We start from the raw sequence: 57,671 nt of genomic DNA on the forward strand, positions 1-57,671 counted from the left end.
TTTCTGATTGGTTTTCTGTGTTCATAGTTATAAGCTCACTCTGCCTTGCTATACGGGCTCGAGGCCCCGATGACTGTCCGAGTTATCGCTAAAGAGTTATGCAGTGCTCACACTTGTTATCGGTCTCTCAATGAGGAGCCAAACTTGAATCGAGCTACTGCATAAAGACCCTCAACGGCCATTGAGGGTGGGCCTCTAATTTACCCGTTTTATTGAACACATTAACCATACAAGTGACTGTGGTACTACGTTCCGCCGTTTAACTAAAAGTTAGCTATCTTGAATAAGCACAAGGGATACTTGATGAATTTCAATTGCTGACCTGTTAAGCAAACGATTGCACTAATCCATCTGAGAAAATCAGCTTAGTCGCAGTTGATGTCGTATGAGGTTGCTCATGACTGAAGAAGATATTTTTTCAAATCTGGCCATCATTCCTTTTTCTTTGGCTGGGTTTACATGGCATTCCGCCGAACAATTCTTTCAGGCGGCTAAGTTCACTGATGATGAAATCATTGAGAAAATTAAAGCCTGTGAAAGTCCGTTCCGTTGTGCCGCAATCGGACAAACCAGACGGTTTAAAATTCGCGATGATTGGGAAAACATTAAAGTATCGGTGATGGAGCAAGCTATTCGAGCTCGTTTTGAGCAACACACCGAACTGGCTAAAGTGCTCAAACTCACCAAGCGTAAACTCTATGACCACTCAGCAGCAGACAATTTCTGGGGCATTGGTGTTGATGGTCATGGCACAAATATGACGGGTGAAATCCTGATGAAGATCCGGCGAGAACTGCAAAATGCTGACGAAGAGTTTTCCCTCAAAAGCGATAGCTAACAAAAAATTAATGTGGGACCACTTCGTGGCCCCATAATTCGAAGTTAGCTGCTTATGAAAGTCAGTCGCTAATACTGGCTCGAATATCAGCAATTGTTAAAAACAGTTTGTTTGTCGAATCAATGAATGGTGTAAATCCAAACTTTTCATAAAAGCCAAGTGCACCATCTTTTGCGTCAACAATCACTACTGGGAATGCAACTGTTTCACTCGCTTGAAGTAGTCGGTTTAACGCATCAATGAGTAACCATTCGCCATAACCTTGTTTTGCATATCGTTTATCAACTGCAAGTCGAGCAATCAAACCACCAGAACTAGCATTTTGATGCTTTTTTTGCAGTTTATCTGGTAAAGCACCTAAGTCGATGGGTGTCATAGTTAACGTGTAATAACCAATGACGCGTTCAGGCTGAGAACTATCTTCGAGTACAAAGGTTCTGGTGTTGTCCTTCTGTGACTGTTGGCTCGCCATGACTCTAAGATAGTTATTGAGTGGCTTTACCCCACAATCAAAATAATGACGGTCATGTTTATTCTTATCTAAACGCACCGTCATCATTGAGTTTTGTCCTTGTAGCGTTGTGCCGCTTGTTGTAAACGCGCATTTGGTTTCACTGGCGCATCTAAAGCTTCCGCTAATAACATGGCATCACGTTGTGAAAGTTTTAACGCTCTTTCGCGTTCCATGATTTGCTTTGCACGATCAATCGCGGCATTTAAAACAAATGAGTTAATGCTAGTCATACCCGCAATCGCAGCTGCTTGAGCCAGTAACTCTTGTGTTTCTGCATCAACACGAGCTGTGATACGAGGTAATGCGGTTGCCATAACTGTCTCCTTATGTGTCAATGTGGCACAAGATAATTATGGCATAGATACAATTTTTAGCAAATTATGTGTCATGATGGCACAGCAGCAGCTAACAAAACTTAGTGTGGGACCTGGAGAGCACAAATGTTTAAACAACTCGAATGGGCTAAAAAGTTACAAGCAATTAGTCAGGCAGGTCATACATATTCTAAGGATAAATTTGATCTGGAACGATTTGATCAAATCCAACAAATTGCATTCGAAATGCTTTCTGAAATCAGCGATGAGCCTATAGAAAAAATTGCTAACTTACTCATTCCAGAAACAGGTTATCCAACACCTAAAGTGGATGTCCGTGCTGGTGTTATCCGCGATAACAAAATCCTACTCGTCCGTGAACGTGAAGACGGTTGCTGGACTCTTCCAGGCGGCTGGGCTGATGTATGTGAAACCCCTTCCCGTGGTGTGATCCGTGAGGTTCTTGAAGAATCGGGATTTGTTGTTCGTCAACCAAGATTAATTGCCGTTAAAGACAGAGATGTGCATCCTTATACACCAAAATACCCATTTCACATTTATAAGATGATCTTTCTATGTGAATTAGTTTCTGGTGAAGCGAAAGCAAATATCGAAATATCTGAGATCGATTTCTTCTCGTTTGATAACTTGCCAGAATTATCTCAGGGACGAACCTTACCCGATGATATCAAACTCATTTTTGAGCATGCGAACAATCCGGCTCTAGATGTTTACATTGATTAACCATACAAAAACTTGGTGTGGGACGACTTCATGCGTAAATTTCTGTTCTCTATGTTGTTTTTTTGTGTCGGGTGCACTCAAATACCCAATAATGTAAAGCCTGTTCAAAATTTTGAGCTCAATCGTTATCTAGGCAAATGGTATGAGGTTGCCAGATTAGATCACTCCTTTGAGCACGGTTTAAGTAAAGTGACGGCTGAATATGCATTGAACAATAATGGCAGTGTTCAAGTCATTAACCGTGGATATTCTGAGAAAGATAAAAAATGGAAAGAGGCAATTGGTGTTGCTTATTTCATGGGCCCACCAGACCAAGGTTTGCTGAAAGTTTCATTTTTCCGGCCTTTTTATGGTACCTACGCTATCTTTGAACTTGACCATGATAATTATCAATATGCGCTGATTTCCGGGCCTGATCATTCATATTTATGGCTCCTATCGCGCTCCCCTTCACTATCACCTACAGTTAAAGATTTTTTGTTACAAAAAGCCAAACAGGCAGGATTTGACACTCAAGATTTGATATTTGTGGCTCAATAAATAAGCGAGTACAACATGAATAATGTACTCGTTAAAAAGTTCATCAATGCCGGATGGCTTCGACAAAAACCTAGCGACTACGCGGTTTGCCTGTTTTAGCTTTGTTGCTACCGCTTTGTCCAAGTGCTTTAGCGCGTAGGTTTTTCTTAGACGGTTTACGCTTAGTGTTGTTCGCTTCTTCTTGCGCCATGAGATCCGGCTCAAAGCCTTCCATCCAGTGCAGGATAAAATGTTCGCCAGTGAGTTTTTCTACGTCTCCGAGTAGGTATTTCTCTTTATTCGAGACCAACGAAACGGCCAGGCCAGCTTGACCTGCACGGCCAGTTCGACCAATACGGTGAATATAGTCTTCGGCGTTGTAAGGCAGCTCATAATTGATCACGTATTGCAGTTGCGCAATGTCCAACCCGCGCGCGGCCACATCAGTGGCGACAAGCGCACGCACTTGGCCGGTTTTAAACTCTTCCAAGCCGCGATCGCGGGCGCCTTGGGATTTATCGCCATGTACCGCAGCAGCACTGATGCCATCTTTCTCAAGCTCGTTAGCCAGTTCATCCACCGCTTGTTTGGTACGAGTGAAGATAAGCACCTGTTGCCAATTTTTGGAGCCTATCAGGTACGCCACTAAACCCGCTTTGCGTTTGTTATCGACTTCATAAAAGCGTTGTTCAATTTTCGCTGCCGTCGCATTTCGTTCGGCGACTTCGATCAGTTTTGGCTGCTTTAAAATGGTTTTGCTCAGGGCAAACACGTCATCGTTAAAGGTTGCGGAGAAGAACAAGGTTTGGCGCGTTTCGGGTAGGCGTTTCAGGATGCGCTCGATATCGACAATAAAGCCCATATCCAACATGCGATCCGCTTCATCGAGAACCAGTGTCTCAACCGTGCTTAGGTCGATCAGCCCTTTGATGGCAAGTTCCAGCAAACGCCCCGGTGTCGCCACGAGGACATCACAGCCTTCGTTTAACGCATCGATCTGCGGGTTAATACTCGCCCCACCGTAAGCCACGACCGAGTTGAGACCTAAACCTTGACTGTATTTCACAAAGCTTTGGTGTACTTGTTGAGCCAGTTCCCGCGTTGGAGTGAGCACTAACACACGGATGGCTTTTTCAGATGTTTCCCGAACGAGGTGACGTTGAATCAATGGCAAGGCAAATGCGGCAGTTTTACCCGTACCCGTTTGCGCCCCCGCCATGACATCGTGACCCGCAAGGACTTCGGGGATCGCCGCTTGTTGAATCGGCGTTGGCGTTTGATAACCAAGTGTATCGAGGACAGCCAATAAATCCGTGTGAAGACCCAGGGTGGAAAAACTCATAAACAAGCACCGCTTACAATAAATTAAGACGGCGCTATTGTAGCATCGAAACCTTAAAAGTCTGAGATGACTCTCAGCGAGAACCGTATTCCTGCTAATTGCGGTTCCGGGATATCGGGTGAACATCAACACTATCGCACCCCACAAGTGGAAATAGTATTTGGAGGCATTGTGAGAACAATTTTATTGATTATGTGCGCAGCTTTACTCAGTGGCTGTTTGGGAATGCCGGAATCGGTAAAACCAGTATCGGGGTTTGAACTGAACAATTATTTGGGTAAATGGTATGAGGTGGCTCGCCTTGACCATTCATTCGAAAGAGGTTTAAGTCAGGTAACGGCTGAATATAGTATGCGAAATGATGGTGGTGTTTCGGTACTCAATCGTGGTTACTCCGAGACTGAAAACAAGTGGAAAGAGGCGGAAGGCAAAGCCTACTTTGTTAATAGTCCGATGGATGGTTATCTCAAAGTCTCATTTTTTGGTCCATTTTATGGCTCTTATGTGGTGTTTGAATTGGATCGAAAAAATTACAGCTATGCTTTTGTTTCAGGGCCTAATACCGACTATCTATGGTTACTCTCGCGAACTCCGTCAGTCGAGCCAGAAGTAATGGAAAAGTTCATCAAAATGTCGAGAGAACGGGGTTTTGATACGAATCGATTGATTTACGTTCAGCAGCAGAAAGCTGTTTTAGTCTTTTGAAGCGTGAACGAGTGAATCGGGGTAAAACCAATGTGTCATTATGGCACATCAATAAGGAGGTTTTCTGCATTGGATATTCCACGGATCTTCAACATCACCGAAAGTGCTCACCGCATCCATAATCCGTTCACACCCGAAAAGCTCGCCACTCTCGGTGAGGCGCTGCGTCTGGAAACGGGAACCCGGATGCTCGACCTCGGCAGCGGTTCGGGGGAGATGCTGTGCACCTGGGCACGCGATTACGGAATCATCGGGACTGGCATCGACATGAGTCAGTTGTTCACCGGGCAGGCGAAACGCCGCGCTGAAAAACTCGGTGTCGCCGATCAAGTCGAGTTCATCCATGGCGATGCGGCCGGCTTCGTCTCTGACGAGAAGGCCGGTGTGGCCGCCTGTATCGGAGCTACGTGGATTGGCGGGGGCGTCGGCGGCACCATCGAGCTTCTGGCGCAGAGCCTCTGTCCCGGCGGGATCATCCTCATCGGCGAACCCTACTGGCGACAGTTACCGCCAACGGAGGATGTTGCCAAGGGGTGTCAGGCCAGCTCAATCTCTGACTTTCTCCTGCTTCCGGAACTTCTCGCGTCTTTCGGCCACCTCGGTTATGACGTCGTGGAAATGGTTTTGGCAGACCAAGACAGCTGGGACAGATACGAGGCGGCCAAATGGCTCACCATGCGCCGATGGCTTGAAACCAATCCAGACGACGAATTCGCGAAAGATGTTCGAGCCCAACTAACCTCGGAACCCGTGCGTTATGCAACTTACACGCGTGAATACCTGGGCTGGGGCGTGTTCGCGCTGATGGCGCGGTGCTGAGGTTAAGTTCGTCTTTGTCATTGTAAGCCTCGGCGAAACATTGAAGACCTGTTAACTGGTGCTATAATCAGGTCTATCATGGTTAAATCGAGATGCCAAAATGCAAGTCAAATTCTCTGAAGATGTGGTTCCATTGTCCGATCTCAAAGTGAACCCAGGCAAAATTGTTAATCAAGCTGTTGAAACTCAACGCCCTATTCTTCTTACCAGCAGAGGCCGAGGTGTCGCAGTAGTTCAGTCTTTAGCTGAATACGAAACGCGAGAAGAAGAATGCGCTTTTCTAAAAGCAATTGCTCAGGGTCTTACGGATGCTCAAGAAGGCAGAACAATGTCACTTGATGATGCCAAGAAGAAACTGGGTTTGCGCTAATGATAATTACGCTCACCGATTCTGCTTACGAAGATATTATCGATATTAAAGAGCACTATATATTTGAAGGCGTCGAACATATTGGTGAGAAACATGTTACCGATATTTTTGAACACATTGCAAATCTGTCTGAACATCCCCAGATGGGCCGAGTTGTTCCTGAATACGGCCTTACCTCGATCCGAGAACTCATTCATCCGCCCTATCGCATTGTTTATCTGCTGAAAACCGATGAAGTGCAAATAATTAGGGTATGGCGAAGCGAACGGCTTTTAAAACTGGTGTAATCATCGACAATACTAGCTCAGTTGCAGCCCTCCCACACAACCACTATGCAGGCCCGGCTTATCCTGTCTATATTGAAATCATGCTTCTGCGACAATCACAGGATGAATGGGCCGGACTATGAAGATGACGCAGAACAGTTCTTCGCAAGTCTATCTCGTCGGCAGTGGTATCGCCTCGCTGGCCAGCGCCATTTACCTTATCCGGGATGCTGGTGTCCGCGGGGAGAACATCTGTATTCTCGAGCAGGATGCCACTGCCGGCGGCGCGCTGGATGGTCAGGGTGACCCTGAGCATGGTTTCATTGCCCGGGGCGGACGGATGCATGAGCAGCATTTTGTTTGTTACTGGGATCTGCTGTCTTCTATCCCTTCCGCTACAGATCCAAAGAAAAGCGTCACCGAAGAGTGTTTCGGTTTTTCCAAACGATTTACCTCCCGTTCTCAATCCCGTCTGATTAAAAACGCCCGGATACTCGATATCTCTTCGTATGGTTTGCGTTTGCAGGATAAGCTCAACATCATCCGCCTGAACATGACACCGGAAAAATTACTGGGCAATAAGACCATTCAGGACTGGTTCAGCGCCCCGTTCTTTGACACGCATTTCTGGAAGATCTGGGAATCCATGTTCGCATTTCAGAAGTGGAGCAGCCTGGCAGAGATGCGGCGCTATTCCCTGCGGTTTATGCACCTCTTCCCTCACCTTCACGAACTGGGTGGCATCTACCGGACTGTTTACAATCAATATGATGCCGTCATCGTTCCTCTGCAAAACTGGCTGCAGGAGCGCGGTGTAAAGTTCAGTTTCGGCACGCAAGTCGTCGACATTGATTTCACGATCACTGATTCCGCCAAGACGGCGACAGCCATCCACTGCATTGAACAAGGGATCCGGAAAACCATCCCCCTTGCCGGACATGACTATGTCTTCATCACCAACGGCTCTATCACCGAAAGCACCGACACCGGATCGATGACACGTCCCGCCATCCAGAAGACAAAAGAAACTTCTGGCGCATGGACACTTTGGGAGCGCATCGCCGGCAAAGATCCCGCCTTTGGCCACCCCGGTGTCTTCTCGGATCAGATCGATCGGCAAAAATGGGTGTCATTTACGCTAACGCTGCACGACCCTACCTTTTTGCGGTATCTGTCTGCCACCTATGGGTATATCCCCGGTGTGAGCGGCTTAATGACGATCGTGGACTCGAACTGGCTACTTTCGATTGTTGTGCCCGCCCAGCCTCATTTCGTTAATCAACCGGCCAACGTCGACACACTCTGGGGATATGGTCTTTATCAGGACCGGCCCGGCAATTTCGTGCAGAAGCGGATGCAGGACTGCAGCGGCGAAGAAATTCTGACCGAGCTGTTCTCGCACCTGAAAGTAACCGACAAGATGAAACCTGCTCTCGACGCTGGCAAGGTGAATTGTCGCCCGACCATGATGCCATTCATCGACAGTGCCTTCATGCCAAGGAAACCAGGCGATCGACCCGCCGTTGTCCCTGCCGGAGCCACCAATTTCGCCTTTCTGGGGCTATTTACGGAAGTCAGTAACGATTGCGTCTTCACGGTAGAATATTCGGTCCGCACCGCCCAGATCGCGGTCTACACGCATTTCGATACAGGCAAGCCCATACTGCCCGTCTATATTGGCGGACACAAAATCCGTTCGCTGATAAATGCGGTGATAGCATTGACCCGATAAACTCCGGGCTGTGTCGATGAATTCGAAAAATTCTCAGATCCAATGCGAATAAGAATTATACTTAAATAGCCCATCTCTCCATTCAGGAGAAACTGTATATGCTTGCTCATGGTTTGCAAAACGTAAAAGTGATTGCGCTGGCGGTGACGGATTTAAGCCGGGCTCAACACTTTTATGGCGAGATACTCGCTCTTCCTCCGTCTTATAGAGAAAATGACCTTGTCGGGTATTCCATCGGCGATATCGTTCTTATGCTGAAAGAAAACTGGTATGGCTCCCCTACCGCCGAGCCGAATCCCCGGATCACGCTTGCGACTGCTTATGCCCCGGACACCGAGGCTTACTTACGAGAGCGAGGTGTCACGATTCCCGATCCAGTTGAAGAAGTTGAAAAGGGTTATTATGTCGGTAGTTTTTTAGACAGCGAAGGTAACAAACTCTGGTTCTGTTCGCCGACTGAACCGTAACCTTATCATCCTGCTCTCTAATCACAGCCGCACACCTCGAGGGCAGGATGAATATTGGCGACGACAACAACGCGGTAGTAATGTGTCCATGCCGACAAATGGTATAATCACTGATTATTTTCTATCAGGTTTTTACTATGAACGATCCAATCGGCTATCAAAATAATCCATTACACGGTGTCAGCTTAAAAACGGTTGTCACCGAGATAGCCAATCACTATGGCTTCGAAATCCTGTATGCCTATCTGAATCTCAACTGCTTCAAAAATAAGCCCAATATCGATTCCAGTGTAAAATTTCTCAAAAAAACAGACTGGGCGCGTGAAAAGGTCGAAGCTTTTTATTTGTACCAATACAAAAGCCTGCCAAGAGCGAGTGAAGAACAATTCCAGTTGCCACCGCGTGAACGCATTATCCCGATGGATCAGAAGCCAGGTTTGCCTGCCGAACTGAGTCTTGAGGATGCAGAAGCCCTGCGTGAGAAACGCGCACGAAAAACAGCGATGAGAAATCAAAATCGCAGAACTACCGCAACAAGCAGCCGTTCCTATTCCTCCCGGTACGAGAAAAGCGCTGATAGCAGTTTTAATGGTTCTGAGGATCCATGGGCTAAATGGCGTTAAAATTTATTCGCGTCAAGGCCAGTTGTAATGAAATATGTAGACTCACAGAGAGGTACCGGATTTGAAAATACGCATGATGGACGAATCAGATTTGTCTGAAGCATCTTTAGTCCATAAAGCCGCTTTCCCCCGGCAAAGTTTTTCATCTGACTGGCTGGCGTGTAACTTGAAGGCTTATCCGCGTTTTCTGAGTTTTGTCGCTGAAAGGGATAACCAGATTGTGGGTTATATCGTCTGGGCGCAAAAAAGCGGTTTTCGCGCCGAAGCAGTGCTGGAACTGGAACAGCTGGCCGTATCCCCGGCGCACCAGGGCCAGGGTATTGGCCGGAATCTGATCGAACAATCCTTGCCATTGGTGAAAGACGAACTGGCTAAAAAGAATTCAAAGTTAAAACATATTATGGTTACAACCCGGGCGGATAATCATGCCCAGCAATTATATAAAAACACGTTGGGAGCAGAGGTTGAAGCAACGATATCCAACCTCTATTCCGCCGATGAAGTGTTGATGATTGCCCGGAATGTTTGAATAAACCAGCCCCGCGCCGTCGGTTCTCGCGGCGCACTGTTCCACCCAGACTGATATAGCCGCCCCGCCTTTTTTCATGTATCGTTTTGCCATGAGTCACCGTCATTTCAGAGGTATCACGGTATGTCATTCGATGTCTGGCTTGCCTTCTTTGCAGCCTGTTGGGTTATCAGTCTTTCTCCGGGCGCCGGCGCGATTGCGTCTATGTCGAGTGGTCTGCAATTTGGCTTCTTGCGCGGTTACTGGAATGTCATCGGACTGCAGATTGCGTTAGCGATCCAGATCCTCATTGTCGCTGCAGGTGTCGGCGCGATTCTTACAGCCTCAGAATTGGCCTTTAACCTGATCAAATGGTTTGGTGTCGCTTATCTGGTCTATCTGGCTGTCAAACAATGGCAGCAAAAACCCTCCGAGATCGACGCCGAGCAGCAAGCGGTCAAAGCCTTCAGTCCTCTGGCGATTATCACCAAAGGGTTTCTGGTGAATATCAGTAATCCGAAAGCCATTGTCTTTATTCTGGCGGTCTTACCGCAGTTTATTGACCCGGCCAAATCGCTGGTACCGCAATATTCACTCATGATGATCACCATGATTGCCGTCGATATGATTGTGATGGCGGGTTACACCTGCCTGGCCGCAAAAGTCTTGCTGTTCCTGAAAACGCCCCGTCAGCAACGTATCCTTAACCGCAGCTTTGCCAGCATGTTCGTCGGTGCAGCCTCGCTGCTTTCTTTAGTGCACCGCGCAGGTTGATAAAAATGCCCTATGCCGCTCTCTCATGAGCGGCGTCCTGAATGGCAAAATGAGCCCATAATCTGTGGACCTTCCAATGAAAAAACTGTCAACGCACTGATATCCCGCTTTAACCTATTTATTCAACATTGTTCGCGAGCGTCTTGTGGAAATATCTCTTAATGTCACCATCCCTGATGCGGAAATTGAGCTATCTGCAATCAGAGCACAGGGCTCCGGCGGGCAAAACGTCAATAAAGTTTCTTCCGCCATTCATCTGCGATTTGATATCAAAGCCTCATCGCTGCCGGATTTTTATAAGGAACGCCTGTTAGCTCTGCGTGACCAGCGGATCACCAGCGAAGGCGTCATTATTATCAAGGCCCAGCAGTACCGGCTTCAGGAACAAAACCGGGCTGACGCACTGCTGCGGTTACAGGAATTAATCAAAAGTGTGGCTAAAGTTCAGAAAGCACGCCGGCCCACGACAGCAACAAAAAGTTCTCAGCGAAAACGCATGGACAGTAAAACCCTGCGGGGAAAAATCAAGGCATTGCGTGGCAAGGTGATTTAGCCATCTCTCATTTGAAACCAGATCTGAACGGGCGTAATTCAGCAATTTCAGGCTAAATATTTTCGAGAATACATATGAGATTTCAGGGAAAGATTTCAGATTGGAATGATGATAAAGGCTATGGCTTTGTAGAGCCCAATGGCGGCGGAGCAAGGGCCTTTGTTCATATCAAATCATTTGATGATTTGCCTCGCCGTCCCATGAATGGTGACATCATTATCTATGAAACAACGACCGATGAAAGAAATCGGGTTCAGGCAACCAATATAACTTTTACCCGGATTAAGAAAAATCAAAAAACCCAGCAAACAGGAAATGTTTACGCATTCAATAAATTAATTTTAATGATATTTATCATATATTTATTGTTGCTTGTATTTGTATATCATCTTCCTGTCATTGTTCTTCCGGGTTTTGCTGTTTTAAGCATCATAACATTCGCTGCTTACGCATTAGACAAGAGCGCGGCACAAAGTGGCAGTTGGCGCACTAAAGAAAGTACATTGCACATGCTGGCATTAATTGGTGGCTGGCCCGGCGCTATGTATGCGCAGCAAAAACTCAGACACAAATCTGTAAAAACAGAATTCAGGCAAGTTTTTTGGGCTACCGTGATTATGAATATAGGTGCCTTAAGCTGGGTTGCCTTCTCTGACGCTGCGGGATGAAGAACGCGTTTAACAAGTGACGTTTTAGATAGGAATGATATGTTTTATCTGATTACCAAATATTTGATCACTGCCGGCATGGTGGTGCTGATCTCGGAATTGGCCAAAAAAAGTGACCGCATCGGCGCTCTGGTGGCTTCATTACCCCTGGTGACCATTCTGACGTTGATCTGGTTATTTGTAGAAGGCCAGTCAGCGAGCAAAATCAGCAACCATGCGTATTACACGTTTTGGTATGTCATTCCTACATTACCCATGTTTATCCTGTTCCCGTATTTCATGTCCCGATTCGGCTTCATACTGACATTACTGATCAGTATCGGATTGACCATCGTGACGTTTGTTCTTTTTGCTGCATTAGTCAAACGGTTTGGTATTCAATTGATGTAGCAAATTTTGCATGGCAGGTAACAAATTCTGAATCCATGAACCTGCCTGCTAAACTCATTTCATATCCGTTCTGACAGGCTACATAGCCAGGTCGCCCATATGAAACCAAATATTTCTGTCATTACCTTAGGCGTTGATGATCTTGAAAGATCGCAGCACTTTTACCGTGATGGTTTAGGCCTCCCAACCGAAGGCATCATTGGTCAGGAATTTGAATACGGGGCAGTTGTTTTTATTCAGCTTCAGCCCGGTTTGCGCCTTGCCTTATGGCCACGGAAAAGTATTGCGCATGACACCGGTTTACCATTGGCACCGCCAAATGAGACAGAAGTAATCATTAGTCATAATGTTTCGACAAAACCGGATGTTGATTCAATAATGGCAACAGCAAAAGCGGCTAATGCCAGAATTATCAAACCCGCTCATGATACATTCTGGGGTGGTTACGCCGGTTATTTTCAGGACCCGGACGGCCACGTTTGGGAAATCGTATTTAATCCAGCATGGATTTGAGGAGTGCTATGTTCGGAACTCATGATCTCGCTCTGTTTATGGTTTCAGGCTTCATCCTGAACGTGATGCCCGGCCCGGATACCTTGTTGATCATGTCCAAAAGCGCGTCGCAGGGCTGGCGTGCCGGCAGCGTGGCGTCGCTGGGAATTGGCTCGGGTGTGTTTGTGCATATCGTGGCGGCCGCTTTGGGTTTATCAGCTATTTTGGCCAGCTCGGCGACTGCGTTCCTTGTCGTGAAATACGCTGGTGCGGCGTATCTGGTTTACATCGGGCTGATGGCGCTGCGACAGAAATCCCGGCCGGATGCAGACACTGCGAGCCCGGCTCACGCTGCTGCCGGCCAGACACATTCCATGAAATCCATTTACTGGCAGGGTTTTCTGAGCAATGCCCTGAACCCCAAGGTGGCGCTGTTTTTTCTGGCTTTTGTACCGCAGTTCATCGGCCATGATGCGCCGGATAAAGCGTTGGCATTCATCGTCCTCGGGCTCATCTTTAACTTTAACAGCATGTTGTGGTGTCACTTCCTGGCTGTTTCTACGGCACTGGCCAGCCAGCGGCTGAAAGTCAGCGCAACCATCAGCAACTGGCTGAATAAAACCATCGGGGTGCTGTTTATCTCGCTGGGAGTGAAACTGGCGTTATCCGCCAGGAACTAAAGTTCACCGCGGTGGCTCCGGCTGGCAGACACCGTTATAGTCCCGCTTAGTGTGTATTTAACAGAGAGTGACTGATGTTTACAGGCATTGTTCAGGGTATTGCCACCATTGTGGCAGTGACCGACGCAGAGGGTATCCGGACTTTTGAAATCGAGTTTCCGGCCGGGTTTTGTGCAGAATTACAGATTGGCGCCAGTATCGCCATCGATGGTGTCTGCCTCACTGTCACGGAAATACTTAGTGACACCCGGGCCAAATTTGATGTCATGCTGCAAAGCCTACTGATCACAACGCTGAGCGATTATCAGACCGGTGACCGGGTAAATGCCGAGCGTGCCGCGAAAGACGGCGCCGAAATTGGTGGTCACCCTCTCTCCGGTCATGTGGATTTCCGTGCCACCGTGTTGGCTGTCAAACAGCGGGAAAATAACTACTGTATCCGCATCGGTGTTCCGCATCAGTGGATGAAATACATTTTCCCAAAAGGATATATCGCCCTGAACGGCACCAGTCTGACCATTTCCGACGTCAGCAAGGAAGAGGACTGGTTTGAAGTCTGGCTGATCCCGGAAACCCGCCGCATGACCACATTCGAATCAAAACAGGCCAGTTCAGCCCTGAATGTCGAGATTGAACGCGGCACACAGGTAGTTGTCGATACCGTCCGGGCTACGCTCGAAGAAAAACTGGGGCCGTTATTGCCGGCACTGGAAGCGCTGCTTAAACAAAACGGCATGGATATCAACACTCTTGCCACTCCGTCCACTCCCCCTCAGATCCCCGGTAAACAGGACTGAGTTTCTTCCTGAAATGCCCGGCGATTCCGGGTATTTCAGCTTCATAATGATCCCTCTCTTCTGCTAGCTGGTCATCCGGTAGTCATTTTTCTCTGTTAACTCTATCCGGTACGGATGTAACAGCAGCAGAAAATTACATATGTGACAAGACTAACAACTCAATCATCCGACACGATTCAGCAAGGGACTTTCGACCGGCATCATGAGAATCTTCCCCTGCACACACATGCATTACATGACACAAAGAATAAACCGGAGTAGTTTATTGAGTGTTTTGTGACCAAGACTCAACTGTTTAAAGAGGTAACAGCTATGGTGAATCCTATGGAAAAGCCGTTGTTCACACTGGACAAGGAAGAGTTCAGAAAAGAAGTCGTTCACCATCTTCGTACAACACTGGGCACAAGTGAAATCAAAGCCAGCAAACAAGCCTGGTGGATGGCTACCTGCGTCACTATCAATCACATGTTGTTTGAACGACTGACCAGCACACAGCAAACTCATCTGAAAAAAGACACCCGCGCGGTACATTATTTTTCCGCTGAATTCCTGATGGGTCGTCTGACCGCGAATAATCTGCACAACCTCGGTCTGTATAAAGTCTGTGAGGAAGCACTGAAAGATCTGGATCTGGATTTAGCCGATCTGTGCGAAGAAGAACCGGACATGGCACTGGGCAATGGCGGTCTGGGCCGCCTGGCAGCCTGTTTTATCGACTCACTGGCCACACTGGGTTATCCGGCGCTGGGTTATGGCCTGCATTACGAGCATGGTCTGTTCCGGCAGGAAATCCGCGATGGCCGTCAGGTAGAGCGTCCTGACTCCTGGCGCGAATACGGCAACCCGTGGGAGATTTGCCGTCCTGAATCCGTGCAGGACATTCCGCTGTATGGCTATGTGGAAACTGTCTTTGGCGACGATTGCAAGGTTCGTAAAGTATGGCGTCCGGGCCGGGTGATCAAAGGGGTACCATGGGATATCCCGATCGTTGGTTTCGGCGCGCAGACCGTGAATATTCTGCGTCTGTGGGAGTCCCGTGCTTCCGATTTCTTCGACTGGGACGTGTTTAACCACGGCGGTTACGTCGATTCGCAGAAAGAGAAAGCCGAAGCGGAAACCATTTCCAAAGTGCTGTATCCGAACGATGAAACCGAAGCCGGTAAAGAGCTGCGTCTGATCCAGCAATATTTCTTCTGTGCCTGTTCGCTGAAGGACATCATGCGCCGTTATAAACGTACGCATACCGACTTCAAAGCGTTTGCGCCACAGATTGCAATCCAGCTGAACGATACGCACCCAACAGTCGCGATTCCGGAACTGATGCGTGAGCTGATCGATGAGGAAGGTCTGGAATGGCAGGAAGCCTGGGACATCTGCACCAAGGTTTTCTCCTACACCAACCATACCCTGCTGCCGGAAGCGCTGGAAACCTGGCCGGTGTATCTGTTTGAGCGGGTCTTGCCGCGCCATCTGGAAATCATTTATGAAATCAACGCCCGTTTCCTGAAAAACGAAGTGGATGCAAAATGGCCGGGCAATAACGATATCAAACGCAAGCTGTCGATCATTGATGAAGGTAATCCGCGCCGCGTACGGATGGCGAACCTGTGCGTGATCACGTCGCATAAGGTCAACGGGGTGGCAGAAATTCACTCCAAGCTGGTGAAAGAGGATCTGTTCCCTGAGTTCAATGAACTGTGGCCGGATAAATTCTGTAACGTCACCAACGGGGTGACACCGCGCCGCTGGCTGCTTTCCTGTAACCAGGAACTGGCCGATCTGTTTACCGAAACGGTTGGCACTGCGTGGCCGCTGAATCTGGATGCCCTGCGCGCCGTGAACAAGTTCGCGGATGATCCGGCGTTCCAGAAAAAATTCATGGATATCAAGCAGCACAACAAGCAGAAACTGGTGAAGGTGATCAAGGCTGAAACCGGTATTGATGTGAGTGCCGAGGCAATTTTCGATATTCAGATCAAGCGTCTGCATGAATACAAACGCCAGCAGCTTAACCTGCTGCATATCATGGTGCTCTACCGCCGTCTGTTGCTGAACCCGGATTACGACATGCATCCGCGTGTGTTTATCTTCGGTTCGAAAGCGGCACCGGGCTACCGCGTGGCAAAAGACATCATTTATGCCATCAACAAGGTCGGCGAGCGCATCAATAATGATCCGCGCATCAAAGACAAGCTGAAAGTGGTATTCATGCCGAACTACCGCGTCAGTCTGGCAGAAAAACTGATCCCGGCGGCGGATGTCTCCGAGCAGATTTCAACGGCCGGTTATGAAGCCTCCGGTACCGGCAACATGAAGCTGGCGATGAACGGGGCGATCACCATTGGTACGCTGGATGGCGCCAACATTGAAATCGCCGAAGAAGTCGGTGAAGACAATTGCGTGATTTTCGGTCTGACCGTGGAACAGGTCAAAGAGCTGAAAGCGCGTGGTTATAATCCGTGGGATTATTACTATGCCAACCCGGAAATCAAGGCGGCGCTGGACTGGCTGGATACCGACTACTTCACGCCGGGTCATCCGGGTGAATTACAGTCGATCAAAAAGGCGCTGCTGGATTATGGCGATACCTATCTGACACTGGCAGATTTTGCCGCTTACGATGAAGCGCACAAGCGGGTCGACAGTTTGTACCGAGATAAGGCACGCTGGGCCAAAATGGCGATCATTAATGCGGCATCGGTGGGCAAATTCAACTCGGATCGTTCGATTGAGGACTATATCCGGCAGATCTGGCATCTGGAGAAGTGCGACATCGCCTGACCGGCGCTTTTTGCACCAAATTCAGTCACGTTCTGACTCAGGCCATCGCATTTGCGGTGGCCTTTTTTATGGTTGGAAGAAAAAAATGCCAAGGACTGAGCAAGATGTGAGCGCGATCCGTAAATAGTCAGAACAAATTAGTTTTTTGTCTATTTTTTGATATTCCACCAACGGAATGGCACAACATTAGCTATAGAAAACAGGAGAACAGGATTTTTTGCGCCGGACATTTTGGCAACCGGATCAGCAACTACAGGATTTATTGAGACTTTCTGACACCTTTTGCCGAAATGTCGTCTAGGCTTACAAATGAAACAGATGCATGTAGCCCCGTGAAAAAAGGGACTCATCTCAGTATGGGGGAAACGCTATGGGTATTTTTGATCATTATCAGCGCCGTTACGAAGCAGCCAGGGAAGAGGAATACACACTTCAGGAGTTTCTGGAGATGTGCCGGACCGACCGCTCCTGCTATGCCTCTGCATCCGAACGCCTTCTGCTGGCTATCGGTGAACCAGAAATGATCGACACGGCACTGGAACCGCGCCTGAGCCGGATTTTTTCTAATCGTATTATTCCTCGGTATCCGGCCTTCAAAGACGACTTTTACGGCATGGAAGATGCCATCGAGCAAATCGTGGCTTATCTGCGCCATGCGGCACAAGGTCTGGAAGAGAAGAAACAGATCCTTTATCTGCTGGGCCCGGTGGGGGGTGGTAAATCCTCACTGGCGGAAAAACTCAAATCCCTGATGCAGAGAATCCCGATTTACCGCATCAAAGGCTCCCCGGTCAACGACCACCCGTTCTGCCTGTTTGATGTTAATGAAGACGGCAAGATTCTGGAGCAGGAATACGGTATCCCTGCACGTTATCTGCACAAGATCATGTCTCCCTGGGTGGCCAAACGTCTGCACGAGTTCGGCGGCGACATCAGCAAATTCAAAGTCGAGAAGGTGTACCCTTCCATTCTCGATCAGATCGCGATTGCCAAAACCGAACCGGGCGATGAAAACAACCAGGACATTTCTTCACTGGTGGGTAAAGTCGATATCCGCAAACTGGAGCACTATGCCCAGAATGATGCCGACGCCTATGCCTACTCCGGCTCCCTGTGCCGAGCCAACCAGGGTCTGATGGAATTTGTGGAAATGTTCAAGGCACCGATCAAGGTGCTGCATCCGCTGCTGACCGCAACACAGGAAGGTAACTACAACGGTACCGAAGGTCTTTCCGCGCTGCCGTTTGAAGGGATCATTCTGGCGCACTCCAACGAATCGGAATGGCAGCAGTTCCGTAACAACAAAAACAATGAGGCGTTCCTCGACCGTGTTTATATCGTCAAGGTGCCTTATTGCCTGCGCGTCTCCGAAGAGATGCATATTTATGAAAAACTACTGACCCACAGTGAACTGTCACAGGCGAAATGCGCCCCCGGCACGCTGGAATATCTGGCACAGTTCAGCGTACTGTCCCGTTTGAAAGAACCGGAAAACTCCAGCATTTACTCCAAGATGCGGGTCTATAACGGTGAAAGTCTGAAGGATACCGATCCGAAAGCGAAGTCCTATCAGGAATATCGTGATTATGCCGGTATTGACGAAGGCATGTCCGGTCTTTCCACCCGTTTTGCCTTCAAGATCCTGTCCCGTGTGTTCAACTTTGACCACACTGAAATCGCCGCCAACCCGGTACATCTCTTCTATGTACTGGAACAGCAGATTGAACGGGAACAGTTCCCGCAGGAATTGCACGACCATTATCTGGAGTTCATCAAAGGCTATCTGGTACCGCGGTATATCGAGTTTATCGGCAAAGAGATTCAGACCGCCTATCTGGAATCCTATTCCGAATACGGTCAGAACATCTTCGACCGCTATGTCACGTATGCCGACTTCTGGATTCAGGATCAGGAATACCGCGATCCGGAAACCGGTCAGCTGTTTGATCGTAGCTCACTGAACAGCGAACTGGAAAAAATTGAGAAACCGGCGGGGATCAGTAATCCGAAGGATTTCCGTAACGAAATCGTCAATTTCGTGCTGCGTGCCCGTGCCAACAATGCCGGTCGTAATCCGAACTGGACCAGTTACGAAAAACTGCGCACCGTGATCGAGAAGAAAATGTTCTCCAACACGGAAGACCTGCTGCCGGTAATTTCCTTCAATGCGAAAACCTCTGCCGATGAGATGAAGAAGCATGAAAACTTCGTCGAACGCATGATGGAAAAAGGTTACACCCGTAAGCAAGTCCGCCTGCTCTCCGAGTGGTATCTGCGTGTACGCAAATCCACTTAGTGGATGAGGAGATGAAAGCTATGGTCCATTTCATCGACCGACGATTGAATGGTAAAAACAAAAGTGCGGTGAACCGGCAACGGTTCATCCGCCGCTATAAATCGCAGATCAAAAAAGCGGTATCCGATGCTGTGGCCAAACGCAGTATTCAGGATGTCGAAAACGGCGAAAGCATCAGCATTCCGACCCGGGATATTACTGAGCCGGTGTTCCACCAGGGTAAAGGGGGTCACCGGGAAATGGTACATCCCGGTAATGACCGTTTTGTGACCGGTGAACATATTGATCGCCCGGAAGGTGGTGGTCAGGGTGGCGGCAGTGGCAGTGGCGATGCCAGTGACAGTGGTGAAGGCAGTGATGATTTCATCTTCCAGATTTCCAAGGATGAATATCTGGATCTGCTGTTTGACGATCTGGAACTGCCCAACATGGAGAAAAACCAGATCGCCAAACTGGTCGAGACCAAACATGTGCGCGCCGGTTACACCTCAAACGGCGTGCCGACCAACATCAATATTGTGCGCTCACTGCAAAACTCACTGGCGCGTCGGGTTGCCATGCAAACCGGCAAGAAACGTCAGCTGGCCGAGCTGGAAGCGCAGTTAGCCGCGCTGGGCAATGCGGAGGAAAATGCCAGCGAGCGTCTGCTGCTGGAAAAAGAAATTGCCGAGCTGAAACGCCGTATCGAGGCGGTGCCGTTCATCGACACGTTTGATTTGCGCTTCAATAATTTTGTAAAACGCCCGGTTCCTTCCAGCCAGGCGGTGATGTTCTGTCTGATGGACGTTTCCGGATCCATGGATCAGCCGACCAAGGATATGGCGAAACGTTTTTACATTCTGCTCTATCTGTTTTTAACCCGGACGTACAAAAACGTGGAGGTGGTTTTCATCCGCCATCACACCCAGGCAAAAGAAGTTAACGAACACGATTTCTTCTACTCACAGGAAACCGGCGGCACCATCGTATCAAGCGCGCTGGAACTGATGAGTGAAATCATGCACAGCCGTTATCCGGCCAGTGAGTGGAATATTTACGCCGCACAGGCGTCTGACGGTGATAACTGGGCGGATGATTCGCCGCACTGCCGCCAGTTGCTGGAACAGCAGATCCTGCCGTGGGTCCGCTATTTTTCCTACATTGAAATCACAACCCGTGCCCACCAGAGTTTGTGGTTCCAGTATGAAGAACTGGCGAAACAATTCCCGTACTTTGCCATGGAGAATATTCGCAAACAGGAAGATATCTATCCGGTATTCCGCGAATTATTTAAGAAACAGGCCGCCTGACAGGAGGGAGCATGAGCGAAATCAGCAGAACAGCCCTGCCCGACGGGCCGGACTGGACATTTGAATTACTGGATGTTTACCAGAAGGAAATCGAGCGGGTCGCCAGACACTACCGGCTCACGACCTATCCGAATCAGATTGAAGTCATCACTGCCGAACAGATGATGGACGCGTATTCCAGTGTCGGGATGCCTATCGGTTATCACCACTGGTCGTTCGGGAAAAAATTTATCTCCACCGAGCAACATTACAAACGCGGCCAGATGGGGCTGGCCTACGAGATTGTTATTAACTCCGATCCTTGTATTGCCTATCTGATGGAGGAAAACAGTATCACCATGCAGGCGCTGGTCATGGCGCATGCCTGCTACGGACATAACTCGTTTTTCAAAAATAACTATCTGTTCAAGACCTGGACGGATGCCAGCTCGATCATCGACTATCTGGTGTTTGCCCGGCATTACATCTCGCACTGTGAAGAAAAATACGGCATCGACGAGGTGGAGTCTCTGCTGGATGCCTGTCATGCACTGATGAATTACGGGGTGGATCGGTACAAGCGTCCGCAGAAACTGTCTTTGTCTGAAGAACGGCGCCGGCAAAAACGCCGCGAAGAGTATCTGCAAAGTCAGGTCAACGAACTGTGGCGGACACTGCCCAAACGCCGTCAGCAGGAGGATGATGCCTTACTGGGTCAGCGCTATCCGGTCGAACCGGAGGAAAACATTCTCTATTTCCTGGAGAAGAATTCGCCGATTCTGGAACCGTGGCAACGTGAAATCATTCGTGTCGTACGCAAAATCAGTCAGTATTTTTACCCGCAGAAACAGACTCAGGTCATGAATGAAGGCTGGGCGACATTCTGGCATTACACCATCCTGAATCATCTGTATGACGAAGGGAAAGTGACCGATCGCTTCATGCTGGAGTTTCTGCACAACCACACCAATGTGGTGGCTCAACCGCCATATAACAGCCCCTACTACTCCGGTATTAATCCGTATGCGTTGGGTTTTGCCATGTTCCAGGACATCCGGCGGATTTGTGAAAATCCGACAGAAGAGGATCGGCACTGGTTCCCGGATTACGCCGGTAGTAACTGGCTGGACACACTGCACTATGCGATGGAGAACTTTAAGGATGAGAGCTTTATCAGCCAGTTCTTAAGTCCGAAAGTGATGCGCGATTTTCATCTGTTTGCTATCGAAGATGATGATCAGAAAAACTACATCGAAGTTTCGGCCATTCATAACGAGGAGGGTTACCGCCAACTGCGGCAGAAACTTTCAGCGCAATACAACCTGGGCGAACATGAACCCAACATTCAGGTATATAACGTTGACCTGCGTGGCGACCGGAGTCTGACGCTGCGCTATTACGCCAATAATCGCATCCCGCTGGCTGATTCCGCGCAGGAGGTGATGCGACATCTGCATCATATCTGGAAATTCAATGTCATTCTGGAACAGGAGAATCCGGACGGACAGGTTTCTGAAATAGCCGCAATACGCAAACCGGCCCATTCCTGAGCCGCCGCCACTCATGGTCTGATGTGAAAACTGTGAGTGGCCTTTTCCCCCATCCTGTCAAATTCAGGATAACAACCACTGCATCAGTTCACACTCCAGGGCTAACTCCCCATCCGCATTACAGTTTTTGACTATGCTTATCTTGAATACCTCAGTCCCGACCCCATTTTAAATTCATCATTTGCTGAAACAGGTACGTGATATGAGTAATGAGCAAGAACATGTAACGACTGACGAACACGCTAAAACCGGGCTGATTCTGGCCGGTCAGGAACGGCCGGCTCAGCTTCATATCATTCCCATCCAGGGCAGGCCTTTCCTGCCAGCCCAAATCCTGCCGGTACAGATCCAGGCCAATCCCTGGGGCAAAACCATTGAACGGGTTGCCAGAACCACGCACAAGATGGTGGCGCTGTTCCGCATTGGTGATAACGTCGCCGATGCCACCGTGCTGAAAGATGTCGTTCCCAAAACAGGCTGTGCGGTACGCATTTTACAGGCCAGCAGCGGTGAGGGTGAAATCCAGTTTGTCGCTGAAGGCGTGCAGCGGGTGGAAATCACCAACTGGTTAACCGACCGGCCACCTTATCTGGTCGAAGTCAAATACATGGAAAGCAAACCGGATGAGTCGGATACCGAACTGAAAGCCTATGCCATGGCGCTGATCGGCGCGCTGAAAGAGCTGCTTCCCATCAATCCGCTTTACAGTGAAGAACTGAAGCAATACATGAACCGCTTCAGTCCGAACGACCCAGCCCCGCTGGCCGATCTGGCCGCCGCCATCACATCCGCTTCCCCTGATGAATTGCAGGAAGTGCTGGATACGGCTGATCTGATCCCGCGGATGAAAAAATCACTGGCGATCCTCAAAAAAGAGATCGAAGTCGCCAAACTGCAGACGCAGATCCGGGAAGAGGTGAACAAGACCATCAGTGAACGGCAACGCGAGTTTTTCCTGCATGAACAACTCAAGGTGATTCAGAAAGAGCTCGGACTGGAAAAGGACGATAAAACCGCAGAAGCCGAGAATTTCCTAGCCCGGATGAAAGACCGGAAAGTGCCGGAAGCAGTACAGGACCGTTTCGATGAAGAGCTGAAAAAGCTGCGAATACTGGAGGCAGGTTCACCGGAATATGCTGTCACCCGTAACTACCTGGACTGGATCAGTCAGGTGCCATGGGGCGTGGAAAAACAACAAAGTATCGACCTGAAAAAAGCACGGAAAATTCTGGATAGAGACCATGATGGCCTGGATGATGTCAAAGACCGGATCATCGAATTTCTGGCAGTCGGCGCTTATAAAAAAGCCATCAGTGGTGCCATTATGCTGCTGGTCGGCCCGCCGGGTGTCGGCAAGACCTCAATAGGCCGGTCGATCGCCAATAGTCTGGATCTGCCCTTCTACCGCTTCAGCGTCGGCGGTATGCGGGATGAAGCGGAAATCAAAGGTCACCGCCGGACGTATATAGGTGCTCTGCCGGGTAAAATCGTGCAGGCGCTGAAAGAGTGTAAGGTGATGAATCCGGTGATCATGCTGGATGAAATCGACAAGCTCGGTATCAGCCATCAGGGGGATCCGGCGTCTGCCTTACTGGAAACGCTCGATCCGGAGCAAAACATTAACTTCCTGGATCATTACCTCGATCTGCGGCTGGATTTATCCAAGTGTCTGTTTATCTGTACCGCTAATACGCTGGACTCCATCCCGCCAGCATTACTGGATCGTATGGATACCATCCGGTTGTCCGGCTATCTGGCTGATGAGAAACTGGCGATCGCCCGTCACCATCTCTGGCCTCGCCAGCTGGAGCGGGCCGGTGTACCGAAAGGTAAACTGCGCATTACTGACGGTGCCGTCCGCAGTATTATCGAAGGTTACGCCCGTGAGGCCGGTGTCCGGAATCTGGAAAAACAACTGGCTAAAATCGTGCGGAAATCCGTGGTGGAACTGCTAAGTGAAGGTGATGATAAAAAAATCACCATCAAGGCCGCCAACCTCGAACATTACCTGGGCAGCCCGCAATTTCGCAAAGAGAAAAATCTCAGCGGCGTCGGGATTGTCACCGGCCTGGCATGGACGTCGCTGGGTGGTGCCACTCTGCCAATTGAAGCCAGTGTTGTCCACCAGCAAGGGCGCAGTTTCAAACTGACAGGCCAGTTGGGTGATGTAATGAAGGAGTCGGCTGAGCTGGCCTACAGCTTCGTGACCAGCCATCTGCATGAACTGAATGCCAGTCCGGAATTCTATGACAAGGCGGCCATTCACCTGCATGTACCGGAAGGCGCAACGCCCAAAGACGGCCCCAGCGCCGGTGTCACCATGGCCAGCGCCCTGCTCTCTCTGGCGCTGAACCGGGCGCCGGTGAAAGGTTTTGCCATGACCGGAGAGCTGACCCTGACCGGGCATGTCCTCGCGATTGGCGGTGTGCGGGAGAAAGTGATTGCCGCCAAACGCCTTGGCATCCACCAGATCATTGTCCCGGAGGCAAACCGGGGGGATGTGGAAGAGCTGCCGGACTATGTTAAGGAAGGAATGAGTTTTCACTTCGCCCGTTACTTCCGGGATGTCGCCAAACTGCTGTTTCCACCACTTTAGCTATCTGCAGGCAGTGTCTGTCCGGCACTGCCCTGCTCCTTTTGATACCTTTCTTTGTATAGTGCGATTCTGTTCACAAAACATACATTTATCTTTTATTGTCATATTTTTTCCCCTGATTAATGGCATCATCTGGTACAGAAGTTTGGCTGTTTTTTGAACTTTACAAGTAAATCACTGTCCAAATAACTGGTACTTACTGCACAAGGAGCAAGGCCATGCAAAGAGTTGACTATACCCGGATAAGATCCCACGTATTCGAGACCCTCGAGGGCTATAACTCTCCCTATCAGGAAGCCAAAAAAATGTGCGTGCAAAATGGCTATCCATTTGGAATTCGGGAAGAGCAGATGGTATCTAATGCGATCAGTGAATTTCACGGCTGGCGTGAAAATTTACCTGAAATCTGAGAGCCGGAAGCGTTCGTTTTTTCATCTTAAGCCCGCCTGCACAGCGGGCTTTTTTAATCAAGAATCAGAATGCCGCCTGATACAGCGCCAGTAATTCTTCGTTTGATGCCTTGCGTGGCGCACAACCGGAACATGGATCGGCCTGTGCAGCGTCAACCCAGCCAGCCAGATCGGATTGTTTAATGCCCAGCGCACTCAAACCGGCCGGAATACCAACCCGCTCAGACAGTGTACGGATGGCCGCAATCGCCGCCTTTGCCGCTTCCGACGTAGTCATGGCGTGTGTATCGACACCCATCGCAGTTGCAATGTCCGCAAAACGCGCTTCTTTCACCGGCAGGTTAAATTCGCAAACCACTGGCAGCATGATGGCATTGCAGACACCGTGCGGCAGGTTGTGTGTTGCGCCCGGCTGATGCGCCAGCGAGTGTACATAGCCCAAACCGGCACTGTTGAACGCCATCCCGGCCAGGAACTGGCCATGCGCCATCATCTCGCGGGCTGTCAGATCTTTGCCGTTATCGACCGCCTGTGGCAGATATTCGGCAATCACCTTGATTGCCGCCAGTGCGGAATGATCGGTCAGGACATGCGCACCGACAGACACATAGGCTTCAATCGCATGAGTCAGCGCATCCATACCGGTTGCCGCTGTCACCGCTGCCGGCAGACCCACCATCAGCGCCGGATCGTTGACCGCAATTTCAGGGATCAGCGCGCTATCGATAATCACCATCTTCACCTTGCGGTTCGTATCGGTGATCACCGCATTACTGGTGACTTCGGCGGCGGTACCTGATGTGGTGCTGACGCAGGCCATAAACGGCCCGACCTTGCCTACCTTGCCGATACCTTCAAAGGAATAGATTGATTTGTCCGGATTGGCCGCCATGGCACGTACAGCTTTGGCTGTGTCCATCGCACTGCCGCCACCGAAACCAATCAGTGAGTCACACTGTCCGGCTTTAAACGCACTGAATGCCGCTTCGGCGACTTTATCCGTCGGGTTCGCCAGCACGCCATCAAAGATCACCGGTGAAAAACCGGCATCCCGCAGCGAGCTGATCAGTCCATCCAGCAGACCGATTTTCAGCAACGCCTGTTCTGTTACGATGAGTGGGCGGCGGATTGATTTATTCAGTAAATGAGCAACCAGATCAACCAGTGCGTTTTCACCTGACAGACTAATTTGTGGTAAACAAAGTGCAAAGGCCATAGCATATATCCTATATCCATGTGATTAATAGGGTAATGCTAGTTGGCGGAATGAGGGCAAACCTTAAATTAACTGCCAATAAAAAATTATTATTGGCATTTTTTTCAAGAATTTTTATAGCGCTTGCGGTATTGCATTGGCGTCATATCAAACGCCTGATGAAATTTTGAAGAAAAATAATTGCTGTCGTTAAATCCGCATGAAAATGCGATATCCGTCACAGCATCTTGTGAATGACTTAACAGATAAGAAGCATGACATAAACGCACTCGCCCAAGATAATTATTCGGGGTCAGTCCGGTATGTTCCTGCAATTTACGGTTCAGCGTCCGCAGCGGAATATTGAACTTATCAGAAATTTCTGTCCAGTTAAGTTCGTCCTGATAGTTTTCATTAATATAGTTGATTAATGTCAATAGATTATCCTGCTCTTCCGAGCGGAACTTTTTATTGAGTTCACGATCCCGCCACAAGAGAACCGCCAACTGGGAAAACAAGGTTTCTACCATTAACGAAGAATAAGTATCCTGCCGTTCATTTTCCTCCCGGATTTGCATTAACAGTAATTCAGCCTGCTGCTGAATATTCTGACCCACCATGATCTGTCCGGAATCGGAACGACAACTTTCAGTCAGTAATGAAATCAAATCTGGAGATGAATGAAACTCATCCGGCATAAACAACACATTCGTCAGGCATAAGTTATCTAATTGATCAAAGAAATGCACATCTTCGTCTTTCAGATACAGAATACTGCCGCGACTCACATGAATAGCCCGGCCATCGCAAAAATGAATACCGCATCCGGACTTTACCAGTACAAGCTCATGAAAATCATGACAATGCTCAGGAAACGGTTCCTGTGGCAATCGAGGTAATACATTGATTACCTTATTATTATCAAAAAATTCATTGTGATTAAGCTTAAACATAGTAACTCCGGAAGGACGACATCAGCGTTGTGATGGTGGCGCTAAAGTGGTCTTACCAGTATCCAATGTCAACAAATGCGCAATAATGCTGTGATCGTTTTCACTAAAAGAATGGAACGTATCAAAAACAGATTCAAACCAGGCTCATACAATAAATTTGAGCCATATCACAATTCCGCACAGCTGATAGGGTTTCTTGATTTTTATGCCATGAATTAATAAATCGTGGCATTAGAAAAAAGGTTAAGTGACATCCGTAATTCTAAAGTTGCAACATCTGAATTAACGGAGTCAGCACAATGTCAGTCAATGTTGCAGCGATTGATTTGGGAGCTTCAAGCGGCCGCGTCATGCTAGCCAAATATAATGAAAGCTCCCGGTTAATTAAATTAAAAGAAGTTCATCGCTTCCCTAATAGCATGATTAAAAAAGAAGGTCATGATTGCTGGGATATTGAATCTATCTTTGAAAACATTTTATTTGGTCTGAATAAAATTGATGAAGAAGGCATTAAATTAGATTCTGTTGGTATTGATTCCTGGGGCGTTGATTTTGTCCTGCTGGATAAAAGCGGGAAAATGCTGGGCCTGCCAGTGGCGTATCGTGACAGCCGTACCGATGGCGTACCGGAACAGGTCATGCAGGAAATCAGCCGTGCCGATATTTATCAGCGCACCGGTATTCAGTTTCAGAAATTTAATACTCTGTATCAGATCAAAGCTATTTTAAATGAAAATCCGGCATGGTTACCACAGGTCGATAAATTACTGCTTATCCCGGATTATTTACATTATCGCTTGAGCGGTAAATTCAGCTGCGAATATACCAATGCCAGTACCAGCCAGTTATTAAATGCCAAAAACTGCGACTGGGATCCGGAACTGGAAAAAGTGATTGGTATCGCTGCTAACTGGTTACAACCAATTACCCAGCCGGGAACCGTTATTGGTGAATGGATCAGCCCGTCTGGTCATGCGGTAAAAGTCATTCCACCCGCAACGCATGATACCGGTTCGGCCATTGCGGCCACGCCGCTTAGCAGTTCCAAATCGGCGTATATCAGCTCTGGTACCTGGTCACTGGTAGGTATGGAAAGCCACTACCCGGTCACCTCGATTGAAACCCTGAAAGCCAACCTGACCAATGAAGGTGGTGTGGAACGGACTTATCGCATCCTGAAAAACGTCATGGGTCTGTGGCTGTTACAAGGTTTGCAGAAAGAGCTGAGCAACCTGAGTTTTGCCGATCTGACTTCGCTGGCGGAGGATGCACCGGCATTCCAGTACCTGATCAATCCGAATGATGAACGCTTCCTGAATCCGGCGTCCATGCGACTGGAAATCCAGGCGTATTGCGAAGAAACCGGTCAGGGCTGCCCTACGCTGCCCAGCGAGCTGGCGCGCTGTATTCTCGACAGTCTGGCGCTGTATTACCGCGTCGTGGTCGATGAGCTGGAAGAAGTCACTGGCCGTCCGGTGGAGACCATTCATATCGTCGGTGGCGGTTCCAAAAACAAGCTGCTGAACCGTCTGTGTGCCGATATTTGTCAGCGTGAGGTCATTACCGGACCAACGGAAGCCTCGGCGCTGGGCAATATCGGCTATCAGCTGAAAGGCCTGGAGGCCCTGCCGGATCTGAAAGCCGTGCGGGCCGTCATCAAACACAACTTTATTGGTGAACATCTGACACCGGACTCTGTACCGCAGCTCGAAGTTCACTGGCAACGTTTTCTGAAACTCTGCGCGAAGAAAACACAACCCCTCTCTGAGAAAACAAAGGAAGTAGCATGAACCCAAATATCGAAACTGCCTATGCTCTGGCAAAACAACAATATGCCGCACAAGGTGTTGATGTCGATGCAGCCATTGCTGCACTGGATAACATCCCGGTCTCCATGCATTGCTGGCAGGGTGATGATGTTACTGGTTTTGAAGCCAGTGCAGGTGCACTGACCGGTGGTATTCAGGCCACGGGGAACTATCCGGGCAAAGCACGTAGTGCAGCAGAACTGCGTCAGGATCTGGAACTGGCCATGTCACTGATCCCGGGTGCCAAACGTTTGAACCTGCACGCCATTTATCTGGAATCTGAACAGCCGGTCGCGCGTGATCAGATCAAGCCGGAACATTTTGCCAACTGGGTGGAATGGGCGAAGAAAATGAACATCGGCCTGGATTTCAACCCAAGCTGCTTCTCTCACCCACTGAGCGCCGATGGCCTGACACTGTCACATCCGGATGCCAAAGTGCGCCAGTTCTGGATCGACCACTGCAAAGCCAGCCGTCGCATTTCAGCTTACTTCGGTAAAGAGCTGGGTACCGCGTCTGTGATGAACATCTGGATCCCGGATGGCATGAAAGACCTGCCGGCGGATCGTTTGGCACCACGTCAGCGCCTGCTGGCCGCACTGGATGAAGTGATCAGCGAGAAATTCGACGAAGCTCATCACATTGATGCTGTCGAAAGCAAACTGTTCGGTATCGGCGCGGAATCCTACACCGTCGGTTCCAACGAGTTCTACATGGGTTACGCCGCATCACGCAATGTTGCGCTGTGTCTGGATGCAGGCCATTTCCATCCGACCGAAGTGATCAGCGACAAGATCTCTGCCGCTTCACTGTATGTGAAACACCTGTTGCTGCACGTCAGCCGTCCGGTTCGCTGGGACAGTGACCACGTGGTACTGCTGGACGATGAAACCCAAGCGATTGCCACTGAAATCGTGCGTAACGAGCTGCTGGATCGCGTGCATATCGGTCTGGACTTCTTCGATGCCTCAATCAACCGCATCGCGGCGTGGGTGATCGGTACCCGCAACATGAAAAAAGCGCTGCTGCGTGCCCTGCTGGAGCCAACCCAGACTCTGCGCGATGTCGAAGCAAAATGGGATTTCTCCAGCCGTCTGGCACTGATGGAAGAAACCAAGAGCATGCCATGGCAGGCCGTGTGGGATTACGTCTGTGCCCGTAACGGCGTGGCTGTCGGTGCTGACTGGCTGGCTACCGTTAAAAACTATGAAACCGAAGTATTAGCAACCCGGAAATAAACCGGTCCGGGCAGTCATTCCCTTGTTTTGTAGGAAGGATCACCCGGGGGGACCAGGTGGTCTTTCCGGAAAATAAGGGTTACTGCCAGGGCAGCCGGAAAATTCCAAAAACATGTATTGATTCGCAGTAGTAACGAGATCCCCGTGACATGACACCCCGATCACGGGATATATAACACGCACACACAAAGGAAATTACTATGTCTGCAATTGTATCTGGTATCGGCTGGCATCTGGTTGGTGCCGCATCCGCTGCTTCTTTTTATGCACCAATCAGTAAAGTAAAACAATGGTCGTGGGAAACTACCTGGGCGTTTGCCGGTCTGTTCTCCTGGATCCTGTTACCCTGGATTGTCACTTCGTTCCTGATTGATGACTTTGCTTCATTTTATAGCGTGGTCGACAGCAAAGCCTTCTGGGGTATGCTTCTGTTCGGCGCCATGTGGGGTGTCGGTAACGTTAACTACGGTCTGACCATGCGTTATCTGGGTATGTCGCTGGGGATCGGGATTGCCATTGGTGTCACGCTGGTCGTAGGTACCCTGATGCCACCGATTTTGCGCGGTGAATTCGGTACGTTGCTGACAACGTCCAGTGGTCAGATCACGCTGATGGGTGTGCTGGTTGCGCTGGTTGGTATCGGTATTGTGACTTATGCCGGTCATCAGAAAGAAATCGCTCTGGGCACCACCACACAGGAATTTAACCTGAAGAAAGGTCTGTTCCTGGCGGTCATGTGCGGTATTTTCTCGGCTGGCTTTGCCTTCGGTCTGGAAGCGGCTGCCCCAATCAAACAAGCTTCTCTGGCACTGGGAATTGATCCGCTGTACGCCATGTTGCCAAGTTACGGCATCATCATGGGTGGTGGCGCGCTCATCAACCTGAGCTATTGCTTCATCCGTCTGGCGATCAAACCTGAATTGTCTGTGCGTGCCGATCTGTCACAACCTGCACGCAGCTTGCTGATCAACGGCGCACTGGCAGCGGCTGGCGGCATCATGTGGTACCTGCAGTTCTTCTTCTATGCCTGGGGTGAAGCAAGCATTCCGGAACACCTGTCTTTCGTGAACTGGATGCTGCACATGAGTGGTTATGTGCTGTGTGGTGGTATCGTCGGTCTGCTGCTGGCTGAATGGAAAGGTGTCGGTTCCCGTCCGGTACGTATCCTGTGCATCGGTATGCTGGTGATCGTTGCCGCGGCCAACCTGGTTGGTATGGGCATGGCATAAGGAAGAACCAGAATGATCCGTAAAGCCTTTTTAATGTCAGTCAACCCAAATGCGCATGCCGAATACAAAAAACGTCATGACGAAATCTGGCCGGAACTGGCAGACACACTGAAAAAACACGGGGCGCATAACTACAATATTTTCCTGAATCCGGAAACAAGTCAGTTATTCGCTTATGTTGAAATCGAGAGCGAAGAGCGCTGGAATGCAGTCGCCAACACTGAGATCTGTAAAGAATGGTGGGCATATATGAAAGATATTATGCCTTCCAATCCGGATAACAGCCCGGTTAGTCTCGAATTAACATCGGTGTTTTATCTGGCATAGTTTTTCAACTTAGTCCGGCAGTGGCAGTATCAAGATGGAATATATAATACGCAGTTTGTTTATATACGCCGTTTTGATACTGCCACTGTTTTTATCCTAAAATGAAACAAGTCTGACTAACACTTCTTCTATACTTTTTATCAGAGTTACGTTGCTCTGAGAGAAAAATGACATCACGAAAAATATCGGCCGGTCACTGCCGCCAGTTGGGTGCTACACCCGAGGCACACGGAACTAACTTTGCCATCTGGGGGCGACTGGCGAAGTCCATGGAGCTACTGCTGTTCAGTTCTGAAAAAGATGAACAGCCGGACGTGATCCCCCTGACCAGTGAAGAGCACCGTTCCGGTTATTACTGGCATGTCCACGTCGGTGGCGTCGGAGCCGGTCAGTTATATGCCTGGCGGGTAAAAGACGTGCTGGTCACGCTACCCGGCAACCGTTTTGATCCGGAAAAAGCGCTGCTGGACCCTTACGGTCACCGCATTGTGCTGGGTGACAGCTATAATCGGCAATGCTCTTCCGCGCACGGCAGTAATCTGCATTGCTGCGCGAAAAATGTCGTGACCGACCTGCGACACTATGACTGGGAAGATGACCATTTTCCCCGGCATGCCCTCTCTCGTTCCGTCATTTATGAAATGCATGTGGGCGGATTTACCAAAGATCCTTCTTCCGGCCTGCCGGATTATCTGCGCGGCACCTACGCCGGTGTGATCAAAAAAATCCCTTATCTGCAGGAACTGGGCGTTACCGCTGTTGAACTGCTGCCGGTCTTTCAGTTTGATCCGCAGGATGCCCGGCCGGGTAAACAAAATTACTGGGGTTACAGCCCGATGGGCTTTTTTGCGCCGCATGCCGAATATGCCAGCGATGGATCCCATCTCGGTGTCCTGAATGAATTTCGCGATATGGTCAAAGCGCTGCATAAGGTGAATATCGAGGTCATTCTGGATGTGGTTTATAACCATACAGCGGAAGGTGGCGATGACGGACCGGTGTTCTGTTTCCGGGGATTAGACAACGACGCCTTTTATACCCTGGATGAACAGTTTCACAGTACCAATTACTCCGGTTGCGGCAATACGTTGGATGCCTCGCACCCGATGACCAAAAAAATGATCACCGACAGCCTGCGTTTCTGGCGGGAGGAGATGCACATCGATGGTTTCCGGTTTGATCTGGCGGCCATTTTATCCCGGGATGGTTTTGGTCAGCCAATGAATGATCCACCGACAATACGCACGATTGATGGCGACTATTCGCTGGCAGATACCAAGCTGTTTGCCGAAGCCTGGGACGCCGGCGGATTATATCTGGTCGGGAGAATGGCCGGCGATCGCTGGCGCGAATGGAATGGCCGGTTCCGGGATGATGTTCGCCGGTTTATCAAGGGTGACAATGGCATGGTTTCGGCTTTCGCCACGCGCCTGATCGGCAGTCCGGATATCTATCATCCGGAATTCTCGGATCCGTATAAAAGTCTCAATTTCATTACCTGTCATGACGGTTTCACCCTATGGGATCTGGTCAGCTACAACCGGAAACATAATGAAGCCAATGGCGAACATAACCGTGACGGCAGCAATGATAACCACAGCTGGAATCACGGCACTGAGGGCCCGAGCGATGATCCTGCGCTGAACGCGTTGCGGTTACGTCAGGCGAAAAATTTGTTCCTCATTAATCTGATGTCGGTCGGAACGCCGATGATTCTGATGGGAGATGAAATACTCAGAACGCAGTCTGGTAATAACAATGTGTATTGTCAGGATAATCCGCTCAGCTGGATGAACTGGAAACCGGGGTTACATGGCCGGGAAATGCAGCGGTTTGTGACCGAACTGATGCGTTACCGTTCGGTGTTAAAAGAAGAGCCCCGCTTCTTTTTTTCTCTGGAACAAGCGCTGGTAAGTGCCAACGTAGACTGGCACGGGGCTTTGCCTTTCCAGCCTGACTGGAGTGAAAACTCGCATTCCCTAGGCCTGACGGCTTACGATACCGGGCATGGTGTCGACGTGTATGCTTTTTTCAACGCCTGGTGGGAACCACTGACCCTCACGCTGCCTGCTCCACCCCATTATCCGGCCGGCAACTGGAAGCGGGTTGTGGATACCGGTTTATTGCCGCCGGAAGACATTACGCCACTAGGCTGCGAATATGCGGTCATTCATGCGTCTGAATATCGCGTGGCTCCCCGTTCGGTGCTGATTCTGGTCTGCCGGACACCGTTTAATCCGCCCGTAAAAAAAGAGCCATGATGATTCATGGCTCTTTGTAACAACAACAGCACTGAATACAGGATTACAGATTGAAGGTTTCCTTCAGTTCCTGCATATCCTTGTCACTGACCCCTTCCGGCTCAAAACCGCTGGCCAGACACATCAGATGCAGCTTGGCGCCTTTATTGGCCACATCAATAAAATCGTACGCTACCAGCGCATCAGCGCCGGTCGACACGGCACCGTGTTTTTCCCAGATCGCGACATCAAACTGGCGCAATTTGGCCGTGGTGCTGTCCGCCATCACTTTGCTGCCCGGCATGCAATACGGCACCATACCAATCCCTTTCGGTACGAATGCGCGCACTTCCGGCAGCATCTTCCAGCAGGCATTGGTATAGGCTGTTTCATCATGCGCGTATTTCGGATGATGCGACAGGGCGATCAGTTCCAGCGGATGGGTATGCACCACGCAGCGGTGATCAGAACCGGCGCGTTGCTTATCCATGACGATCTCGACATGCGAGATAAATTCGCTGGTTGGTTTGTAATCGGCTTTGCCACGACCGCCCCACAGAATATGGTAACCGGCTGCATGATCGTCGATGCGCAGCACACAACCCGCCAGTTCCGGGTCACGCAGTTCACGGATACGTTCGCCGGTTCCTTTCACAAAGAAAATATGACCGGCACTGTCAGCCGGAAATGCGGCTGCGCCACCAACCATACTCAGCGGACAGTGCGGGAAGGCTTCCAGCGAAGCCGGAACATCACCGAAAATTTCAGTGATATCAACAGAGATATTACCGCCATTCCGCTCGGCCCATTCACGCTGCCACAAATAGGAAGCCACTTCGGTCACTTTCTCAATTTCAGCCAGTACAGCGGCATTCAGTTCTATCTTACTCATCGGCTACCCCAATATAGTGTCTGATTAGTCATGAACTGAAGCCGGATAACTACTCAGCAGCATTTCAGTTCTGGATTGAGACAAAGTTTATGGAAACCGGGGGATAGTTACCTTCAGCGATTGGCCAAAAATCGGTAATGGGTGGCCGTATTTCCAAGGAGGGAAACGGATCCGGGATATCCGCAAAAAATGAAAAAAACCGGCTTTATAAAAAAGCCGGAAAACATCCACCAACAAAGAAACGATGAGTCAGATTAATGTACAGATGAGGTATCGACCGCCCGGGTCGGCCGTGGGGCCAGCCAGATCACGAAAGCGGCGACTGTGAAGATAACGGCGATCACCATGAAGATCTGGTTAGTTGCCACCATGACGCTCTGCCCCTGCAACATCCAGTCCATGATCCCCCGGGTTTGATCCATCCCCATGCCAGCATTGGTCATAGCCTCCGTGGCCGCACCCGACTGGTCGGTTAATCCGGCCATCTCGGCTTTGACATACCGGGTCTGGTTTTCCCATGAAGTATTCACCATGGAGGTCGCAAAGGCACCGGACAGCGTCCGGATGAAATTCATCAGTCCGGCGGCCGAATCCATTTCCCGGTCCATCACACAACCCAGCGCAATGGCGGTCAGCGGCACGAAAAACAACGGCATACCGATCCCTTGGAATAACATCGGCAGACTCACCTGCCAGAACGTCATGTCCATGTTGGCGTGACTGCGGAACAAAGTCCAAATACCCAGCCAGAGCACCCCGATAAACACCAGCGGTCGCGGATCGATCTTCGTTGCCAGATTCGCAATGGCCGGCGCCAGGAAGATGGCCAGCACCCCCATCATCGCCGTGGAATAACCGGCAATCGTCGCGGTATACCCCATGTAGATCTGCAACCAGAGCGGCGTCAGTACGGTAATACCGAAGAAGGCGCCAAACCCGAGCGACAGCGTCAGCATACTGGTTGTATAACCACGGTGACGGAACACTTTCAGATCCACCACCGGATTACGCTCTGTCAGCTCCCAGATCAGGAAGGCGACAAAACCAATCAGTGCGATGATGCCTAACGTCACAATCCGCCCGGATTCAAACCAGTCATGATCCTTGCCTTCATCCAGCATGATCTGTAACGCAGCTACCCAGACCACCAGCAGCACCAGCCCGACCAGATCCATACGGGATTTGGTTGCTTTGGTTTCAAACTGCTGCAGCAGTTTCCAGCACAGTAACCCGGCGACGATCGCAAATGGCGTCTTCACGAAGAAGATGTACGGCCAGCTGAACTGATCACAGAGGATCCCACCCAGAATCGGCCCCATGATCGGTGCCACCAGCGTGGTCATACTCCAGATCCCGATCGCGGCATGACTTTTATCTTTCGGGAAAATACGGATCATCAGCGTCTGCGATAACGGCATCAGCGGACCACCCGCGAAGCCCAGGAATACGCGGAACAGCACCAGCATATTCATGCTGGTCGCCATGCCACATAACGCAGAAAAAATACCGAACATGATCAGACAAGTCACAAACACCCGCATCGCCCCGAAGCGGGATGCCAGCCAGCCGGTCAGCGGTACCGAGATCGCCTCAGCCACCGCATACGACGTAATGACATAGGTGCCCTGACTGGTCGATGTGCCCAGACTTCCGGCAATATTCGATACCGACACGTTCGCAATGGTGGTATCGAGGATCGCCAGAAAGTTCGCCATCGCCAGGCAGATAGCGCCCAGTGCCAGCTTGCCGCCGGATAACGGCTGCGGGAAGTTATCGGATGATGAACTACTCATCATTCACCGCCTTAACCCTGACGATCAGTGGAATGTGATGCATGTTCCGCAACCGCTTCTTTTATAACCGGAGCCGATGTATCAATCGTTGCTTCCATGGATAAACCAACCTGCAACGGGCGATGTTTCATCTCATTTGCATCCAGCGTAATACGCACCGGTAACCGTTGAACCACCTTGATCCAGTTACCGGTCGCATTCTGCGCCGGAATCATGGAGAACGCTGAACCGGTACCACCGGACAGGCCACTCACTACGCCGTGATAAACCACTTTGTCGCCGTAAATATCCGCAGTCACTTCAACCGGCTGACCGATTTTTACATCGCGTAATTCCACTTCCTTGAAGTTCGCATCCACGTGAATATTCTGGGTTGGTACCACACTCAGCAGGGGCGCACCAATCTGAACCCGGCGACCAACCTGTACCTGACGTTTGGCGATGGTGCCATCGACCGGCGCTTTAATCACGGTACGGTCCAGATCCACCTTCGCCTGTTCATAGCGGGCTTTGGCCAGCAAGACTTCCGGGTTGGTTTCGACAGTGGCATCAACGGTTAATGCCGCATTCGCCTTCTTCGAACCAATGGTAGACAAACGATTGGCCACGCTCTGTGCCGCCGCTGCTTTGGCCGCAGTCAGATTCGCCTCCGCCTGAGCCAGTGCATTCTTCGCATTCGTCAGCTCTTCACCGGAAACCGAACCAGAAGCCAGCAGTGCCTGACGACGCTGCATATCCACCTGCGCGCGCGCCAGATCCGCCTGTGCCGCGGCCAGCTGAGCCTGCGCCCGTTTCTCATCCGCCTCACGCGCTTTCACCTGCGCCGCCAGGCCTTCATCATTGGCCAGATAGCTGCGCACACGACGTTTCGCCAGTCCCAGATCGGCTTCCGCCTGCGCTAATGCCAGACGCGCATCGGTATCGTCCAGCACCACCAGCACATCCCCCTGTTTGACCTGCTGGGTATCCACCACATTGACCGATTTGACGATACCGCCCACCGCCGGCGTGACTTCCGCCAGCTCAACCGCGGTATACGCATTGTCGGTAGTCACATAATGGGATGCGACAAAATACCAGTAAGAACTGTAACCAACTCCTGCCAGGACGATTGCCGCCGCCAGGCCCATAAACCCTTTTTTGCGGGAATCAGCAGCACGCGGCGCATCAAAATCATCATCAAACTGATCAATCGTGATATCTGAATTCATCTGAGTCATTTTTCTAATCCTGTATTGAAATCAAGAACGAGGAGTCTGGTAACCACCGCCTAACGCGTGGATCAGGGCTACATCAAGAGAGAAGGAACGGGACTGCAAATTCACCAATGCGCGCTGGCTGTTCAGCCAGGCATCTTCTGCAGTCAGCACATCCAGATAAGTCGCCAGACCACCGCGATAACGGTTATTGGCGATCTGATACGCGTCATGCGCCGAATTCACGGCGTCTTCGGTTTTTTCCAGCTGACCTTTCAGAGCTTTGGCGCTGGTCGCCACATCGGCCACATTGCGCAGTGCCTGGGTCACGGTATTGTTGTAACTGGCCACCGATTCTTCATACATCGCTTCGGCGGAAGTCAGCTGTCCCTGTAACCGGCCACCGGTGAAAAGAGGCAGATAAATCGCCGGACCAATACTGCCTGCGTCATTGCCTGATTTCGTCAGGTTATCCAGACCAAACGACTGATACCCGATAAACGCAGAAAGACTGACATCCGGATAGAACTGCGCCTTCGCAATACCTATCCGTTTGGCGGCTGCTTCGGCCCGCCAGCGGGCTGCCGTTACATCCGGACGACGGCCGAGCAGACCAACGCCAGCATCATCAGGCAAACCAAATGCGCGGGATAACTGGATGCTAGGACGCGCAATGGATAATCCGCGATCCGGCCCTTTCCCCAGCAAAGCCGCCAGCGCATTTCGCTGCAGCTGAATGTTCTCGTCGATACTCAGCAGATCAGCTTCGGCATTCGCCTGCAGCGCCTCGGCCTGGCGGACGGGCCCCTGGGTTTCCAGACCATTGCGGAAACGTTGCGTCATCAGCTCCACCGTTTTCTTACGGATATCCAGCGCAGAAACTGCGGTATCCCGGTTCGCATACAAGCGGGCCAGTTCCGCATATGACTGCGCAATGGAGGTGGACAGCATCAGTCGGGCCGATTCTGTTTCAGCCTGCGCCGCCGCATAATCCGAGGTCGCAGCCGCTACGGCGGCCTTGTTTTTACCCCAGAAATCGAAGTCGTAACTGAAGTTCAGGGTCGCAGAGCCATAGTCATTCCAGTCACGCGGCGGGTTATAGGCCTGATACTGATAACTGACTTTGGTTTCAGAGGCAGACAACGCCATGCCGGCCTGAATATACCGGGACGCCCCTGCCTGCCGGGCCACGCCTTCCGCATTTTTCAGCCGGGCTGCCGCCGCTTTCAGGGAGGGTGCATCGCTGAGCGCCTCTTCAATCAATTGGCTTAACTGAGCATCGCTATAACTCGTCCACCATTTATGCTCAGGCCAGCTGACCTTGAGCTCCGAACTCAATGACTGTGCAGATTCAAAATCGGACGCTGATTTGACAGAAGATAACTGATGATCCGATGTCTGCGCACACGCGCTTAACACCAGAACCGCAACAGGTAACAAGGTAAACGGCCGCCATCTTGCCGCACCGGGCAAGCGTGACGCATGTTGTCTTTTCACTCTGAACCCCCATAACTAAACCGTACCGTACAGTTATACTCTTGACAGACAGAGGCAGTCAAGGAAAACTGAATAAGAGACTTCGTCAAAGGTAAGGATTTATGCGGGTTAAAAGCGAAACACGGCGCCAGGCCATCATTGAAGTAGCCAAAGATGCGTTCATCCGGCAAGGATTTGAAAATACGTCCATGTCAGAAATCGCCAGCCGGGTTGGCGGGTCAAAGGCAACGTTATATAACTACTTCAGTTCCAAAGAAGAAATCTTTGCCGCAGTGATGGAGTCTTCTGCTGCGGAGAAAATTGCAAATGCCTTCAAAATTCTGGAAGACTCTAATGATATCCACACAACCTTAACTGCGTTTGGCATGCATTATCTGCATTCTATTCTCGTCCCGGAAATTATGGCGATCCGGAGAATGGCCCTTAACGAAGCGGATCGGTCTGATATTGGCCGTCACTTTTATGAGAATGGCCCCAAAAGGGGTTGGCTGCTGGTGAGCAATTACCTTCAGCGGCAGATTGAGCAGAAAACACTCCTCCCCTGTGATGCAGGCATCTGCGCCATGCACCTGAAAGCCTTGCTGGAAGCGGAAGTGGCCGAACCCTGCGCACTGGGCGTTATCGAGTCACCTGATGAATCCGAACTGAAAATGATCGTGGAACGGGCAATCTCTGTATTCCTGAGAGCCTATCAGGCATAACTTTTTATCCCGGATTGACTATCCTGTATAAAGAACAGGCGATATTATCGACAGGTAACACCTTGAGTTCAAATGGAAGAAAAAAGCGCAGGGTAGCGAACAAGTCTGATGATCGGAGATAAAAAGATGCCACACTCCCTGAATAGAAAACTGATTCTCACTATGCTTGCCGCCGGGCTTTTCGTGGTGAATCCGGCCTTCGCCGATAAACCGGAAGGGAAAGGAAAACCGGAAAAGATCCAGGAAGTTCCTACAAACAAACAGCACACTCAGTCTCAGAGTAAACAGAGTGCGCAGGGCAAACAGAATGTACAGAATAAACAGCATGTGCAGGCCAAACCTGGTACACAGGATACGCAGGTCAGCACCAAACATCTCCAGACCAGCGATTCGCGTATCACCGTCTATTTTGGCGACCATCACCGCGATGTGATCCGGCAATATTACAGTGACAGCTACCACTCCGGACATTGCCCTCCCGGCCTGGCCAAAAAGAACAACGGTTGTCAGCCACCGGGACAAGCGAAAAAATGGCGTTACGGCCATCCGCTGCCAAGCGACGTGATCTATTATGATTTGCCGCCGCAGGTTGTTATCAGCCTGGGTATCCCGCCGGAAGGTCAGAAATACGTCCGGGTCGCCAGTGACATTCTGCTGATTGCGGTAGGAACCGGACTGGTGCTGGATGCGATTCAGGATCTGAATAATCTATAAGAAAAACAGAACGATAAAGCCTGCATGCGCAGGCTTTTCTATTTGCTCGTCTTAATGGTTAATGTCGCCCCGACAGAAGCAATCATGATGGCCAGCACCGCCGTCCATTGCTGTACCGTCAGACGTTCGCCAATAAGCAGCAGTCCCGAGAAAGCCGCCACCACCGGTTCCAGACTCATCAGTGTGCCGAAGGTCCGCGCCGGAATTTTGGTCAGTGCGATCATTTCCAGTGAAAACGGCAGTGCGGTCGATAAAATCCCGACACCGGTCGCTAATGGCAGCACTTCCGGCGCCAATAATGCCATGCCGTTTTGCCAGATCCCGATGGGCGCAAAACAGATAGCACCGATAAAGGTGCCCAATGCCGCCGTCGCCGCGCCATTTTTCGTGCCTGATTTTTTACCGAAGATAATATACAGCGCCCAGCAGGCGCCTGCCGCCAGTGCATACATGGCTCCCGTAATATCAATATTGGATAAGGAATGGCCGATCGGTAACAGCAGGAGCAACCCGGCGATAGCCAGCACGATCCAGAGAAAATCAATGAGGCGGCGGGAACCCAGTATGGCGACCAGCAACGGGCCGGTAAATTCAAACGCGACGGCCACCCCCAGCGGCAAGGTCAGAATGGACTGATAAAACAGAAAATTCATGCCACCCAGCACCACCCCATACACCAGCAGCGGCGCCAGATTGCCGGCACTCCAACGGGAACGCCACGGCCGGAAAAACAGCATCAGCGCACAGGCACCCACCATCAGACGCAGTGACGTCGCCCCCGCCGCCCCGACGAGCGGAAACAGCATTTTGGCCAGCGAGGCGCCACTCTGCACAGAAACCATGGCAATAACAATGAACAGAACAGGAAGAAAACGACCGGAGAGATTTCCGGAAACAGAAGACATCAGACAACCCATTTACATCGACAAAAGAGAGCGAAAGGATATTTGATCCGGGATCAATAAACCATAACCCGCTAAACGTGTTGTAAAAACTATTTTTCGTGAAGTTTTTATGCGTTAGATAAACCCCGCTTGCGCGGGGTTTCATGACCACTCATTTGATGACGGATGGTATTACGCCAGCGTATGTTCCGTACGGGCAATAATGTCATCCTGGGTGTCAGGAGATAGTGCGGTAAAGAATGCAGAGTAACCCGCCACACGGACCACCAGATCACGGTATTGATCCGGATGCGCTTTCGCAGCCAGTAACGTTTCGCGGGAAACGATGTTGTACTGCACATGCCAACCTTTGTGTACCTCAAAGAAGGTACGCAGCAGCGTCATCAGTTTTTGTCTATCACGTGGCTGTTCCAGACTGATCGGGTTCAATTTCTGGTTCAGCAACACGCCACCCAGAATCGCGGCCGTCGGCAGCTTGCCCAGTGAGTTGAACACGGCGGTAGGGCCATGACTGTCGGTGCCTGACGATGGGCTTGCCCCTTCTGCCAGTGGTGTTTTCGCCTTACGGCCATCCGGTGTGGCCATGGTGCCAGCACCAAATGGTACGTTAGCAGAGATTGAGGATGTACCTGCATAGTAACCACCACCAATCGGACCACGCCCATAACGGGTGTTTTTGTAGTTTTTCAGTTCATCAATATAGCTGTTGTAAGCCTGAACCAGCAGTGCATCCACCGAGTCATCATCGTTACCGTATTTTGGTACCCGGGTTGACAGGATCTGGCGCAGCGCTTCACCATCCGCACCGGCAAAATCATCGGCCAGTTTGGCAGCCAGTTCCTGCTGTGACACTTTCCCGCCGAATACCAGATCACGAACCGCAGCCAGGCTGTTACCGGTATTGGCAATCCCCACCTGCAGACCGGAGACCCAGTCGTATTTCGCGCCGCCCTGCTTGGCGGTCAGACCACGCTCGATACAATCGTCGATTAATGCGGAACAAACGATGTCATGCGCATTTTCTTCCAGCATGGTGTCAATGATGGTATCGATTTCGATGGATTTACGGGTGTAGTAGCGGATCTGACGATCCCACTCCGTCATCACTTCACTGAAATCCGTGAAATTGCCCAGTGACAAGCCTTTATCATGCGGCAGGAACACTTGTCCGGTCGTCGCATCACGGCCTTGTTCCAGCGTCGCCAGCATCACACGGGTAAAGTTCAGGAAGCTCATTCCGGTGCAGCGATAACCCCATTTACCCGGCACCGCCGTTTCGATACAACCAATCGCCGAGTAGTTATAGGCATCTTCCTTCTCGACACCCAGCTTGATGAACTCCGGAATAACAATCTCATCGTTATTGAATGCCGGCATACCAAAACCACAGCGGATCACATCCATACAGGCACTCAGGAAGTCGTTCGAGAGACCCGCATGGTAGCGAACACTCAGGTTAGGCTGTGTTGAACGCAGACGGCCGCAAGATTCCAGAATGGCGTAAGACAATGAGTTCACGGCATCAACCGGCTCACCATTCACCAGCTTCTGGCCACCGATAGTTACGTTCTGGTACATCGGACTACCGGCAGACGATTTGGAATGCAGTGTTGAACGGATCTTGTTCACTTCAAGCAGTTTCAGCCAGCAGCTTTGCAGCAGTTCGATGGCATGTTCTTTCGAAATAGATTGCTCAACTTCAACATCCTGGTGGAACCAAGGATACAAGAACTGATCCATACGACCGAATGACACCGAGTGACCGTTAGATTCAATCTGCAAGAACAGCTGGATGAAGAATGACAGCTGCAGTGCCTGCCAGAAGGTCTTTGCTGGCTGTTCGGCAATAATTTCGCAGTTTTCGGCAATCGCCAGCAGTTCGTCACGACGTTCCGGGCGCGTTTCAGCCGCTGCCATGGATTTGGCTAATGCGGCATATTTTTGGATATGCAGGGTCAGTGCTTCGAAAGAGATCTCTACCGCTTTTAAGAACTGTTCTTTGTGTAAATCAGCCCAGGCCGTCAGATCTAAACGTGCACGGCGTTCAGCCACCTGCTTGCGGATACCTGCGATACCAATTTTCAGTATTTTTTCATAATCGACCGCCATGTGTGCATCACCAGCATTCATGTTGCCTTCAGCCTTGATGATGCCTGAGCTCAGCAGGTCTTTATGCTGTTCTGAAAACAGGGCAAAGCAACGGTCTTTAACTGTCTGACCTTTCCAGAACGGCGCAATTTGATGAACGATGGCCTTATCTTTTTCGGATACGTCAAATCCGGCACCCGGACGGTTGGCTAACTCATCAATTTCAGCAACCACCCAGTCCATGGTGTATTCAGGGAAAATAGGCGCTGCACGCAGATAAGCCCCCTGGTTACCGATGATCAACTCATCGTTATCAATCCAGATAGTACGTTTATCCAAATGGTGAGCTAACGCGATTGCCCGGCGCAGCACCATTGGCTTATCCAGGTTAGCCTGATATGCCTCTGTATAATGTAAAGCACGCTCAGTACAAACGGGTGGTGATACAATTTCGACAAGACGACGTTTATGATTTTTCGTACGCTCTGTCAGTGTATTCAGATCCATATCTGTCATGTTAACCCCTCATTATTGCTGTGAGCCCCCGCGCATTAGCCTCTTCTTCTAAAAAGGCTAATAACTCGGGACTTTCTAATGATTGCTTAGCTCCGGTATATTCGGCACCGAGCAAATGATATTTATGCACGCCATAGGTGTGATAAGGCAGAAAATGGATTTCACCACTCCCACCGAAATTGGAATAATGGGTTGCCGCTTTCTCGATGATTTTAATTAAGGTCTCTTTGTCATCATTAAAATCCGGAATAACAGGCACGCGGAATACAATATGTGCGCCTCTTTTTCCCAGTTCATCATAGTTCTGGTTTATTAAATCCAGCTGACCACCTGTCCAGTCACTAAATTTGCTATGTTCAACGTGTTTGATATCCAGCAACCACATATCCACCAGATCCACCGATTTGGCTATGTATTTCCATGGCACATGCAGGCAACTTTCAACGGCCGTATGCAGCCCGTGTTTCTTTATTTCTGTTAACAGTTCGAATGCGAAATCAGGCTGCATGAAGGGCTCGCCGCCCGTGAGAGTCACACCGCCGCCACTTCTTTCATAAAAAGGCTTATCTTTTAAAATAGTCGTGACCACTTCGTCGACGGACAGATGTTTACCGCACATCTCTAAAGCACCACTAGGGCATGCATCGGAGGCTAAGAAGATGATGTCTTTGTCGATGATGTTCCGGTTTACGGATAACAGGTTGCTTTGCAAATCTTTTACAAATGCAGGGCTGACTTGAGAACAACGCATGCAATCTTTAATACACAAGCGCTCGTCGTAAAACAGATCCTGTGTCCTGCTGATACTTTCCGGATTCTGACACCATGAGCATTTCAGGGAACACCCTTTCAGGAAGACGGCTGTTCGGACACCCGGACCATCATGCGTCGCATAGCGCTGTATGTTGAAAATCATAAGTCATCCCAAATCTGCAACTTTCGATTTCATTTATACGCTTTCGTACGCAAGCTTAATTGATCTAAATCAAGTGTTATCCAAGTAGTTCAGCACAGCAGATGAAATAGATCGACACGTTTTGCCGAGATAGCTATTGCATGGTGATCTGATCCAGCATTACTGAACACCTCATTAAACGAGAAAAATAACTCACAGCGGTGGATCATGACCACAACTGCAACCGAACAGAAAAAAACCGGACTCAATATTCTCAAAGCCACAAACAGGACTCTATCGGAATACAATAAAACCATGGTTATTCTTGATTGTGCAAGGTAAATGATTTCAGTAGCACGTGAATAATTACCCATTTTTCAATGAGCACCAAAGAAGTTGTTGCCGTGTAAAACCAATTATTTCGATTTTTGAAAACAATAAAGTTCCAAATTGTTATCTTAATAAACAGAGTTGCCGGCAGTAATATTATTTACAGACAGTGAGTGGAACGAATTAGAAACATATTCCTCTGTAGTCTGTTTGTGAACAATTCGTAATAAATGATGCTCCGAAGAAGCAATTTTAAAGAGGTAATTAATATGGCTCGTCATGTACGCTTTCATGAAACCGGTGGTCCTGAAGTTCTTAAAATTGAAGAAGTACAAACTCCCGAACCAAAATCAGGAGAAGTCCGCATCCGCGTTCATGCGCTGGGTTTAAACCGTGCTGAGAGTATGTATCGTTCAGGACGATATGTGATTGACCCCGTATTCCCCGCAACACTGGGTTATGAGGCATCTGGTTATATTGATGCTGTAGGCGCGGACGTGAAAGATTTCGTGGTTGGCGATGCTGTAAGTGTTATTCCTGCTTTCATGTTCGATGAATATGGTCTCTATGGCGATCTGGTTGTTGCACCGGCTCGTGCTGTCGTTAAAAACCCGGAAGGTGTGAGCTGGGAAACCGCAGCTGCAACATGGATGCCATATACCACTGCTTGGGGAGCGCTGATCGATATTGCTAAACTTGGTGCTGGTGACTTTGTTGTGTTAGGGGCTGCATCAAGCAGTGTTGGTCTTGCGGCAATGGAAATCGCTTACAGTGTTGGCGCGACTCCAATTGCTCTGACTCGTAAAGATGAGAAAGTCCAAGAACTGAAAGACGCAGGTGCGAAACACATTCTGCAAGTTGGCTTACATGACATCGAAAAAGAAATTTTAGAGCTGACCGGTGGCAAAGGTGCTCGCGTTGTTTTTGATCCTGTAACTGGACCTGACTTTGAGAACATCATCAAAGCAACCAGTAAAGATGCCATCGTGTTTATTTATGGCGCACTCAGTCATGATGCAACTCCGATCCCTGTGATGCATGTTCTGGGTAAACATACGACGATTCGCGGCTATGAGTTTATTGAAGTCACCGCTGACGATGAAAAATTGGCAAGGGCGAAACAGTTCATCACTAAAGGCATGGCATCAGGACAATTCAAAGCAAAAGTAGCGCGAGTCTTCCCATTTGAGCAAATCGTTGAAGCAACCCAGTTCTTGGAATCAAATGCTCAATTCGGAAAAATTATTGTGACTATCGATTAATCGATACGTTTCATACTGAGGTTACTGTAATTAGCATGCATAGTGAGAGACGCTGTCTTTGTCTCTCACTTTTTTTATATCTGAAACCTGCATCGATATTGATCTGTATTTATTCATGCATTGATTCAATAATATTAGGATTTCAAATGGGCAAGTTATTTTCCAAGTTCATTTTTAAAAATGGTGTTGAGTTAAAAAATCCTGTTTGCATGGCCCCGATGACAACATATTCAGGAGGGAAAGATAAATTTCTTAGCCAAGAAGAGTTGTCATATTATATCGAAAGATCAAAAGATGTAGGTATGGTGATAACGGCATGTGCGGCTGTACAAAGCAATGGTTATGGATTTGTTAATCCATTTTCGATTGAAGATGACTCTAACTTTGAAAAATATTCTCAGTTTGCTCAAGCAATAAAAAAGAATGGTGCTAAAGCGATTTTACAGTTGTTCCACGCCGGAAGAATGGGGCTTCGTGAGGTATTAGATGATAAACCGTTAATTTGCCCCTCAGCTATCCCCGCGGCTCGACCCGAAGCGGAAACGCCAGATGAAATGACTGTCGACGAGATTAATCTATTGATTAAAAATTTTGGTCGGGCAGTAGACTTAGCGATCAACGCTGGTTTCGATGGTGTTGAATTACACGGTGCAAATACGTTCATGATTCAGCAGTTTTTTTCTCCTCATTCAAATCAGCGGACTGATGCGTGGGGTGGGTCTTTAAATAACAGAATTAAGTTCCCATTAGCTGTGCTTGCTGAGGCAAAAAAAATCTCTAAGGAAAATAACAGATCTAATTTTATTATTGGTTATCGAATTTCGCTTGAGGAATTAGAAAAGCCAGGGCTTACGTTGAATGACTCTCTTTATCTAATTAATCAGCTTATTGAGCAGAGCGTTGACTATATTCATATTTCCCTAAAAAAAGGATATAACCAGTGTTCGCTCATTGATACTAACAATCTAGAACCCATTGGAAGAGCTGTCATTAATGCAGTGAACAAACGGGTTCCTGTCATTGGTGTTTCTAATATCTTTACCAAAGAAGATGCAATTGATGCTTTAGCGTTTGGTTATGATCTGATTGCTATAGGCAGAGCAATGATTATTAATCCAAGATGGTTAAATTTTCTAGAAAATAACGAACCAGTAAAAAGACGTATTTCTGTTTCTGAGGCTCGAGATATCGGCATTCCGGATGGGCTGATAAATATGATAAAACAAGTTCAGTCTTGGAGTGGATTACTGACTGATTGATTGAATATTTAAGCTAAAATAATTCCGATGCGATGATCTAGTAATATCAAACCGGGAAAGAAAGTTTCTTTCCCGTGTATTGGTTTCTTCTTGATCATGAGGAAACACTGTAAAGATTTGGTTAATCTGCCAACGTGTCAGGGGTAACCGCATCTCCAATGTGCAGATAATGACCGCCTGCCACATGATGAATGGTGCGTTGAGTATCATTGGTGAAATGCCAACGTCCATGACTGAAAACAGTATCATCAGCCCAAGCTGCTACTACTTCGCCTAATAATAAATCATACGTGTTTTGAATGTGAGGTTCTGGAATTAACTTACATTCGAGCCATGCAACACATCCGCTAATCAATGGTGCTGCTACGAGTGATGCTTTCTCTGTAGTAATTTTATATTCAGAAAATTTATCCATTGATTTTCCAGAGCAACTGCCGACTGCCGTGGTTAATTCTTCTTGTTGTACGGTTGGAATGCAGATAACAAATTCCCCTGATTTTTCAATCAGACTGCGACTGAATGAATTTTTATCAATCACAATTGCTACCTTAGGGGGAGAAAAATCAAGTGGCATCGTCCATGCTGCAGCCATCACATTGGCTTTCCCCTGATATGAAGAGCTAATCAGTACTGTTGGTCCATGATTCATCAATCGGTAAGCTTTCTCTAATTCGACCGTTTTTCTCATAATTTTTCCTTAAAATTCTAATGTTTTCTCAGACTGAGTTGTCTTTACTTCAATTGCAACAGCAAGTGATAAAAATTTAGATTCCCTAATATTTCATTCATTGCTCTGCATCTTATTTATTAATATCTTTTGATAATTATGGTTAGTTTCATCTTGTGACTTTATAAGTTACCACGAAATTAATGCACTAGGATGAAAATTATTTCTATATCAACCGTACATGTCAACAAATTTCATGAATACGTATCAAATCAAATAACGCATTGTATTTTAACGAAAGAATAATTTTTTGAAAGGTTTGTTTTGAGTTAAAAAGAGAATTGTATATCAAATCAGATACAATCAGTTTCTATATTTTAAATTTATCCATCTGGCGTGTATTTATATTATGACCTCATTGAAACAGGTTCTGTTTCTTATAAATGCAAGTTAACTGCTTGTTAATATAGTCTTTGTGGAGTTAAGTACATGAAAAATACATTTGTTCGTTTAGCTATCGTTGCTTCTTTGTCAACTGTTGCATTATCTGCGCATGCGGCACTTGATACTTATAGTGCTCACGGTTCAGTCGTTGCTGTGAATGCTCACAATCAAGAAATTACCGTGAAACAAGATGTAGTAACAGAACTGGGCTGGCCTGCTCGCACATTCACTTATGCTGCTGGATCTAGTGTGTTGAAAGATATAGCTGTTGGTCAAACAGTTGATGTCAAATTTACATCATCAAATGCATTTGATGCCAATGCTCATTCAATTACACCTGTATCGCAGTAAGTAATGCCAAGAGGGCGGATAAGACGATCTGCCCTCTAGTTCTATGAAATATGGATCACGCCAAAGATAATTACGGTTATTTTACCCCATCAATACGGGAATCTGAGTAGCTAACGCATCAATCAACAGCCTCATTCGATGAGGAAGATATTTTGTTTTCGGCCAAACAACATGAATATCAATTGGCTGTACTTTATCACTATCCATAACCAGAGATAATTGCCCTGACACCAGATATGGCGCGCCAAGCCAACTTGGTAACCAAGCTAATCCGCCACCTTCAATTGCTGAATCTGCAATCACTTGTAAATCGTCATATCTTTCGCGCCCAGGAAGCACGACTTCTTTTAGCGTACCCTGATGATCGCGCACAACCCACGGTTGTGTATGTATCGATCTTCCGTAAAGAATCGCCTGATGATCCTTAAGTTCGGCAATGGAAGTGGGTGTACCGAATTTTTCAAGATATTGGGGAGCTGCGAAAATAGCCATTCGTTGTACTGCAATTTTTTTTGCGATAAGAGAAGTTGAATCAGCTACAGATCCTATCCGAATAGCCATATCAAACCCTTCAGAAAGAATATCGATAACGCGATCTGAAAATTCAGTTTCAACCTGGATCTTGGGGTATAAACGAGTCAACGATCTCAGCACGGGAGCTACACATCGGCGTCCAAATAATACAGGACAACTGATCCTGATTTTCCCTTCCGGTCCCACCTGTCCATCTCTAAGTTCAGATTCAATGGCATTCAGGCCGTTTATCATGTGGCTACAATGCTCATAATAAACACCACCTTCACTCGTCAATGATTGTTGTCGCGTTGTCCTATGAAAAAGACGGATCCCGAGTCGCTGTTCAAGTTTCGATATTGACTTAGCAATTGCCGAACGAGTCAAATTCATTCGAAACGCTGCTGCAGCAAAACTTCCAGCTTCGACGACATTAATAAACGTGATTATCCCAGAAACTTTGTCTTCCCATGGATTTCTATTTTTCATAAAGCCTCCCCAAAGCATCACCATTATGACAATCAAAACAGAAAAAGAAACCATTCATTGATTCCCAGAAGTATCCAATGTGTGGCTATATATTCGCCCATGGTTATATTTTTTCTCGATATACTCGTTTCATCAGATACAGCAACTTGAACTGGTTGTTGTGAATATGCAGATGAGGCTTCGAGCAATGGCAATCGAATCTAAGAAAAGAATTTTCATCACAGGTGGTACAGGTTATATCGGTGGAAGTTTCCTGCATTTAATGTGGGAACGAAATTATCTTGAGAATTTCGACATCCGAGTATTGGTCAGAAATATTCGAACTGCGGAAAAGCTTTCTCAATTAGGTTTCACTGCCGTGATTGGCTCATTGGATGATGCAAAGTTGTTAGCCTATGAAGCTGAATCTGCAGATATTATCTTCAATACGGCAAATTGTGATCATGTCGAAAGTGCTATTGCACTGCTTCATGGGGCAATGAATCGTTACAGCACTACGAGCGTCAAGCCAATCTTTATTCATACCTCCGGTGCAGGTGTATTGACCGCACACTCACTTGGATGTGGCGTCGCTCCAGATCAAGATCTAAAACAAGATTTATGGGACGAAGCAGACGTGGAAAAGCATGTAAATATTTCAAGCCATGCACCACATCGTTTTGTTGATATAGAAATTTTTAAAGCCGCAGAAAAAGATTTTGTAAAAACGTACTTAGTTGTACCGCCAACCGTGTTCGGGGTTGGATTGGGACCATTTGCATCAAGTCGTATGTCCATTCAGATCCCAAGACTGGTTTATAGCGCTTTAATGAGACGCCAGACGATGAAAGTCGGAGCTGGAAATAATATCTGGCCGAATGTTCATGTGGCTGATTTAGCTGAGTTGTATTTAGTGATCTTAGATGCAGCTTTACAAGACAAAGCTCCTTCCGGGTTACAAGGATTATTCTATCCAGTGTCTGAGCATTTCTGCTGGGGTGATGTTTCCATGAAAATTGCCGAATTGCTATATCAGAAAAAACTCCTGCCTTCTGCAATTGTAACCAGTGGATTACAACCGGGATGGTTCTGGGGAAGTAATGTGATTGTACGGTCAACAAATTCGATGAATCTGGGCTGGCAAGTGAAAAACGGCGGTACAAATGAAATGTTACGTGATATTGAGCATGATATATCTTTAGTGTTAGAAGCAGTCCGTTCTAATAATGTTTAATCAATTAAATAGTAAGGGGAAAATATGTCAGCATATATTGTTATTGAACTTGATGTCGTTGATGCTGAAGCAAAGAATTTATATTCTCAGTCAGCTGCGCCAATTGTGAAGAAGTTTGGCGGGGAATTTATTACCGGCGGCACATGAAATGTTTTGTCAGGAAGCGACAGCTTTAAATTTGGTGCAATTATAAAATTTGAAAGTAAAGAAATTGCACTGCAATGGTATCACAGCGAAGAGTATCAAAGTCTAATTCCGTTGCGTGAAAAAGGCATGAATTCTCGCTTTTCCATTATTGGTTAATTAAATAATTCTATTAATTTTTACATCTTGGCTTAATTAAGCTAATGGGTTTATTTTGTTTTTAATTTGGAAATTTTATATGAATTTAAGTAAGTTGTATCAAGCGCCAGCGGTAAATAGAAAGCGTTATGGTGATGTTGTTGTAACTATGCTGAGTGATGGTTATTTAGATGTGTCATTTGAATTACTCAATGGCATTGATGCGGCAAAAGCTGAAGCGTTATTAGAGAACAGAGGTGTTGATCCATTACCTCGCATGAACATCAATGCATTTGTGATTCAAACTGCTGGCCGTACCATTTTGGTGGATAGTGGTGCAGGTGGTATTAATGGATGGGGTGGTCGTTTGCAAGTTGCATTAGCAGCAGCAGGAATTGATCCATTAGATATTGATACCCTCTTATTAACGCATGGTCATCCTGATCATGTTGGTGGACTTGCCGCACCCTTAGCAACACCAATTTTTAGAAACGTACAAGAATTCTATGTACATGAAAAAGAATTGGATTTCTGGCGTGACGATGTCATTTATTCCTCTGTGCCTGATGGATTTAAGCCTTTCTTTAGCGTTGCGCGTAATGCTTTTGATGCTTATCAGGACAAACTGGTTCCATTTAAAAATGAAGCCATTTTACCTGGGATCCAATCTGTACCATTATTTGGACATACGCCGGGTCATACCGGTTATTTGATTGGTGATAGCTCGGAATCGTTATTGATCTGGGGGGATATCGTACATTTCCCTCACTTACAAATGGCTCAGCCTGAAGTAACGATTGCGTTTGATAGCGATCCAACCGAGGCAGCTTCGGTTCGTGCAAAATTATTAGACCGTGTTGCAACCGATAAGCTGTCAATTAGTGGAATGCATTTTAATTTGCCAGCTTCCGGCCGGATCCATAGAGAAAATAATCAATATGTATTGAATTATGATTCCTGGTCTCCAGCAGTCTAAAAAATATAACGCATGAGAAGAAACTCATGCGTTTTTTATAATAAGGTTGTTTTAATATGGTTTTCGGAAAAAATAAACTTAACTTGGCATTTTTTGTGCCGATGCTTTTTGTATTTTTATGGAGTACTGGCTTCATCGCTGCAAAATACACTATTCAGTATTCCCCACCATTCACCTTGCTTTTTTTGAGAGGTCTGCTCTCTTGTATTGTTTTTCTTGCTATTGTACTCGTATCAAAAGTTCAGTTTCCTTCTCTAAATGGCATGATAGCCCAACTTAAAGTTGGTTTTTTCATGCATGTCGTATTTTTGGGCGGTTGTTTTTTTGCTATACACAAAGGAATGCCTTCTTCGTTAGTAGCACTTATTACCGGCTTACAGCCAATATTGACTGCTGTTATATTGGCAACAGTTCATAAGCAATCGATGCGACTGATGAAATGGCTTGGAATAGTTATTGGATTTATTGGCGTTTTTTTAGTTTTATCTCCAGGAAAGCATTCTTTCCATTTAGCCCTTATTCCATTGTTATCATCAATCATTGCATTAATTGGCGTAACGATAGGTTCGTTATATCAGAAAAAGATAAAACCAGATGGCCACATTTTAGCATCGACATTCTTTCAATATGTATCACTCACGGTGATCATGGGTGCGATTAGTTATTTTACTGAACCTGGCTCTGTGTCATGGTCATTCTCATTTGTCGCAGGTTTATTGTGGTTGGTGGTGGGTGTATCTGTCGCTGCAATTTTGCTTTTGGTTTATATGATCCAGGTAGGTGAATCAACAAAAGTTGCGACATATTTCTATTTAGTACCAGTTGTGACAGCGATTGAAGCCTGGATATTATTCGGTGAAACAATAACACTGCAGACGGTTTTGGGAATGGTTGTAACCATATTGGGGATGGTATTTGTGATGCTTGGTTAGAGTTGTGTAGAAAGGCAATTAGGTGTATCTACTTGCCTTTCTTTTTTGAATGGGGACGAACTGCACCGACAATTACTCAATTGAGATTAGTTTTTAAATAGAGAAATGAGGTAAAACGTATTCAGCCAGTTCATCCATCACTTCTGTTGCGGGTCTCGAGAGCATCTTCAGATTCAAGGCAACATGATTCACACCAAGAGATTCTTGCTCCTTCCATAAGCGAATCAACGAATTTCGACCAGCACTGAATCCACTCCACATCATTCGTACCGGTGCATCAGGATCTTTATCTAAATCGAAAAAAGTACCATAACCATATGGCTTAAAAATAGATTCGTTGAACGACTCACGCCAAACTTTGATCGTGTTCTGTAGATGTTCGAAACTACCTCTGTGCCAGATCCAACCATCACTATTATCAGCAATCCAACTTAAATCTTGTTGGGCTCTGCCAACAATGATCAGTGGTATCTGTGACGCTATTGGTTTTGGAACCAGATCTAAATCGCCACTCAATCTACCATAATGATGTGTTGACAGCTGGGGGTAAGAAATACTTGTAACAGTTTTTATGATCTGGATCGCTTCGCGAAAACGCTCAGCCCGAAGTTCAAAATCTTGACCAAATGCAGGGTACTCAATAGGTCGATCTCCTGTTGATAGCCCTAAAATAAACCGCCCTTGACTTAAATGGTCCAGTGAGGCGGCTTGTTTAGCAATAACAAGCGGCTCTTTGAGTGGCAGAATGATACCTGCGGTGCCCAGAGTAATTTTTTTAGTCTGCGCTACGAGATATCCAAGGTAAACCATAGGATCAAAGATCTGCCCTACATCACCAAACGACGGGTCATAGAATGGAATATCCCGAAGCCATAATGCCGAAAAACCACATTGATCTGCTTTTATCGCAAGATTGGAATGATTTTCCATTGATGGGAAAGCTGAATCTGGGTAGCTTTCTAATGGCATAATAAAGCCAAAAGTCAATTTCCCTTTCTTGAATATATTTTCATAACCGGGTTTAATGTTCATTATTAGTTAATTTAAATGAGATTTGTTAAATTTAATCTTACTAAATATCATAACAATGATTGATACTTGATTTCATAAAACTTTGTTATGTTTTTTATAACAAATGCGAAACATAATTTCATTTTGTTGTTGGGGCTGTTATTTATTTTCGAACAAACAAACGAACTATAAAAAATTTATAATTATTAAAGAAAAAATAATACACCTAAGGAAGTTGCGAATAATTGAGACTCATTCAACCATCATTTCACCCAGTTGGGGCTGATGTGTGGAAATTCAGACTTCAGCCAATCAACAAACGCATGTACCTGAGGTGCAAGATAAGTTCTACTTGGATAAAGAATGGATACTTGCTTTGGTGTCGGCCTGAATGAGGATAAAACTTCAACTAAGCGACCACTATTAAGCATTGGCTCAACAGACAAGCCTAATGCCTGGATGAGCCCAAATCCGGCCGCTGCACAATTCACATAAGAGTTGGATTCGTTAGTGCTGACAGAGCTATCCACGGATAGAGATATCTCTTCTTCATCTTGTCTGAAGCTCCATGCCAGTGGACGATTATTTGCCCCAGATAGAAAATTAATACACTTGTGGTTTTTTAATTCAGAGATCTGCGATGGTGTACCGTACTCGTTGATATATTTTGGGGAGGCTACGGTAACCATGATCACTGAGCCGATTTTTCTGGCGACCATGCTTGAATTTGGTAGTTCTCCAATGCGTAATACGCAGTCAACGCCTTCAGCAATGAGATCAACTGTACGATCGGTTACACCAATTACGAGCTCTAATTCTGGATACTTAGCATTAAATTCTTTTAAACGTTCGATAAAGATAGGTTGAGCAAATGCACTCGGTATATCAATTCTCAATCGCCCATGCAGAGTCGAGCCTGGACGTCCAAACATCGAGGTTGCTTCCGCGATTCGCGCTAAGATATCTCGTGCTTTTTCATAAAAGAGTTCACCTTCAGCTGACAATCTCACATTGCGAGTTGTCCTGTGAAATAGTCTAACCCCGAGAGATGTCTCTAACTCTTGAATAACTATACTCACTTGAGGACGTCCCAACTGCAGTGCTTCAGCTGTTTTGGTGAAACTCCCGAGCTCTGCTAATTTTGCAAATACTCTTACGGTTTGTATAAACTCCATATGGTCAGTCTCTTTATATCTGATTGAGTCATACTTTGCATATTTTTTGATATGCATATTTTTAAAAAATCAATGTTAGCAAAATAATCAGTTCTATTGTTATGCATTCTGATACAAGTGTAGTTTATCCACATGTATTTTACCAAACTCTATTTCTGATAACTTAACAAGTTAAGCATAGTTATCATGGGTGTATATATGAAAGCATGGATTCTGCATGATTTTGGCATTAAGAACTTGAAATTGGAATGTGTTGAAAAGCCATCTCCAAAAAATGGTGAATTATTAATTAAAGTGGGCGCAGCATCATTTAATTTTAGAGATAAAGCAATCATTGATGGTTTTTACGAGCCCCACCGAATCCCCAAAAATTTAATTCCTGTAAGCGATGCTGCAGGAGTTGTGGTGGCTGTGGGTGATGGAGGGTCGAAATTCAAAATTGGTGACCGAGTCACGACGCATCTTTATTCGAATTGGATTGATGGGAGCCCTAAACATAATGAATTAGATTATTGTTTTGGTATGCCGTTACCAGGCGGTCTTGCTGAATATATGATTATTCATGAATCAGCAGCAGTTGCAGTCCCAGATTATTTAACAGATGAAGAAGCATCTACATTACCTGTTGCAGCGTTGACAGCTTGGTACGCTCTTTCGGATTTTGGTAATATCAAATCGAATGACACTGTTCTTGTTCAGGGGACTGGTGGTGTTGCTATGTTTGCTGTTCAGTTTGCATCTGCACTAGGTGCAAAAGTGATTGTAACTTCAAGCAATGATCAAAATATTCGAAAAGCAATCAAATTTGGTGCTTCAATGGGTATTAATTATCGTCTCAACCCCGCTTGGGAAGAAATTGCACTAGAGTTAACCGAGGGAAAAGGTGTAGATCTAACCATCGAATTAGCTGGCGGGGATGGTATAAATCAGACTGCAATGGCGACAAAGGTAGGTGGTAAAATAGCTCAAATCGGTTTTTTAGATGGACAGGTTTCCCAATTGCATCTAATGCCAATTATTTTACGCCAGCTAACGATAAGAGGGTTTGCAGTAGCACCTCGGTTAGCTTATGAAGAAATGAATAAGTTCTTAATGGTGAATAAAATTCATCCTGTAATTGATAAAATTTATTCATTTGATCAAGTAGAAGATGCCTATAATCATCTCACTAAAGGTGCTTTCGGTAAGGTCGTGATTAAAATATCCTAACTGGTTTCATTTCAGGTGTTCACATTGGACGTGCACTGAATATTTATGGAATGTGGTCTGGGATGGATTATTTTATTTTTTATAAATTAAAAGGCAGCATCGTGAAGAAGCTGCCTTTTAATTTATTCATTATGAATGGTTTTTCGCTGCCAACTCGTCCTGCATTTCTTTCATTAGCCCACCATCTATGTGACCACCTATAATTTTTATAGCGCTGAGTTGTTCCTGTTTGTGTAGATCGGTGATCACTTTTTGTGGATGTTTTGCAAGATACATCTCTTTCATCAAACCGCCCTGAATGTGCTGCCCCTGGAATTTTATTTTTGAGAGATTTTTTTGTTTTACAGGGTCATGA

The 57,671-nt window shown here is 47.8% G+C and carries 55 protein-coding genes and 1 pseudogene (1 of these 56 running past the window's edge); 39 read left to right on the forward strand and 17 right to left on the reverse strand.

Annotation, left to right across the window (positions count from 1 at the left end; translation table 11 throughout):
- Positions 1 to 397 precede the first annotated feature (397 nt).
- Positions 398 to 838 (forward strand): riboflavin biosynthesis intermediates N-glycosidase, encoded by a 441-nt coding sequence (gene ybiA, locus HNR75_RS10325; RefSeq protein ID WP_188026902.1) that lies wholly within the window; start codon positions 398 to 400, stop codon positions 836 to 838.
- 61 nt (positions 839 to 899) lie between these two features.
- Here ybiA and HNR75_RS10330 read toward each other — a convergent pair whose 3' ends face one another.
- Positions 900 to 1,397: a GNAT family N-acetyltransferase gene (locus HNR75_RS10330; RefSeq protein WP_188026903.1), complete on the reverse strand. Its 498-nt coding sequence runs from the start codon at positions 1,395 to 1,397 to the stop codon at positions 900 to 902.
- Positions 1,394 to 1,666 (reverse strand): type II toxin-antitoxin system TacA family antitoxin, encoded by a 273-nt coding sequence (locus tag HNR75_RS10335; RefSeq protein WP_188026904.1) that lies wholly within the window; start codon positions 1,664 to 1,666, stop codon positions 1,394 to 1,396. Before HNR75_RS10335 ends, HNR75_RS10330 begins: the two co-directional genes overlap by 4 nt.
- Before the next feature lie 126 nt (positions 1,667 to 1,792).
- Here HNR75_RS10335 and HNR75_RS10340 point away from each other — a divergent pair, with 126 nt between their 5' ends.
- Together HNR75_RS10340 and HNR75_RS10345 are read left to right on the forward strand one after the other, a co-directional pair.
- Complete coding sequence (locus HNR75_RS10340) at positions 1,793 to 2,410, forward strand: NUDIX hydrolase (protein ID WP_188026905.1); 618 nt, start codon at positions 1,793 to 1,795, stop codon at positions 2,408 to 2,410.
- 30 nt (positions 2,411 to 2,440) lie between these two features.
- Positions 2,441 to 2,950, forward strand: a complete 510-nt coding sequence (locus HNR75_RS10345; RefSeq protein WP_188026906.1) for a lipocalin family protein — start codon at positions 2,441 to 2,443, stop codon at positions 2,948 to 2,950.
- A 70-nt stretch (positions 2,951 to 3,020) separates the two neighbouring features.
- Here the strand turns inward: HNR75_RS10345 and HNR75_RS10350 are convergent, their stop codons facing one another.
- A complete protein-coding gene (locus HNR75_RS10350) occupies positions 3,021 to 4,271 on the reverse strand; it encodes a DEAD/DEAH box helicase (protein ID WP_188026907.1) in 1,251 nt (416 codons plus the stop codon).
- 171 nt (positions 4,272 to 4,442) lie between these two features.
- Between HNR75_RS10350 and HNR75_RS10355 the strand changes: the two genes are divergently transcribed.
- From HNR75_RS10355 to HNR75_RS10455, 21 genes are all read left to right on the forward strand, one after another.
- Positions 4,443 to 4,976, forward strand: a complete 534-nt coding sequence (locus HNR75_RS10355; protein WP_188027131.1) for a lipocalin family protein — start codon at positions 4,443 to 4,445, stop codon at positions 4,974 to 4,976.
- A 69-nt stretch (positions 4,977 to 5,045) separates the two neighbouring features.
- Positions 5,046 to 5,795: an SAM-dependent methyltransferase gene (locus HNR75_RS10360; RefSeq protein ID WP_188026908.1), complete on the forward strand. Its 750-nt coding sequence runs from the start codon at positions 5,046 to 5,048 to the stop codon at positions 5,793 to 5,795.
- Between the two features lie 100 nt (positions 5,796 to 5,895).
- On the forward strand, positions 5,896 to 6,165 hold the full coding sequence (locus tag HNR75_RS10365; RefSeq protein ID WP_188026909.1) for a type II toxin-antitoxin system Phd/YefM family antitoxin: 270 nt from the start codon (positions 5,896 to 5,898) through the stop codon (positions 6,163 to 6,165).
- Positions 6,165 to 6,452, forward strand: coding sequence for a type II toxin-antitoxin system RelE/ParE family toxin (locus HNR75_RS10370; protein WP_188026910.1), 288 nt, complete (start codon positions 6,165 to 6,167; stop codon positions 6,450 to 6,452). Before HNR75_RS10365 ends, HNR75_RS10370 begins: the two co-directional genes overlap by 1 nt.
- Positions 6,453 to 6,576: 124 nt before the next feature.
- On the forward strand, positions 6,577 to 8,163 hold the full coding sequence (locus HNR75_RS10375) for an oleate hydratase (RefSeq protein WP_246358884.1): 1,587 nt from the start codon (positions 6,577 to 6,579) through the stop codon (positions 8,161 to 8,163).
- Between the two features lie 98 nt (positions 8,164 to 8,261).
- Positions 8,262 to 8,630, forward strand: coding sequence for a VOC family protein (locus HNR75_RS10380; protein WP_246358886.1), 369 nt, complete (start codon positions 8,262 to 8,264; stop codon positions 8,628 to 8,630).
- Positions 8,631 to 8,767: 137 nt separating this feature from the next.
- Positions 8,768 to 9,253, forward strand: a complete 486-nt coding sequence (locus HNR75_RS15665) for a VF530 family protein (RefSeq protein ID WP_188026912.1) — start codon at positions 8,768 to 8,770, stop codon at positions 9,251 to 9,253.
- A 73-nt stretch (positions 9,254 to 9,326) separates the two neighbouring features.
- A complete protein-coding gene (locus HNR75_RS10390) occupies positions 9,327 to 9,782 on the forward strand; it encodes a GNAT family N-acetyltransferase (RefSeq protein WP_246358887.1) in 456 nt (151 codons plus the stop codon).
- 123 nt (positions 9,783 to 9,905) lie between these two features.
- Positions 9,906 to 10,535, forward strand: a complete 630-nt coding sequence (locus HNR75_RS10395) for a LysE family transporter (protein ID WP_188026913.1) — start codon at positions 9,906 to 9,908, stop codon at positions 10,533 to 10,535.
- Positions 10,536 to 10,680: 145 nt separating this feature from the next.
- Positions 10,681 to 11,088 (forward strand): alternative ribosome rescue aminoacyl-tRNA hydrolase ArfB, encoded by a 408-nt coding sequence (arfB, locus tag HNR75_RS10400; protein ID WP_425506783.1) that lies wholly within the window; start codon positions 10,681 to 10,683, stop codon positions 11,086 to 11,088.
- 74 nt (positions 11,089 to 11,162) lie between these two features.
- Positions 11,163 to 11,756: a DUF1294 domain-containing protein gene (locus tag HNR75_RS10405; RefSeq protein ID WP_223157873.1), complete on the forward strand. Its 594-nt coding sequence runs from the start codon at positions 11,163 to 11,165 to the stop codon at positions 11,754 to 11,756.
- 39 nt (positions 11,757 to 11,795) lie between these two features.
- Positions 11,796 to 12,146 carry a DUF3147 family protein gene (locus HNR75_RS10410; protein WP_188026914.1) on the forward strand — a complete coding sequence of 117 codons (351 nt, stop codon included), beginning with the start codon at positions 11,796 to 11,798 and terminating at the stop codon, positions 12,144 to 12,146.
- Between the two features lie 99 nt (positions 12,147 to 12,245).
- Positions 12,246 to 12,659 carry a VOC family protein gene (locus HNR75_RS10415; RefSeq protein ID WP_188026915.1) on the forward strand — a complete coding sequence of 138 codons (414 nt, stop codon included), beginning with the start codon at positions 12,246 to 12,248 and terminating at the stop codon, positions 12,657 to 12,659.
- Positions 12,660 to 12,667: 8 nt separating this feature from the next.
- Positions 12,668 to 13,318, forward strand: a complete 651-nt coding sequence (locus HNR75_RS10420; protein ID WP_188026916.1) for a LysE family translocator — start codon at positions 12,668 to 12,670, stop codon at positions 13,316 to 13,318.
- A 74-nt stretch (positions 13,319 to 13,392) separates the two neighbouring features.
- On the forward strand, positions 13,393 to 14,115 hold the full coding sequence (locus HNR75_RS10425; RefSeq protein ID WP_188026917.1) for a riboflavin synthase subunit alpha: 723 nt from the start codon (positions 13,393 to 13,395) through the stop codon (positions 14,113 to 14,115).
- 324 nt (positions 14,116 to 14,439) lie between these two features.
- A complete protein-coding gene (locus tag HNR75_RS10430) occupies positions 14,440 to 16,896 on the forward strand; it encodes a glycogen/starch/alpha-glucan phosphorylase (RefSeq protein WP_246358890.1) in 2,457 nt (818 codons plus the stop codon).
- A gap of 370 nt (positions 16,897 to 17,266) precedes the next feature.
- Entirely contained in the window at positions 17,267 to 19,192 is a 1,926-nt protein-coding gene (locus tag HNR75_RS10435) for a PrkA family serine protein kinase (protein ID WP_188026918.1), read from the forward strand.
- 20 nt (positions 19,193 to 19,212) lie between these two features.
- Positions 19,213 to 20,481, forward strand: coding sequence for a YeaH/YhbH family protein (locus HNR75_RS10440; protein ID WP_188027137.1), 1,269 nt, complete (start codon positions 19,213 to 19,215; stop codon positions 20,479 to 20,481).
- Positions 20,482 to 20,492: 11 nt separating this feature from the next.
- Complete coding sequence (locus HNR75_RS10445) at positions 20,493 to 22,010, forward strand: SpoVR family protein (RefSeq protein WP_188026919.1); 1,518 nt, start codon at positions 20,493 to 20,495, stop codon at positions 22,008 to 22,010.
- A gap of 202 nt (positions 22,011 to 22,212) precedes the next feature.
- Positions 22,213 to 24,606 carry an endopeptidase La gene (gene lon, locus HNR75_RS10450; RefSeq protein WP_188026920.1) on the forward strand — a complete coding sequence of 798 codons (2,394 nt, stop codon included), beginning with the start codon at positions 22,213 to 22,215 and terminating at the stop codon, positions 24,604 to 24,606.
- A 218-nt stretch (positions 24,607 to 24,824) separates the two neighbouring features.
- On the forward strand, positions 24,825 to 25,016 hold the full coding sequence (locus tag HNR75_RS10455; RefSeq protein ID WP_188026921.1) for a hypothetical protein: 192 nt from the start codon (positions 24,825 to 24,827) through the stop codon (positions 25,014 to 25,016).
- Positions 25,017 to 25,080: 64 nt separating this feature from the next.
- On the opposite strand, the gene HNR75_RS10460 is transcribed toward HNR75_RS10455, so the two are convergent.
- Both HNR75_RS10460 and HNR75_RS10465 read right to left on the reverse strand, forming a co-directional pair.
- Entirely contained in the window at positions 25,081 to 26,232 is a 1,152-nt protein-coding gene (locus HNR75_RS10460) for an iron-containing alcohol dehydrogenase (protein ID WP_188026922.1), read from the reverse strand.
- 104 nt (positions 26,233 to 26,336) lie between these two features.
- Positions 26,337 to 27,164 carry a helix-turn-helix domain-containing protein gene (locus HNR75_RS10465; protein WP_188026923.1) on the reverse strand — a complete coding sequence of 276 codons (828 nt, stop codon included), beginning with the start codon at positions 27,162 to 27,164 and terminating at the stop codon, positions 26,337 to 26,339.
- A gap of 299 nt (positions 27,165 to 27,463) precedes the next feature.
- On the opposite strand from HNR75_RS10465, the gene rhaB reads away from it, so the two are divergent.
- The 5 genes from rhaB (at position 27,464) to HNR75_RS10490 (ending at position 34,027) form a co-directional block, all read left to right on the forward strand.
- Positions 27,464 to 28,954 (forward strand): rhamnulokinase, encoded by a 1,491-nt coding sequence (gene rhaB / locus HNR75_RS10470; RefSeq protein ID WP_188026924.1) that lies wholly within the window; start codon positions 27,464 to 27,466, stop codon positions 28,952 to 28,954.
- On the forward strand, positions 28,951 to 30,210 hold the full coding sequence (locus HNR75_RS10475; protein ID WP_188026925.1) for an L-rhamnose isomerase: 1,260 nt from the start codon (positions 28,951 to 28,953) through the stop codon (positions 30,208 to 30,210). The genes rhaB and HNR75_RS10475 overlap by 4 nt, the downstream gene beginning before the upstream one ends.
- A gap of 200 nt (positions 30,211 to 30,410) precedes the next feature.
- Positions 30,411 to 31,439 (forward strand): L-rhamnose/proton symporter RhaT, encoded by a 1,029-nt coding sequence (rhaT, locus tag HNR75_RS10480; protein ID WP_188026926.1) that lies wholly within the window; start codon positions 30,411 to 30,413, stop codon positions 31,437 to 31,439.
- A gap of 12 nt (positions 31,440 to 31,451) precedes the next feature.
- Complete coding sequence (rhaM, locus tag HNR75_RS10485) at positions 31,452 to 31,766, forward strand: L-rhamnose mutarotase (protein ID WP_188026927.1); 315 nt, start codon at positions 31,452 to 31,454, stop codon at positions 31,764 to 31,766.
- Positions 31,767 to 31,933: 167 nt separating this feature from the next.
- On the forward strand, positions 31,934 to 34,027 hold the full coding sequence (locus HNR75_RS10490; protein ID WP_188026928.1) for a glycogen debranching protein: 2,094 nt from the start codon (positions 31,934 to 31,936) through the stop codon (positions 34,025 to 34,027).
- A gap of 43 nt (positions 34,028 to 34,070) precedes the next feature.
- On the opposite strand, the gene rhaD is transcribed toward HNR75_RS10490, so the two are convergent.
- The 4 genes from rhaD to HNR75_RS10510 all read right to left on the reverse strand — a co-directional run bounded on the left by rhaD (position 34,071) and on the right by HNR75_RS10510 (position 39,384).
- On the reverse strand, positions 34,071 to 34,898 hold the full coding sequence (gene rhaD, locus HNR75_RS10495) for a rhamnulose-1-phosphate aldolase (RefSeq protein WP_188026929.1): 828 nt from the start codon (positions 34,896 to 34,898) through the stop codon (positions 34,071 to 34,073).
- Positions 34,899 to 35,152: 254 nt separating this feature from the next.
- Positions 35,153 to 36,691, reverse strand: coding sequence for a DHA2 family efflux MFS transporter permease subunit (locus HNR75_RS10500; protein ID WP_188026930.1), 1,539 nt, complete (start codon positions 36,689 to 36,691; stop codon positions 35,153 to 35,155).
- Positions 36,692 to 36,702: 11 nt separating this feature from the next.
- Complete coding sequence (locus tag HNR75_RS10505) at positions 36,703 to 37,911, reverse strand: HlyD family secretion protein (protein WP_223157874.1); 1,209 nt, start codon at positions 37,909 to 37,911, stop codon at positions 36,703 to 36,705.
- A gap of 21 nt (positions 37,912 to 37,932) precedes the next feature.
- Positions 37,933 to 39,384, reverse strand: a complete 1,452-nt coding sequence (locus tag HNR75_RS10510) for an efflux transporter outer membrane subunit (protein ID WP_188026931.1) — start codon at positions 39,382 to 39,384, stop codon at positions 37,933 to 37,935.
- A gap of 101 nt (positions 39,385 to 39,485) precedes the next feature.
- Between HNR75_RS10510 and HNR75_RS10515 the strand changes: the two genes are divergently transcribed.
- Entirely contained in the window at positions 39,486 to 40,085 is a 600-nt protein-coding gene (locus HNR75_RS10515) for a TetR/AcrR family transcriptional regulator (protein WP_188026932.1), read from the forward strand.
- 126 nt (positions 40,086 to 40,211) lie between these two features.
- A complete protein-coding gene (locus tag HNR75_RS10520; RefSeq protein ID WP_223157875.1) occupies positions 40,212 to 40,799 on the forward strand; it encodes an RcnB family protein in 588 nt (195 codons plus the stop codon).
- 38 nt (positions 40,800 to 40,837) lie between these two features.
- On the opposite strand, the gene rhtA is transcribed toward HNR75_RS10520, so the two are convergent.
- The 3 genes from rhtA to HNR75_RS10535 all read right to left on the reverse strand — a co-directional run bounded on the left by rhtA (position 40,838) and on the right by HNR75_RS10535 (position 45,224).
- Positions 40,838 to 41,704 carry a threonine/homoserine exporter RhtA gene (rhtA, locus tag HNR75_RS10525; protein WP_188026933.1) on the reverse strand — a complete coding sequence of 289 codons (867 nt, stop codon included), beginning with the start codon at positions 41,702 to 41,704 and terminating at the stop codon, positions 40,838 to 40,840.
- 171 nt (positions 41,705 to 41,875) lie between these two features.
- Positions 41,876 to 44,308 (reverse strand): formate C-acetyltransferase/glycerol dehydratase family glycyl radical enzyme, encoded by a 2,433-nt coding sequence (locus tag HNR75_RS10530; protein ID WP_188026934.1) that lies wholly within the window; start codon positions 44,306 to 44,308, stop codon positions 41,876 to 41,878.
- A 1-nt stretch (position 44,309) separates the two neighbouring features.
- Positions 44,310 to 45,224 (reverse strand): glycyl-radical enzyme activating protein, encoded by a 915-nt coding sequence (locus HNR75_RS10535; protein ID WP_188026935.1) that lies wholly within the window; start codon positions 45,222 to 45,224, stop codon positions 44,310 to 44,312.
- A 578-nt stretch (positions 45,225 to 45,802) separates the two neighbouring features.
- Here HNR75_RS10535 and HNR75_RS10540 point away from each other — a divergent pair.
- Together HNR75_RS10540 and HNR75_RS10545 are read left to right on the forward strand one after the other, a co-directional pair.
- Complete coding sequence (locus HNR75_RS10540) at positions 45,803 to 46,795, forward strand: zinc-dependent alcohol dehydrogenase family protein (RefSeq protein ID WP_188026936.1); 993 nt, start codon at positions 45,803 to 45,805, stop codon at positions 46,793 to 46,795.
- A 146-nt stretch (positions 46,796 to 46,941) separates the two neighbouring features.
- Positions 46,942 to 48,054 (forward strand): NADH-dependent flavin oxidoreductase, encoded by a 1,113-nt coding sequence (locus tag HNR75_RS10545; protein WP_188026937.1) that lies wholly within the window; start codon positions 46,942 to 46,944, stop codon positions 48,052 to 48,054.
- A gap of 121 nt (positions 48,055 to 48,175) precedes the next feature.
- Here the strand turns inward: HNR75_RS10545 and HNR75_RS10550 are convergent, their stop codons facing one another.
- Positions 48,176 to 48,742 (reverse strand): flavin reductase family protein, encoded by a 567-nt coding sequence (locus tag HNR75_RS10550; RefSeq protein WP_188026938.1) that lies wholly within the window; start codon positions 48,740 to 48,742, stop codon positions 48,176 to 48,178.
- Positions 48,743 to 49,210: 468 nt separating this feature from the next.
- On the opposite strand from HNR75_RS10550, the gene HNR75_RS10555 reads away from it, so the two are divergent.
- The gene (locus tag HNR75_RS10555; RefSeq protein WP_188026939.1) at positions 49,211 to 49,516 is read left to right on the forward strand and encodes a copper-binding protein; all 306 of its coding nucleotides are present in this window, start codon (positions 49,211 to 49,213) and stop codon (positions 49,514 to 49,516) included.
- An 81-nt stretch (positions 49,517 to 49,597) separates the two neighbouring features.
- Here the strand turns inward: HNR75_RS10555 and HNR75_RS10560 are convergent, their stop codons facing one another.
- Positions 49,598 to 50,572 (reverse strand): LysR family transcriptional regulator, encoded by a 975-nt coding sequence (locus tag HNR75_RS10560; RefSeq protein ID WP_223157876.1) that lies wholly within the window; start codon positions 50,570 to 50,572, stop codon positions 49,598 to 49,600.
- 133 nt (positions 50,573 to 50,705) lie between these two features.
- On the opposite strand from HNR75_RS10560, the gene HNR75_RS10565 reads away from it, so the two are divergent.
- From HNR75_RS10565 to HNR75_RS10585, 4 genes and pseudogenes are all read left to right on the forward strand, one after another.
- Entirely contained in the window at positions 50,706 to 51,731 is a 1,026-nt protein-coding gene (locus HNR75_RS10565; RefSeq protein ID WP_188026940.1) for an NmrA family NAD(P)-binding protein, read from the forward strand.
- A 24-nt stretch (positions 51,732 to 51,755) separates the two neighbouring features.
- Positions 51,756 to 52,034, forward strand: a pseudogene (locus HNR75_RS15555) (DUF1330 domain-containing protein).
- A 79-nt stretch (positions 52,035 to 52,113) separates the two neighbouring features.
- Positions 52,114 to 52,989, forward strand: a complete 876-nt coding sequence (locus tag HNR75_RS10580; protein WP_188026943.1) for an MBL fold metallo-hydrolase — start codon at positions 52,114 to 52,116, stop codon at positions 52,987 to 52,989.
- Between the two features lie 56 nt (positions 52,990 to 53,045).
- A complete protein-coding gene (locus HNR75_RS10585; protein WP_188026944.1) occupies positions 53,046 to 53,921 on the forward strand; it encodes a DMT family transporter in 876 nt (291 codons plus the stop codon).
- Between the two features lie 93 nt (positions 53,922 to 54,014).
- Here HNR75_RS10585 and HNR75_RS10590 read toward each other — a convergent pair whose 3' ends face one another.
- Together HNR75_RS10590 and HNR75_RS10595 are read right to left on the reverse strand one after the other, a co-directional pair.
- Positions 54,015 to 54,953, reverse strand: a complete 939-nt coding sequence (locus tag HNR75_RS10590) for an LLM class oxidoreductase (protein ID WP_188026945.1) — start codon at positions 54,951 to 54,953, stop codon at positions 54,015 to 54,017.
- Between the two features lie 242 nt (positions 54,954 to 55,195).
- A complete protein-coding gene (locus HNR75_RS10595) occupies positions 55,196 to 56,107 on the reverse strand; it encodes a LysR family transcriptional regulator (RefSeq protein WP_188026946.1) in 912 nt (303 codons plus the stop codon).
- A 198-nt stretch (positions 56,108 to 56,305) separates the two neighbouring features.
- Here HNR75_RS10595 and HNR75_RS10600 point away from each other — a divergent pair, with 198 nt between their 5' ends.
- The gene (locus HNR75_RS10600; RefSeq protein WP_188026947.1) at positions 56,306 to 57,316 is read left to right on the forward strand and encodes a zinc-dependent alcohol dehydrogenase family protein; all 1,011 of its coding nucleotides are present in this window, start codon (positions 56,306 to 56,308) and stop codon (positions 57,314 to 57,316) included.
- 129 nt (positions 57,317 to 57,445) lie between these two features.
- Here the strand turns inward: HNR75_RS10600 and HNR75_RS10605 are convergent, their stop codons facing one another.
- Positions 57,446 to 57,671, reverse strand: partial view of a hypothetical protein gene (locus HNR75_RS10605; protein ID WP_188026948.1) — the 3' portion only. 146 nt of this gene lie beyond the right edge of the window; the window shows 226 of its 372 coding nt (coding positions 147-372); the start codon falls outside the window, past its right edge; the stop codon is at positions 57,446 to 57,448.

Origin of the sequence: Tolumonas osonensis (assembly GCF_014202415.1) — a bacterium.
GTDB lineage: Bacteria > Pseudomonadota > Gammaproteobacteria > Enterobacterales > Aeromonadaceae > Tolumonas > Tolumonas osonensis.

What these genes read in the sequence shown, in the direction of transcription:
- HNR75_RS10505 (WP_223157874.1), bottom strand. Translation starts at nt 37,911, where the DNA reads ATGACTCAGATGAATTCAGATATCACGATTGATCAGTTTGATGATGAT.
- HNR75_RS10545 (WP_188026937.1), top strand. Translation starts at nt 46,942, where the DNA reads ATGGGCAAGTTATTTTCCAAGTTCATTTTTAAAAATGGTGTTGAGTTA.
- HNR75_RS10430 (WP_246358890.1), top strand. Translation starts at nt 14,440, where the DNA reads ATGGAAAAGCCGTTGTTCACACTGGACAAGGAAGAGTTCAGAAAAGAA.
- HNR75_RS10475 (WP_188026925.1), top strand. Translation starts at nt 28,951, where the DNA reads ATGAACCCAAATATCGAAACTGCCTATGCTCTGGCAAAACAACAATAT.
- HNR75_RS10380 (WP_246358886.1), top strand. Translation starts at nt 8,262, where the DNA reads ATGCTTGCTCATGGTTTGCAAAACGTAAAAGTGATTGCGCTGGCGGTG.
- HNR75_RS10465 (WP_188026923.1), bottom strand. Translation starts at nt 27,164, where the DNA reads ATGTTTAAGCTTAATCACAATGAATTTTTTGATAATAATAAGGTAATC.
- ybiA (WP_188026902.1), top strand. Translation starts at nt 398, where the DNA reads ATGACTGAAGAAGATATTTTTTCAAATCTGGCCATCATTCCTTTTTCT.
- HNR75_RS10345 (WP_188026906.1), top strand. Translation starts at nt 2,441, where the DNA reads ATGCGTAAATTTCTGTTCTCTATGTTGTTTTTTTGTGTCGGGTGCACT.
- HNR75_RS10375 (WP_246358884.1), top strand. Translation starts at nt 6,577, where the DNA reads ATGACGCAGAACAGTTCTTCGCAAGTCTATCTCGTCGGCAGTGGTATC.
- HNR75_RS10490 (WP_188026928.1), top strand. Translation starts at nt 31,934, where the DNA reads ATGACATCACGAAAAATATCGGCCGGTCACTGCCGCCAGTTGGGTGCT.
- HNR75_RS10500 (WP_188026930.1), bottom strand. Translation starts at nt 36,691, where the DNA reads ATGAGTAGTTCATCATCCGATAACTTCCCGCAGCCGTTATCCGGCGGC.
- HNR75_RS10585 (WP_188026944.1), top strand. Translation starts at nt 53,046, where the DNA reads ATGGTTTTCGGAAAAAATAAACTTAACTTGGCATTTTTTGTGCCGATG.
- HNR75_RS10425 (WP_188026917.1), top strand. Translation starts at nt 13,393, where the DNA reads ATGTTTACAGGCATTGTTCAGGGTATTGCCACCATTGTGGCAGTGACC.
- rhaM (WP_188026927.1), top strand. Translation starts at nt 31,452, where the DNA reads ATGATCCGTAAAGCCTTTTTAATGTCAGTCAACCCAAATGCGCATGCC.
- HNR75_RS10540 (WP_188026936.1), top strand. Translation starts at nt 45,803, where the DNA reads ATGGCTCGTCATGTACGCTTTCATGAAACCGGTGGTCCTGAAGTTCTT.
- HNR75_RS10550 (WP_188026938.1), bottom strand. Translation starts at nt 48,742, where the DNA reads ATGAGAAAAACGGTCGAATTAGAGAAAGCTTACCGATTGATGAATCAT.
- HNR75_RS10435 (WP_188026918.1), top strand. Translation starts at nt 17,267, where the DNA reads ATGGGTATTTTTGATCATTATCAGCGCCGTTACGAAGCAGCCAGGGAA.
- HNR75_RS10390 (WP_246358887.1), top strand. Translation starts at nt 9,327, where the DNA reads ATGATGGACGAATCAGATTTGTCTGAAGCATCTTTAGTCCATAAAGCC.
- HNR75_RS10600 (WP_188026947.1), top strand. Translation starts at nt 56,306, where the DNA reads ATGAAAGCATGGATTCTGCATGATTTTGGCATTAAGAACTTGAAATTG.
- HNR75_RS10565 (WP_188026940.1), top strand. Translation starts at nt 50,706, where the DNA reads ATGGCAATCGAATCTAAGAAAAGAATTTTCATCACAGGTGGTACAGGT.
- HNR75_RS10595 (WP_188026946.1), bottom strand. Translation starts at nt 56,107, where the DNA reads ATGGAGTTTATACAAACCGTAAGAGTATTTGCAAAATTAGCAGAGCTC.
- rhaD (WP_188026929.1), bottom strand. Translation starts at nt 34,898, where the DNA reads ATGAGTAAGATAGAACTGAATGCCGCTGTACTGGCTGAAATTGAGAAA.
- HNR75_RS10415 (WP_188026915.1), top strand. Translation starts at nt 12,246, where the DNA reads ATGAAACCAAATATTTCTGTCATTACCTTAGGCGTTGATGATCTTGAA.
- HNR75_RS10420 (WP_188026916.1), top strand. Translation starts at nt 12,668, where the DNA reads ATGTTCGGAACTCATGATCTCGCTCTGTTTATGGTTTCAGGCTTCATC.
- HNR75_RS10455 (WP_188026921.1), top strand. Translation starts at nt 24,825, where the DNA reads ATGCAAAGAGTTGACTATACCCGGATAAGATCCCACGTATTCGAGACC.
- HNR75_RS10350 (WP_188026907.1), bottom strand. Translation starts at nt 4,271, where the DNA reads ATGAGTTTTTCCACCCTGGGTCTTCACACGGATTTATTGGCTGTCCTC.
- HNR75_RS10330 (WP_188026903.1), bottom strand. Translation starts at nt 1,397, where the DNA reads ATGATGACGGTGCGTTTAGATAAGAATAAACATGACCGTCATTATTTT.
- HNR75_RS10445 (WP_188026919.1), top strand. Translation starts at nt 20,493, where the DNA reads ATGAGCGAAATCAGCAGAACAGCCCTGCCCGACGGGCCGGACTGGACA.
- HNR75_RS10335 (WP_188026904.1), bottom strand. Translation starts at nt 1,666, where the DNA reads ATGGCAACCGCATTACCTCGTATCACAGCTCGTGTTGATGCAGAAACA.
- HNR75_RS10365 (WP_188026909.1), top strand. Translation starts at nt 5,896, where the DNA reads ATGCAAGTCAAATTCTCTGAAGATGTGGTTCCATTGTCCGATCTCAAA.
- HNR75_RS10590 (WP_188026945.1), bottom strand. Translation starts at nt 54,953, where the DNA reads ATGAACATTAAACCCGGTTATGAAAATATATTCAAGAAAGGGAAATTG.
- HNR75_RS10520 (WP_223157875.1), top strand. Translation starts at nt 40,212, where the DNA reads ATGCCACACTCCCTGAATAGAAAACTGATTCTCACTATGCTTGCCGCC.
- HNR75_RS10560 (WP_223157876.1), bottom strand. Translation starts at nt 50,572, where the DNA reads ATGGTTTCTTTTTCTGTTTTGATTGTCATAATGGTGATGCTTTGGGGA.
- HNR75_RS15665 (WP_188026912.1), top strand. Translation starts at nt 8,768, where the DNA reads ATGAACGATCCAATCGGCTATCAAAATAATCCATTACACGGTGTCAGC.
- HNR75_RS10515 (WP_188026932.1), top strand. Translation starts at nt 39,486, where the DNA reads ATGCGGGTTAAAAGCGAAACACGGCGCCAGGCCATCATTGAAGTAGCC.
- HNR75_RS10370 (WP_188026910.1), top strand. Translation starts at nt 6,165, where the DNA reads ATGATAATTACGCTCACCGATTCTGCTTACGAAGATATTATCGATATT.
- HNR75_RS10440 (WP_188027137.1), top strand. Translation starts at nt 19,213, where the DNA reads ATGGTCCATTTCATCGACCGACGATTGAATGGTAAAAACAAAAGTGCG.
- HNR75_RS10555 (WP_188026939.1), top strand. Translation starts at nt 49,211, where the DNA reads ATGAAAAATACATTTGTTCGTTTAGCTATCGTTGCTTCTTTGTCAACT.
- HNR75_RS10460 (WP_188026922.1), bottom strand. Translation starts at nt 26,232, where the DNA reads ATGGCCTTTGCACTTTGTTTACCACAAATTAGTCTGTCAGGTGAAAAC.
- HNR75_RS10580 (WP_188026943.1), top strand. Translation starts at nt 52,114, where the DNA reads ATGAATTTAAGTAAGTTGTATCAAGCGCCAGCGGTAAATAGAAAGCGT.
- HNR75_RS10395 (WP_188026913.1), top strand. Translation starts at nt 9,906, where the DNA reads ATGTCATTCGATGTCTGGCTTGCCTTCTTTGCAGCCTGTTGGGTTATC.
- rhaB (WP_188026924.1), top strand. Translation starts at nt 27,464, where the DNA reads ATGTCAGTCAATGTTGCAGCGATTGATTTGGGAGCTTCAAGCGGCCGC.
- rhaT (WP_188026926.1), top strand. Translation starts at nt 30,411, where the DNA reads ATGTCTGCAATTGTATCTGGTATCGGCTGGCATCTGGTTGGTGCCGCA.
- rhtA (WP_188026933.1), bottom strand. Translation starts at nt 41,704, where the DNA reads ATGTCTTCTGTTTCCGGAAATCTCTCCGGTCGTTTTCTTCCTGTTCTG.
- HNR75_RS10535 (WP_188026935.1), bottom strand. Translation starts at nt 45,224, where the DNA reads ATGATTTTCAACATACAGCGCTATGCGACGCATGATGGTCCGGGTGTC.
- HNR75_RS10405 (WP_223157873.1), top strand. Translation starts at nt 11,163, where the DNA reads ATGAGATTTCAGGGAAAGATTTCAGATTGGAATGATGATAAAGGCTAT.
- HNR75_RS10530 (WP_188026934.1), bottom strand. Translation starts at nt 44,308, where the DNA reads ATGACAGATATGGATCTGAATACACTGACAGAGCGTACGAAAAATCAT.
- lon (WP_188026920.1), top strand. Translation starts at nt 22,213, where the DNA reads ATGAGTAATGAGCAAGAACATGTAACGACTGACGAACACGCTAAAACC.
- HNR75_RS10340 (WP_188026905.1), top strand. Translation starts at nt 1,793, where the DNA reads ATGTTTAAACAACTCGAATGGGCTAAAAAGTTACAAGCAATTAGTCAG.
- HNR75_RS10410 (WP_188026914.1), top strand. Translation starts at nt 11,796, where the DNA reads ATGTTTTATCTGATTACCAAATATTTGATCACTGCCGGCATGGTGGTG.